This is a genomic window from Salinivibrio sp. MA351 (assembly GCF_001996065.1).
GTDB lineage: Bacteria > Pseudomonadota > Gammaproteobacteria > Enterobacterales > Vibrionaceae > Salinivibrio > Salinivibrio costicola.
Map to the genome: position 1 here is coordinate 1 of NZ_MUFG01000024.1, position 49,031 is coordinate 49,031.

Genomic DNA, 49,031 nt, shown 5'->3' on the forward strand with positions numbered 1-49,031 from the left:
CGATAAATAGTGAATGAAAACTAAAAATAGCACAGATAACATACAAAAACGCACAAGAAGCGTCAGCGTCTTGTGCGTCATAAGGGAGAAAACAGCGATAAAACGGCGCTAGTCAGCCGATGACGAAAAGCGCTCTCGCACATGGCGGGCAAAGCCACTGCCTGCTTCTTGGTAGATATTAAAGGCTTCGTCCACACCCAGAGCCTTAAGTTGCTCCAACTCATCTTGGTACTTAGCAATCGCGGCCACTTTGCCCTTAAAGGGCGTTTGCCGGATTTCTTCCAGTGCCAGTGTATTGGCTTGGCTATTGGGCATCGCAAGTAAAATCAGTGATACGTTGCCATTTGAGACCGCTCGGGACCAAAAGTCGGGGTCGGTGGCATCACCCAGGATCACCTGCCGTCCTTCTTGCTGGTGGTGAGCGACGGATTCCTCTCGGGTATCAATCCCCACGATGGGCTGCTGGTGAGTGGTGGCCAATTCATCGTAGGCGCCCGTGCCGATACGCCCCATCCCCAATACCAATATGCTGGCGTCACCGAGATTAATGGGTTGTTCACTGGTATGAAGTTTATCTGGAGCACGCTCGGGTAACCAGCGCGAGGCCCATGTATACAACGCGTTACTAAAGGTATTCAGCGGCGCAGAGAAGATAAAGCTGAGCGAGACCGCGATCGCAATAGAGACAAGAATCGGCCCAGGCATTAATCCGGTTTGGTACGCCAGTCCACCGACAATGAGACCAAATTCACTGAAGTTGAACAAGGTAAGGGAGGTAAACAGCGCGGTGCGCACACGATAGCGAAAACCACTAACGACCCAATAATACAAAATGCCTTTTATCGGCAGCAGCAACATTAAAATCAACGCAAAACTAAAACTTTGCCAAGTAGGTTGCTCGGATAAGCCAATATTGAGGAAAAAGCAGATTAAGAATAACTCTTTAATATTAAATAGAGATTTAGCCATTTCTGATGCGCGGGGATGACTGGCGAGTAACATTCCCAAGATGAGTGCGCCCAAATCAGGCTTAATCCCGACTGCGCCAAATAGCCCGGCGCCAGCAACCAGTGCAAGGAAAATAGCGTAGAGCACCAGCATTTCCCCATGGCCTGCCTTGTCGAGTAGCTTGCTGAGTACGGGCTTGAGCAGAGGCAAAGCGAATAACAATAATGCGGTCAAATCAGGTGTTTTTCCTGAGGTGGCTGTCAAAAAGATCACCGCGAAGATGTCTTGCATGATTAGCATGCCAATCGCCAAGGTGCCATACGTCGCGTTGAATTCGCCTTTTTCTTCTAAGGCTTTAATCGCAAAGACGGTGCTAGAAAAAGATAACGCAAAACCGAGTAGCAACATCTCTGACAGGCTCATGCTTGATAGCATGGGAAGACTCAAGGCTTTCAGGCCCATTAGCGCTAAGGTAAAAAAGCCGGTTGTCAGCACATTGTGCGCGGTGGCTCCAAACCAAATTTCTTTGGCAAACAGCGTTTTGACATCGAGCTTCAACCCAATTGTAAAAAGGAGAAGGGTGACCCCTAGTTCAGCCAGCTGGGTGATCACGGGGGTGGATTGATACCCCATTGCATGGAGAGCAAAACCGGCGAGCAGAAAGCCAACTAAGGGAGGAAGGTGGCAGCGCATTAATATGTAGCCACTAACAAAAGCGGTTGAGATAAAAACCAGTTCCATATTTTATACTTATTCCAGAGTTGAATGAGACAACGTCTTGTCTGTCACGTGGCTATAATATACACGTTTTGTGGTCAATCTGTGAATGTAAAATAGTCGCTAACTTGGCCGATGAGGGATAGATGTGAAAAGGGAGAAAAACGGGCTTACAGAGGAGCAAGCCCGATAGCATTATTCTTCGAGTAACTGTTGAAGGAGTTCACCGTTTAGCATCGCACGCTTGACTAAAGCAAACGCCGCCATAGTCGGCTGAGTTTGTAAATCCGCGCTAACGATCGCCAGTTTTTGGTGGAAGCTTGGCAGTGACTGGTTTTCTACACAGCGCTCAATGGCGGGGAATACCACACTTTTGGCGGCGGTGATCTTACCCGCAATGACAACCAGCTGCGGGTTAAACAGGTTCACCGTCATCGCGATCGCTTTACCCAAATGATTACCGACTTTGACTAAGACTTGACGGGCCAGCTCATCGCCTTGCTCGGCGGCTTGGCAAATGGCCTCGATGGTTAACGTTTGATCGTGCGTTAGGCTGCTGGGATGACCTTGAGCCAATAATTGCTGCGCATGCTCAATGATGGCCTCGTTTGATGCGACGGTTTCCAGGCAGCCAAAGTTACCACATTGGCATTTTTTACCGAGAGGGTCGATTTGAACATGGCCGAGTTCACCCACATTCCGGTTGTGACCGAGAAAGATCTGGCCATTGACGATAATCCCTGCCCCGGTTCCGTGATGCACACTGACCAGCATTGAATCGTAGTAGTCTTGACTGGCGCCAAAGTAGTGCTCAGCGAGTGCTTGTCCTCGAATATCGTTGCCAACAAAGGCTTGCACGCCAAATTCATCGCGCAGTGTATCGGCGAGCGCGAGTTGCTGAATATTAATATTGGGCATGTACTCGACCACACCAGAATCTGGGTCGACCAAACCTGGCATCACAACCGAAATGGCAATGAGCTCTCTAATGGCATGTTGGTGAGTATCAATAAATTGGCTCACGATATCGATTAAGCCTTTGACCAACTGGTCTTGATCTTGGTAATGAAAGGTTTCACCGTGCTCAGCCAGTGAGGCACCGCTTAAGTCATACAAAGATAGCTCAATAAAATGACGCCCCAATCTTACGGCAAGCGTATGAAAAGGGGCGCACTCGGTGGTCAGTGAAATGGCGCGACGTCCACCGGTTGAGGCCTGTTGTGCCACTTCTTTGATCAGGCCTCTTTCCAGGAGTTGGCGGGTTATTTTTGTCACACTTGCAGGAGCCAGTCGACTCACATCAGCAATTTGTATGCGTGAAATAGGCCCTTGTTGATCAATGAGTCGATAAACGGCTGCGCCGTTCAGTTGCTTTACGAGATCGACATTCCCAATTTTTCCGCCAGTCATAGGTGTCCTAGCTGTGTAAATAGTGCCCGTTTACGATCGTTGCTTGAATGTTGATTGAACGGTCAAAAATGGCAAGATTCGCGACTTTTCCGGGACGAATACTGCCATAATGCTGATCAATGCCCATTGCGCGAGCAGGATAGAGCGTCGCCATCCGCAAGGCTTCATCCAAGGCGATCCCTACATGCTCAACACTGTTATGCACCGCTCGGTCCATCGTCAATGCTGAGCCGCCAAGTGTACCATTTTCATCAACACACTTACCGTCGCGGTAATATACTTTCTTACCTACAAAAATAAAGTGATCCATGTCAGCTCCTGCTGGTGCGACTGCATCGGTAACCAACACTAATTTATCCCTTTTTACTTGGTGCGCGAGTCGAATATTGGCATATGACACATGAAAGCCATCGGCAATCACGCCGGTATAAACATCGGGGGTATCATAAATCGCACCGACCATCCCAGGCTCTCGCCCTGTGATCGATGTCATGGCATTAAACAGGTGCGTAGCAAAGCCGATACCATTGGCGAAGCCCTCTCTCGCTTCAGCGTAGGTCGCATTGGTATGTCCTGCCGAGACGATGATCCCTGCCTTTGTCAGCGCCTGGATATGGGCACGGGGAGTGAGCTCAGGCGCGACGGTAACTTTTGTAATGACGTCTGCGTTATCGCATAAGTAGGCAATCATGTCATCGCTACTTGGGCGAATATAATCAGCGCTATGTATCCCTTTTTTTTGAGTATTTAAGTAAGGCCCTTCTAAATGCAATCCAAGTGCTTGATGCGGGTGCTTGGCTTTGTGGTCCCGCATTGCCGCAACAGCGGCTTTCATATCGGCATCAGAGCTGGTGATCAGGGTAGGCAGGAAATTAGTGCAACCTGATTTAAGATTCGCTTGGTGCATGGTGTCGATGGTATCGGACGTAATGTCATCATTAAACATCACGCCGCCACAGCCATTCAGCTGCAGATCAATAAAACCAGGGCTAACCATCGCACCTTCTAGACTGCGTGTTTCAATGTCAGTGGAAAGCGCATGTTGTGGGCATACGTCTGCAATCAGGCCTTCCCGAATGACGATGGCATGATCATCAAGTACCTCATGGCCAGTAAAAATCCGGCAGTGGGTTAGGGCATACATGCTTAAATTCCTTATAAATGATGGATATTTTGGGCTTCAAGCTCTTGAAAGTACTTTACCGTTTTGACTTTTAGCTCTGCGGTTGAGGGCGAGTCGCACACAATCATGGCCTTGGGATGAAGCTGCAGTGCCGAGACGGTCCAAAGATGATTGACTGAGCCTTCCACCGCCGCTTCGAGCGCTTGCGCTTTATTGGCACCAGTAACCAGAATCATGACTTCTTCGGCATCGAGTAGCGTACCAACACCGATGGTGAGCGCGTGTTTTGGCACTTGATTGATATCATTATCAAAGAAGCGAGAGTTTGCCACACGCGTGTCTTCGGTCAAGGTTTTGATCCGAGTTCGTGATGCTAACGAAGAGGCCGGTTCATTAAATGCAATGTGGCCATCGTTACCCACTCCGCCCATAAAGAGATGAATTTTGCCGTAGGCTTTGATTTTTTCTTCATAGCGTTGGCATTCCGCCTCGATATCGGTCGCATTTCCATCAAGCAGGTTGATGTTTTTTTCCTGAATATCTATGTGGTTAAAGAAGTTTTCATACATAAAGGTACGATAGGCCTGCGGATGATTGGCCGGGATACCACAGTACTCGTCCATATTGAATGTCACCACATGTTCAAAGCTAATTTCGCCTTTTTTATGAAGTTTAATCAATTGGTTGTAGGTATTCAGTGGGGTACCACCGGTCGGCAAACCTAACACAAAAGGGTGGTCTGCGGTCGGGGCAAACTGGTTAATGGTATCGACGATGTAACGCGCCGACCAAAGACCAACTTGCTGGCTGGTTTGTAAAGGAATGAGTCGCATGAATCACCTCGGTAATCGGTTCCGGAATCTAGGCTCTAGCATAACGGATATGTGCATTTATTTTTATCATAAAATAAGTTTTATGATCAGGCTAACAATTTTCTTCTGTTTTGGGGTTATTCGGTGATGATTCTCACAAATAGCACGGGTTTAATTTGCGAAGCGAATTTATTGCCATAAACTGCAAGTGAGTAACATTGCTTTACAAAAGAAGTGATTTAATAAAAAGTCCTTGAGTGAATGCTCAAGTGGTGGTTCCAGCAAAGGCGCATAGACGCACAATTGCTGAACACAGAAAAATACACAGGGGGAACGACGGTGAATATTCTTGGTTATGCACAACGTATAGGTCGTGCGCTGATGGTGCCGGTAGCGGTACTACCTGCAGCTGCGATCTTAATGGGGGTCGGCTACTGGCTGGATCCAACCGGTTGGGGCGCAAATAACGCCCTTGCTGCTTTTATGATTAAGTCAGGCGCGGCGATCATTGAGAACATGTCCGTCTTATTTGCCATTGGTGTGGCTTACGGCATGTCAAAAGATAAAGACGGTGCGGCTGCTTTAGCAGGTTACGTCGGCTTTATGGTGATCACCACGTTATGTGCCCCAGGCGCGGTTAGCCAAATTGGTTTAATCGATATTTCTCTGGGTAACAATGAGTTAGCGTTTAGCAAAATCAATAACCAGTTTATCGGTATCTTGATTGGTGTGGTGTCGGCTGAGCTTTATAATCGCTATAGCGGCGTTGAGCTGCCAAAAGCGTTAGCCTTCTTTAGTGGTAAACGCTTGGTACCTATCCTGGTATCTGTGGTGGCTATCGCCATTTCGTTTGTACTGATGTTTGTCTGGCCTGTGGTGTTTGGTGGCCTGGTTCACTTCGGTGAAAGCATTACCAACTTAGGCGCCGCCGGTGCGGGTATTTACGGCTTCTTTAACCGCCTGCTTATTCCAGTCGGGCTGCATCATGCGCTGAATGCGGTATTCTGGTTCGATACCGTCGGGATTAATGACTTGGGTCGTTTCTGGCTCGGTGCACAAGGCCTAGAATCTGGTGAGGCGATTAAAGGCACTACAGGCATGTATATGGCCGGTTTCTTCCCCGTGATGATGTTTGGCCTACCGGGTGCAGCGTTGGCTATGTATCACACCGCTCGTCCAGAGAATAAAGCACGTGTAGCATCGATCATGATTGCTGCAGGTTTTGCGTCTTTCTTTACCGGGGTGACTGAACCGCTTGAGTTTGCCTTCCTGTTCGTCGCGCCAGTGCTGTTTGTCTTGCATGCGTTCTTGACCGGTATTTCGTTGTTCATTGCTGCAACGTTCAACTGGACGGCAGGTTTTGGTTTCTCGGCAGGCCTTGTTGACTTGGTGCTGTCTTCGAAAAACCCCGTCGCCAACGAGTGGTATATGCTTCCTGTCATGGGGCTGGTGTTCTTTGTGCTCTACTATGCCACCTTCCGAGCGGCTATCATGGCAATGAACTTGAAAACACCAGGTCGAGAAGATGACGCGGTTGAAAGTGCGCCTGCCAACAACAATGGCAAGAGTGATAACCGTGAACTTGCGCGTCAATACTTGAAAGCATTAGGCGGCCATCAAAACCTGACTTCGATTGATGCCTGTATTACGCGTTTGCGTCTGTCAGTTGCTGACCGTGATATTGTTGATGAAGCGAAGCTGAAAGCGATTGGTGCGATGGGCGTGGTTAAACTCGGCGAAAATAACTTGCAGGTTATCCTCGGTCCATTGGCAGAGATTATTGCCGGGGAGCTCAAGCAGATCCCTGAAGATGAAGATCTCTCCAAGGTGTCGTTGCCTTAAACTTAGTTTGAATGATAAATAATGACGATGAAAACGCTCAGCGGGTTGCTGGGCGTTTTTTTATCCACGGAGCATGTTGGTTTCGTCTAAAAAAGTAACAATTAAGAGGGCGTAGCAAAGACAATCACAACAACGGGTTGAGTCAGAGGGCGGAATAGGCGATCATAACGTCTATGTAGCTTTAAAATTCGCATTTTTGATACGAGGTAACCTTGATGAGTGATGCTGAAGCTCGTCCCACTAACTTTATTCGCCAAATCATTGATAAAGATTTGGCGGAAGGGAAACACACAGCGATCGTGACACGTTTCCCACCGGAGCCGAATGGGTATTTGCACATTGGCCATGCTAAATCAATTTGTTTGAATTTTGGGATTGCGCAAGACTATCAGGGTGAATGTAACCTGCGTTTTGACGATACCAACCCAGAGAAAGAAAACGTTGAGTATGTCGCGTCAATCAAGCGTGATGTGCAGTGGCTAGGCTTTGATTGGGCGGGAGAGGTGCGTTACTCCTCAAACTACTTTGATAAGCTTTATGGTTATGCCATCGAGTTGATTAAAAAAGGATTGGCGTATGTTGAAGAGCTCACACCCGATGAGATCCGCGAGTATCGCGGTACCCTGACGGCGCCGGGCAAACATAGCCCTTACCGTGAGCGTACTGTTGAAGAAAACCTCGCACTGTTTGAAAAAATGCGCGCGGGGGAGTTCGAAGAAGGAAAAGCCTGTCTACGAGCCAAAATAGACATGGCATCGCCGTTTATGGTGATGCGTGATCCTGTGCTTTATCGCGTTCGTTTTGTCCATCATCACCAAACTGGGGATAAGTGGTGCATTTACCCAATGTATGACTTCACCCACTGCATTTCTGATGCGCTTGAGGGCATTACTCACTCACTTTGTACGTTAGAGTTTCAAGACAACCGTCGATTGTATGATTGGGTACTGGAAAACATCACCATTGATTGTACGCCTCATCAGTATGAATTTAGCCGTCTGAACCTCGAATACACGGTGATGTCGAAACGTAAACTCAATCAATTGGTGGAAGAACAACTCGTTAATGGTTGGGATGACCCACGTATGCTGACTATCTCTGGCTTACGTCGTCGCGGCTATACACCGGCGTCGATTCGTGAGTTTTGTCAGCGTATTGGTGTCACTAAGCAAGACAACACCATTGAAATGAGCTCTTTGGAGTCTTGTGTCCGTGACGACTTGAACGACAACGCACCGCGCGCAATGGCTGTTCTTGATCCCATTAAACTGGTGATTGAAAACAAAACAGACGGTGTTGAGTGGCTTGACGCGCCGAATCATCCGAACCAACCCGAAATGGGAACCCGCCAGGTACCCTTCTCGAGTGAAATCTGGATTGAGCGCGAAGACTTCCGCGAATCAGCAAACAAAAAATATAAGCGTCTGGTGTTAGACAAAGAAGTGCGTTTGCGTAATGCCTATGTGGTGAAAGCAGAGCGCTGTGACAAGGACGAAGACGGCAATATTACCACGGTGTATTGTCGCTACGATCCCGATACGTTAGGGAAAGACCCAGCCGATGGTCGTAAAGTAAAAGGCGTTATTCATTGGGTATCTGCCGATAAGGCGTTACCTGCTGAGTTTCGTTTGTATGATCGCCTCTTTACGGTACCTAACCCAGCAAGTGCAGATAACTTTGCCGAGACGATTAATCCAGAGTCACTGCAAGTACAGCAAGGCTATGTCGAGCCAAGTATGCAGAATGCGCCGGCTGAAAAGGGTTATCAGTTCGAGCGGACGGGCTATTTCTGTGTCGATAACAAAGATAGCCAACCCGATGCACTTGTTTTTAACCGAACAGTGAGCCTAAGGGATACTTGGGCGAAAATAGAAGGGAAGTAATAAAAAGCCGGCGTGTTTATCACGCCGGCTTTTTTGTTGTTATGTCACACCGCTAGTCGGTGAGCATCGATTAATCTGCGTTGTGAATGGAAGGATCGGCTTTGCAGTCGCCCTCCTGACAATGGCCATACAGATACAGGCTATGGTTGGTTAATTTCACATTAAAGCGGGCGGCAATCTCTTTCTGACGCTCTTCAATTAAGTCGTCAGAAAACTCAATGACTTTACCGCAATCAAGGCAAACTAAGTGATCGTGATGATGCTGTGTCGCGAGTTCAAAGACCGATTTACCGCCTTCAAAATGGTGACGCGTTACAATGCCCGCATCATCAAATTGGTTTAATACGCGGTAGACCGTCGCTAGGCCAATTTCTTCGCCTAGATCAATTAACTTCTTATACAGGTCTTCGGCACTGATGTGCTGGCAATCTGGCTGTTGCAGCACTTCTAGGATCTTGAGTCGTGGGAGCGTGACTTTCAGCCCAGCTTGCTTCAACGCCTGGTTATTGTCTGACATGTGTATCTACCTGTTTTCTGTCTCTGTGAAGACAGTTGGATTAGCAAGGAAATATTCTATAAGACTATCAAAATTGCACTGCTCTCGCTACATCAGCCATGCTTTCTGCGTACGAAAATTGTTCATCTGTGGTTGCATCAATGTTTACAAGATGTGAATATTGCCTGGTTGGACCAGATAAGGAAGTCAATAGACCATGAATCGTTTCTATAAGCCACGAGTGGTGAAGTGGGCACTTAATAGCTGGCCACCGTTTTGGGGAGCCGGTATTCGCATTGAAAACATCAGCCCTGACTTTAGACGTGTCAATATGCGATTGAAGTTACGTTGGTGGAACAAAAATGCCAATCGTACTCAATATGGCGGCAGTATCTTCTCCTTAACTGATCCTGTTTACGCATTGATGTTAATGGGTATTTTAGGACCACAGTACCATGTGTGGGACAAGCAAGCTGATATCAATTTTCTCAAGCCTGGGACCACCGATTTATATGCAGATTTTGTGATCAGCGAAGCGGTATTAACTGATATTCAGCACAAGGCAGGACGGGGTGACAAGGTGTTACCCGAATTTGTGGTACATGTGAAAGATGCACATGGCGAGGTGGTTGCAGAAGTCAAGCGCACGCTGTATGTGAGAAAGAAACGGCAATACCGTGATATCTCGCCCAAAGAAGCTGCGTAATAAAAAACGCCAAGGCTAAGCTCGCCTTGGCGTTTTTACGTCTCTCGAATCAGTGTGTTTTAGTCTTCGAGTTCGGCTAAACACATTTCTTCGTGAATTTGCTTAACCCATTTGCTCACACGTTCGTCGGTCAACTCTGGTTGGCGATCTTCATCAACGCATAAGCCGACAAAATGGCTATCATCCACAAGGGCTTGCGAGGCTTCAAACTCGTATCCTTCCGTTGGCCAGTGACCAATGATGGTCGCGCCCTTGGCTTCAATAATATCACGCACTGTGCCCATTGCGTCACAGAAGTACTCTGCGTAATCTTCTTGGTCACCACAGCCGAAAATGGCAACGAGTTTGGTGGAAAAGTCGATTTGCTCTAGCTCGGGAAAGAAATCATCCCAATCACACTGCGCTTCACCATAATACCAAGTTGGGATCCCGATCAGCAGCAGATCGAAGTTATCAATATCTTCTTTGCTGCTTTTCGCGATGTCTTGCACGTGGACCATTTGCTTGCCCAGCTGCTTTTGAATGCTTTTCGCAATTGCTTCAGTGTTGCCTGTGTCACTACCAAAGAAGAGACCTACACTCGCCATATAAAAATACCCGTTTTTGTCAGTGGGTTGCTGTTTGCAACTAACTCGAATTTAAGAAAAAGCCGTGCTTTTTCACACCCATATGTATAGGCGATTATTCTCCGTTGGGTTAGCCGATACCGACGCCTTCCCAAACCAATTGAATAACCCCTTTTACGATAAAGCCGACACAGCCTAGCGTGAGCACAAACCAGACGATTCGTCGACCGAATACTGGTACGTTGCCCTCACGTAACACGTCTTTAATTGCCATGCCGATAAAAAAGAAAATCGCGGCGAAGACGAGATCTAGACCAATTTTTTCGAGCAATTGAAAGTGCTCGTAAAGCATGCGTGCCTCCATTGAGCACCGACTTCTGCGGCGCAATATACCACAAGGGTTGCTTAACTGTTAACGCTCGCCCGGCATTAAAAAGCGTTCGATGACACTTGCGACCACGGCTGGTTTTTCTGCATGTAGCCAATGCCCTGTGCCTGCCACCATGTGCGCTTTTGAATGGGGGAACTGCGCGACAATGGTATCGCGATGCTCAGACTGGATGTATTCAGAGTTCTGTCCTTTAACAAATAATGTTGGGCCTGAATACGGTCCAAAGGCTGTCCACCCCATGATGTCACGATAACCGTGATAAAGATTATCAATATTAAAGCGCCAGTCGTAGTGACCGTGATCGGTTTTATAGAGTGATTTCAATAAAAATTGGGTCACACCTGGGTTTTCGATCGATCGATTCATGATCGATTGCGCTTGCTGGCGATTTTCTAAGGTAACTGTTTGGGTCTCGCGTAGTGCGTTAAAGACATTGTCATGTCGGCTAACTTGATAGTCGACGGGGGCAATGTCCATCACAACCAGCTGCGAGACGCGCTCGGGAAAACGCTGGGCGATGGCCATTGCGACTTTGCCGCCCATCGAATGGCCCACCAGCGTGACCGTCTCAAGACGTTGCGCGTTCATCCAAGCAACCACAGCATCTGACTGGCTTTGATAATCCATACTCTTAGTATGATAGGACTGTCCATGGTTGGGGAGATCAATCTGATAGACACAAAAATGCTGAGCAAGGCTTTTAGCTAGCCCACCTAAATTATCCAGATCCCCAAATAAACCGTGGATTAATACGAGTGGTGACCCCTCACCACGAGATTTTCCATTTAACAACACGTTGCTTTTCTCTCAGATTACTGGCTTTAACGTAGAGTATACCTATCTATCTCTGTATAATCGCCCCGTCAAACGATAAACAGGACGCGATGAAAAACAATGAAAACGATTGAGGTTGACGACGATCTATACCGTTATATTGCCAGCCAAACCCAGCATATTGGCGAAAGTGCATCAGACATTTTACGTCGCCTATTACTGTCGGATGCGGCACCGCAGCCCAGTCAAGCTGCGCCGACGACGTCCTCTCGTTCTAGTGGCATTGTTGTCAGTAAAGATGCTGGACGGAGTGTGTCCACTGATCGTGTCAAAGCGATGCGAACGCTTTTGATCTCAGATGAGTTTGCCGCACAAGATCGTGCCATAGGCCGTTTTATGCTTGTCCTAACCACTTTATACCGTGTTGATCAGCAAGGTTTTGCCGACGGTATGGCGTTAAAAGGACGTACTCGTCTGTATTTTTCCGATAATCCACAAACACTGTTGGAAAGCGGCAAAACAACCAAACCTAAACAGATTCCAGATACACCTTTTTGGGTCATCACCAATACCAACACTGGTCGTAAACGCCAAATGGTGGAGCAGTTGATGGAAAAAATGCAGTTCCCCAGTGATTTGACCGAGAAGGTTGTGAACGCGATTTAATCTATGCCACTCATGGGAGAAGAGAAATATGGCAGTGCATCCCCAAGCAGGACAACGCGCACAAGCAGCAGACTTGTGTGATATTCCTGCGCTTGTTACGCGTTTTTTCCAAGCTCAACCTCGACCAGGGCAACCCGAACAACAAGTTGCTTTTGGTACGTCAGGTCATCGCGGGAGCGCATTAAGCACCACCTTCAATCGTGATCATATTTTAGCGATTGCGCAGGCAATCTGTGATGAACGCCAAGCCCGTGGCATCACAGGGCCAGTGTTTGTCGGTAAAGATACACATGCATTGTCTGCGCCTGCGTTTGGGGCGGTCATACAAGTGTTGGCGGCGAATCAGGTGCAAATTATCGCACAGGCAAATCAGGGCTATACGCCAACACCGGGCATTTCCCAGCAAATTCTGGCTTATAATCGTGATCATGCTGAACAAGCGGATGGCATTGTCATTACCCCTTCACATAATCCACCGCAAGATGGCGGCATTAAATATAATCCGCCACATGGCGGGCCGGCAGAGGGAGAAATCACCAAGGCGATTGAATCCCGAGCCAATCGATACATCGATACCTATTTAGAGGGTGTTCAACACATCGATATTGATGCGGCGATGGCCAGCGACTATTACGTTGAAAAAGATCTCGTGACCCCTTATGTTGTCGGTCTGACTCAGGTGGTTGATATTGAAGCTATTCAAAAAGCGGGATTAAAGCTGGCTGTTGACCCTTTAGGTGGTGCAGGTATCGCCTATTGGCAACAGATTGCGACTCAGTATCAACTCGATATTACCTTGATTAACGATCATGTCGACCCGACGTTTGGCTTTATGCCGCGCGATAGTGATGGCGTTATCCGGATGGATTGTTCGTCTGCTTATGCGATGGCTGGGTTGCTCGCTTATAAAGACGATTATGACTTGGCTTTTGGTAATGATCCCGACTTTGATCGTCACGGCATTGTGACCCCCGCCGGTTTGATGAATCCTAATCATTACTTGGCGGTGTGCATTGATTATTTATTCCGACATCGTCAGCAGTGGCCTGCAGGGTTAGGTGTCGGTAAAACACTGGTGTCTAGTGCCATCATCGATAAAGTCGTCAATGACTTATCACGCCCGCTGGTTGAAGTCCCGGTCGGCTTCAAGTGGTTCGTGCCTGGTTTGCATGAGGGGACGCTTGGCTTTGGCGGTGAAGAGAGTGCGGGGGCGTCGTTTTTAACCTTTGATGGTCAGCCTTGGTCTACCGATAAAGATGGTATTATTCTTTGCTTACTGGCGGCAGAAATCCTGGCGGTGACGGGGCTGACACCACAGGCTTATTATCAAAAGCTGGCGGATAAACATGGGGATCCTGCCTATAACCGTTTGYAAGCGGTCGCCAACGCGCAACAAAAGCAGGTGCTGAGCCAACTGCGCCCGGAAATGGTGACAGCTGACACCTTAGCAGGGGATGTCATCACTGCTAAATTGACTCATGCACCGGGTAACGGCGCGGCAATTGGCGGACTCAAAGTGGTCACAGATCATGGTTGGTTTGCGGCTCGCCCATCAGGAACCGAAGACATTTATAAAATCTACTGTGAGAGCTTTAAAGGCGAGCAACACTTGCGCTTGATTGAACAGGAAGCGCAACAAATTGTCGATCGCGTGTTTGAGCAACAGGGCGTCTAGCGCGCTGTTTCCGTTCTCCGTTTGCAAAAAGCGTGCACGATTAAGTGCGCGCTTTTTATTTTTTTGAGGCGGGCGAAGGTGCGTTGTTAGGCCAAGTGTTCGGCACCACGAACCAAGGTGTTTGTGTGTTATCTAACAAATGACACGTGCGGTCTATGTTACCGAGACTGCCTGGGGCAACGGGGGATAACTCACCAAACTCTGGCAGAGATAACCATTGATCGCGGGCCAACATGGCAAATTCTCTGTCTGTTGGCAGTTCGTCAGGCCAGCACCACCAACCACTGACACTTGCCGCATTAACGGGAGGCCAGTCGGGCAGGTCAGTATCCTGGCTGTAATGACGGTAAAGCCGGCCTTGAACCATTAAGCGTTTTTGGGTGGGACGCCAATGAGGAAACTGTTGGCAAAAGCTTGGATGACTCGACAGAGCCAATTGATGGTCAATCATGCGCGCAACTTTAATATCGAGTGCGTCCTTGGCGTTCGGACCCAGCCAGCGATTCTGATGAGCAAGATAAAATTTTACCGCGACTTCCCAGTGTTCTAACTGCCCTTGGTACTCAATCAAAAAATCAATGGCACCTCGTGTTTTTCCAGCCTCATTAACCTGTATTTCCTCTGCTTCTAGTCGCAAGTGCGGATGATGATGGATTAACTCAGTGAGCAACCATTGATAATAAAACCCAATTCGCCTAGGGCCCGCGTACGGTTTAGATGCCGATACCGAGACGGCCGAGAAAAGTCCGTGCGGTACCAGCGAAAACTGCTCAGAAGACAACAACGGAAATTGGCGTTGTAGCCATTTTATATCCGCCTGTATTTGTTCCCTATTGGCAAACAACGTGTCTGGTGAGTGGTGTGACCGCAGATAAGCCATAATGTAATTTAATTACCTTGTTAATCGTTTGTTAATGCCAAAAGCGCATTTTTAGGATAAAAAATCAGCAAAATGTAGTAATACTACAAAACTAATGATAGACTTCACACATAACTGGTCAGATGAGTGAGGTTAGCTATGTATAAACCGTTCGATAAAACCCGTGTTGTTCTGCGTCGTTGTGTTGTCGTAGTGGCGGGCATCACTTGCCTGCCAACGCTGATTGCGCCATCGCTGGCTTCTCGTATTTATAGCCATTTGCACCAAGTATGGCTTAAAGACAGCACCAAACCTGTATGGCTGGCTGAGTCCGAGAAAGCTGGGGGCTATCTGTAACCCGCGAAGGTCTGATTTAAACGCACAACTTCGTGTGGTTGAAAAAGGCGGTTAGCATCAATGCTAGCCGCTTTTTTTATCTTTGCTTGTCAGGTTACACTGTTGCCATTGTCTCGCAAGTGAATGTGATTGCTATGAATAATTTCCAGCTAGAAGCCCTGCTTAACGCTGAACTGAAACCTGAACAAGTTAAAGACTACAGCCCAAACGGATTACAAGTTCAAGGCCGCGATAATGTACAAACCATTGTTACTGGCGTGACGGCCTGCCAAGACTTAATTGATAAAGCAATTGAATATCAAGCCGATGCTATCTTGGTTCATCATGGCTACTTTTGGCGTGGTGAATCGCAATCAATACGCGGCATGAAGTATCAACGGATTAAGATGTTGATTGAAAACGGTATCAACTTATACGGTTACCATTTGCCGCTTGATATCCATCCCACATTAGGCAACAACGCCCAGCTAGCCAAACGGTTGGGGATTGAGATCATAGGTGGCTTGGAGCCCAATAATCCAGTCTCCATTCCTGTCTATGGCAAATTATCAACACCGATGACACTTGGCCAATTCGAGCAACAAGTTGCGACCGTGCTTAACCGAACGCCACTTGTCGTTGACGGTGGCAGGACAACACGGATAGAAACCGTCGGCCTGTGCACGGGAGGGGCGCAAGACTTTATCGACTTAGCCGCCGAGCAAGGCATGGATGCGTATTTATCGGGTGAAATTTCTGAACGAACCACGTTTTCAGCGCGCGAGCAGGGTGTGCATTATGTTGCCGCGGGGCACCATGCAACAGAACGTTATGGGGTTAAAGCGTTGGGTGAGTGGTTAGCTGACCATCATGGGCTTACCACGCACTTTGTCGATATCGACAATCCCGCATAAAAAAAGCCGCCCATCGAGGCGGCTTCGTTATCTCTATCATCAAGGTGTCGCAGTTAATCGCGTTTATCCATCGGCGTGAATTCACGCTGGGTATAGCCTGAGTAAAGCTGGCGTGGACGACCAATGCGCTTGTGTGGATCCGTATGCATTTCGTTCCAATGAGCAATCCAACCGATCGTCCGCGACATCGCGAAGATAACGGTAAACATCGATGTTGGAATACCGATGGCTTTGAGGATGATGCCCGAGTAGAAATCGACATTCGGATACAATTTCTTGTCGATGAAGTATTGATCGGAGAGTGCGATGCGTTCTAACTCCATCGCCACATCCAATAACGGGTCTTGGATTTGTAGCTCTTCAAGCACTTCATGACATGCTTCGCGCATGACCGTTGCACGTGGGTCATAGTTTTTATAAACCCGGTGACCAAAGCCCATTAAGCGGAAAGGATCATCTTTATCCTTAGCGCGTTCAATGTACTCAGGAATATTATCGACATGGCCGATTTGCTCGAGCATGCGCAAGCAAGCTTCATTGGCCCCGCCATGTGCCGGCCCCCACAAGGACGCGATACCGGCAGCAATACAAGCAAACGGATTGGCTCCCGATGATCCCGCTAGGCGTACCGTGGATGTTGAGGCGTTTTGCTCATGATCCGCGTGTAGGGTGAAAATCTTATCCATCGCGCGCGCAACTACCGGATTCACCTCATATTCTTCACATGGTGTGGCAAACATCATATGAAGGAAGTTCTCTGCGTAGTCCAGATCGTTACGTGGATAAATAAATGGCTGGCCAATCGAATACTTGTAACACATAGCGGCCAGGGTAGGCATCTTCGACAGCAAACGAAACGCCGTAATTTCACGGTGTTTATCATTGTTGATGTCGAGAGAATCGTGGTAGAACGCGGCAAGCGCCCCTACAACCCCGACCATAACGGCCATAGGGTGAGCATCACGACGGAAACCATGGAAGAAACTCGCGATTTGTTCGTGAACCATGGTGTGGCGCACGATCATAGAACGAAAACCATCGTATTGTTTTTTTGTAGGGACTTCGCCGTAGAGCAGGATGTAACAGACTTCTAAGTAATCAGCGTTATTGGCAAGTTGATCTATCGGAAAACCACGGTGTAGTAAAACACCCGCTTCGCCGTCGATGTAGGTGATTTGCGAATCGCAAGATCCTGTCGCAACAAACCCTGGATCAAACGTGAAGTAACCTTCATTGACTAGCTTGCGCACATCGATCACATCCGGGCCGACAGTGCCTCCGATAATCGGCAGTTCGATTGGTGCTTTCCCTTCGATATGTAGGGTAGCTTTCTTCTCTGCCATAACAATCTCCTTTGTTATTTTATAATCCCATCCAGGATATGGACCCGACCGTTTTACCGATCGACCTCTATTATGTCAATTTTTAACCTATCGATGTGTGCGTCAGTTAATAACTTATGTGCGTTAGTTAATAACTGATGTGCAATGGAGGTTAAATATCTGTTGTGAGATTCCGGTCAATTTTGTGCGTTTGTAATTGTCTGTTACGCCACGTATACTTTTTCGAGGTCTCTGGGCAAATCAGTATCCTAGAGCGTTTAGGGGCTCAAACACCTTTCCTAACTGACGTGATCCATTCACCGAAAATTGCAGTTATAAGCAATAAGGTACATGAAGCGCGTTACGCAGATGTTGCAGGTCTTACGCTTTGAGTACTGAGGTTCAGAGAGTGTAATAACTATAAATGCTCAATAGAGCTGAGTGGGCAATATCGTGAAAGAAAGAAAGTCAAGACCCGTAAACCTCGACCTTAAGACGATTCGCTTCCCCATTACAGCGATTGCGTCTATTTTGCATCGGATATCAGGTGTGATCACCTTTGTTTCGATCGCCATCCTACTGTGGCTGCTTAGCCTGTCTCTCTCTTCTCCTGATGGATTTCAATCTGCTGCTGCGATACTCGATACCTTCTTCGTCAAGCTCGTACTTTGGGGCATTTTGACGGCGCTGGCTTATCACATCGTTGGCGGGATTCGTCATTTAATCCAAGACCTGGGTTACTTTGAAGAGCTGGAGTCGGGGGCAAAAAGTGCCCAAGTCTCGTTTGTAATTGCAGGCGTGCTAGCTGTGTTGGCGGGGGTTTTAGTATGGTAACAAAAAATATTTCATCGGTGGGTCGCAACGGTGTGCACGATTATGTGCTGGTCCGAGCTACTGCGATTCTCATCACACTTTACACACTTTATATGGTCGGTTTTGCCGTCTTTGGCCCTGAGATTACGTATGCCTCATGGACAGCGTTTTTCGGCCAGACCAGCACGAAGGTCTTTACCATGTTGGCCCTGGTCTCTGTGCTGATCCACGGCTGGATTGGGATGTGGCAGGTGTTGACTGATTATATCAAGCCAGCCTTGCTGCGCGGTGTATTACAGCTTGCTGTTGTCGCCACGCTTCTCATCTATGTGTTTGCCGGTTTCTTTGTATTGTGGGGTGTGTAAGTGAGTATTCCAGTTCGCGAATTTGATGCAATCGTTATTGGAGCAGGTGGCGCCGGTATGCGCGCGGCACTGCAAATATCCGAGCAGGGCCTAACGTGTGCGCTGTTATCTAAAGTGTTCCCAACTCGCTCTCATACTGTGTCAGCACAGGGCGGGATTACAGTGGCACTGGGTAACTCGCACAAGGATAATTGGCAATGGCATATGTACGATACCGTCAAAGGCTCCGATTATATTGGTGATCAAGACGCTATCGAATACATGTGTAAAACAGGCCCGCAGTCAGTCATTGAGCTAGAGAAAATGGGATTACCCTTTTCTCGCTTTGAAGATGGTTCGATCTATCAACGACCCTTTGGCGGTCAATCAAAAGAATTTGGGGGCGAGCAAGCGGCACGTACCGCCGCGGCAGCAGACCGAACTGGCCATGCCTTATTGCATACGCTTTACCAACAAAACATCAAAAACAAAACGACGATTTTTTCAGAGTGGTATGCCCTTGATCTGGTCAAAAACCAAGATGGAGTGATTGTCGGTGCAACGGCGATGTGCATGGAAACGGGTGAGATTTGTTACTTCAAATCGAAAGCAACCGTGTTGGCGACTGGGGGCGCAGGCCGTATTTATCAGTCAACCACTAACGCGCACATCAATACCGGTGATGGTGTCGGTATGGCGCTCCGTGCTGGCGTACCGATGCAGGACATGGAAATGTGGCAATTCCACCCCACAGGCATTGCGGGTGCCGGTGTCTTGGTGACAGAAGGCTGTCGTGGTGAGGGTGGCTATCTACTTAATAAAGATGGTGAACGCTTCATGGAGCGTTATGCGCCTAATGCAAAAGACCTTGCTGGTCGTGACGTGGTTGCCCGATCAATGATGATCGAGATCCGTGAAGGACGCGGCTGTGAGGGGCCATGGGGCCCACACATTAAGCTGAAGCTCGACCATCTCGGCAAAGATGTACTGGAATCGCGCTTGCCGGGTATCTTGGATTTGTCGCGCACTTTTGCACATGTCGACCCGATCAAAGAGCCGATTCCTGTTATCCCAACGTGTCACTACATGATGGGAGGCATTCCAACGCAAGTATCCGGCCAAGCCATTAAACAAGATCCACTGGGCAATGATATCGAAGTTCAAGGGCTTTTTGCCTGCGGTGAAATCGCCAGTGTCTCTGTACATGGCGCCAACCGCTTAGGGGGCAACTCGCTCTTAGACTTGGTTGTCTTCGGCCGTGCAACAGGGTTACACCTAGGGGAAACCTTGGCAGCGCAGGTGGAAGCAAGAGATGCCAGTGAATCAGACATTGAAGCCTCTCTGGCTCGCGTCAATCGCTGGAATAGTACTCAGCAGGGTGAAGACCCAGTAGAAATTCGCAAAGACCTTCAAGCGTGTATGCAAGAAAACTTTTCGGTGTTCCGAGAAGGTGAAGCGATGGAAAAAGGGCTGAAAGAGTTGGATGCTATCCGTGAGCGACTCAAAACAGCACGCCTTGATGATACATCAACAGAGTTTAACACCCAGCGCGTCGAGTGTTTGGAGCTGGAGAACCTGATGGAAACTGCCTATTCAACGGCGGTCTCCGCGTATTATCGGACGGAAAGCCGTGGTGCTCATGCGCGCTTCGACTACCAAGAGCGTGATGACGAGAATTGGTTGTGTCACTCCATCTATAACCCAGAAACGGAAACCATGTCCAAGCGCGACGTCAATATGGCGCCTGTGCATCGTGACGCTTTCCCACCGAAAGCACGTACTTATTAAGGGGGTCGAAACGATGAACGTTAATTTTTCAGTCTATCGCTATAATCCAGATGTGGACGATGCGCCATACATGAAGGATTACACACTCGACGTCCCTGAAGGGTCAGATATGATGCTTTTGGATGCGCTGTTTCAACTCAAAGAGCAGGATCCAACCCTGTCATTCCGTCGCTCGTGTCGAGAGGGAGTGTGTGGCTCTGACGGTGTCAATATGAACGGTAAAAATGGGCTGGCATGCATCACGCCTTTATCCTCGCTAATGGATAAGTCGGAGATTGTTATTCGTCCGTTGCCTGGTTTGCCCGTAGTGCGTGATCTCATTATCGATATGGGCCAGTTCTATGAGAACTACGAGCGCGTCAAACCTTATTTGATCAACGATGAGACACCACCGTCGCGTGAGAACCTTCAAGCGCCGGAAGATAGAGCAGAGCTTGATGGTTTGTATGAGTGCATCATGTGCGCTTGCTGTAGTACGGCGTGCCCATCGTTTTGGTGGAACCCTGACAAGTTCGTCGGCCCTGCAGGCCTTCTTGCTGCCTATCGCTGGCTAGCAGATAGCCGTGATACGGCAACTGAAGAACGGTTATCTGATCTAGACGACGCTTTTAGTGTCTTCCGTTGCCACGGAATAATGAACTGTGTCAGTGTATGTCCAAAAGGGCTTAATCCAACCAAGGCAATTGGGCACATTAAGTCAATGCTGATTCAGCGCGGCGTTTAAAACGCTGAACCAATAACGTAGATAAAAAATGCCCCGTTCTTAGGACGGGGCTTAATAACAGGTAACCCGGCTTAGAACCGGTGTTTGGATAAATAACTAGTGGTTAAGGGATAACAATGCAAAATGGCGTGATGAAGGCTTGGTTAGAGTCTTCTCATTTGGCTGGCGCCAATGCAACGTACGTAGAAGATCTCTACGAAATGTACCTCAGTGACCCGGAGTTAGTTGATCAAGAATGGAGAGCGGTCTTTGACCAGCTACCAGTGGTGAGTGATACCGCGGTAGAACAACCCCACTCTCGAGTTCGCGATTACTTTCGACGCTTAGCTACCGATACATCGCGTGCAAGTGCTTCAGTCAATGATCCAGATGTAGACGCGAAACAAGTCAAAGTTCTTCAACTGATCAATGCGTTCCGTTTCCGTGGCCATCAACAGGCCAGTTTAGACCCCCTCGGATTATGGAAACGTAAACCTGTCCCCGATTTGTCACCTGACTTCCATTCTCTTAACGAGCAGGATTTTAACGAGACCTTTAATGTCGGCTCATTTGCAATTGGCAAAGACAATATGCAATTAGGTGAGTTGTATGACGCACTGCAAAAGACCTATTGCGGGTCAATTGGTGCTGAGTACATGCRCATTACAGATACCGAAGAAAAGCGTTGGATTCAAAGCCGCCTCGAATCAGTTGTGGGGCAGCCACAATTTAGCGAGGAAGAGAAGCTCACCTTCTTGGAAGAGCTAACGGCAGCAGAAGGCCTTGAACGGTATTTGGGGGCTAAATTCCCTGGGGCAAAACGTTTCTCGCTTGAAGGGGGCGACTCGCTCATTCCTATGCTCAAAGAGCTTATTCGCCATGCGGGGAGTAAAGGTGGACGTGAAGTGGTTGTTGGGATGGCTCACCGTGGTCGACTCAATGTCTTAGTCAATGTGCTGGGTAAAAAGCCGTCAGAGTTATTTGATGAGTTCGCAGGGAAACAAGATGAAAGTTGGGGAACCGGTGATGTGAAATATCATCAGGGGTTCTCATCTGACTTTGCGACCCCGGGTGGTGACGTTCATCTTGCTTTAGCGTTCAACCCGTCACACCTTGAAATTGTTAATCCAGTGGTCATGGGCTCCGTGCGTGCGCGTCAAGACCGACTCGAAGACAGCACAGGCTCAAGCGTATTGCCGATCACCATTCATGGCGATGCGTCGATTGCGGGACAAGGCGTGGTGCAAGAGACCTTTAATATGTCTCAAGCGCGGGGCTTCCAAGTGGGCGGCACGGTGCGGATTGTGGTGAACAATCAGATTGGTTTTACAACCTCAAATCCGGCAGATTCTCGCTCAACCCAGTACTGCACCGATATCGCGAAAATGGTTCAGGCGCCGATTTTCCACGTCAATGCCGACGATCCCGAAGCGGTAGCATTTGTGTCGCGTTTAGCGCTTGATTTTCGTAATGAGTTTCAACGCGATGTGGTCATTGATTTGGTCTGTTATCGCCGTCATGGCCATAACGAAGCGGATGAACCGAATGCCACGCAGCCGATGATGTACCAGAAGATCAAAAAACATCCGACGCCGCGCAAACTCTATGCGGATGTACTTGATCAACAAGGCATTGCTAACCTAGAAAAAGCGACCGAATTGATCAACGAATACCGCGATCTGTTGGATAGCGGTGAATGCGTAGTGAAAGAGTGGCGCCCAATGGTGTTGCACTCGGTCGACTGGACCCCTTATCTCGGCCACGACTGGACGGTTGAGTGGGCGAACAAGTTTGATGCCAAACGGCTGAAAGAGCTTGGTAACCGTATCTGTCAATTGCCAGATAGCCATACGCTACACAGCCGAGTCGGTAAGCTTTACAAAGATCGTAAAGCAATGGTTGATGGTGAAAAACCTGTTGACTGGGGTATGGCCGAGACATTGGCCTATGCCACGCTGGTGGACGACGGCAAGCGTGTTCGTATTACGGGCCAAGATACTGGTCGTGGTACTTTCTTCCATCGTCACGCGGTGTTACATAACCAAGGCGATGGCAGTACCTATGTCCCCCTTGCCAATATCCATAATAAGCAAGGGCCGTTCGAAATTTATGACTCTGTGTTGTCTGAAGCGGCCGTCGTTGCATTTGAGTATGGCTATGCGACCGCAGAGCCGGGTGGCTTAACGGTATGGGAAGCGCAATTTGGCGATTTTGGTAATGGCGCGCAAGTTGTGATTGACCAGTTCATCAGCTCTGGCGAGCAGAAGTGGCGCCGGATGTGTGGTTTAACCATGTTGCTCCCTCACGGTTATGAAGGGCAGGGCCCTGAGCACTCTTCCGCGCGCTTAGAGCGGTATTTGCAATTATGCGCCGAGCAAAATATGCAGGTCGTGGTGCCCTCGAGCCCCGCTCAGGTTTATCATATGTTACGCCGTCAAGTTGTTCGCCCGATGCGTCGACCATTGGTGGTTATGTCACCTAAATCCTTGCTACGCCATCCGCTTTGCGTATCCAGTCTAGAAGATCTGACAGAGGGCGATTTCCAACCCGCTATCGGTGAAATGGATGATCTGGATCCAAGCAAGGTGAAACGGGTAGTTATGTGTGCCGGTAAGGTCTATTACGATTTGCTGAAAGCACGCCGCGAGCAAGAAATCGATGACGTAGCCATTGTTCGTATCGAGCAACTTTATCCGTTCCCGCTTGAGGCGGTGAAAGAAGTGATTGCGCCTTACGGCAACGCAAAAGACTTTGTATGGTGTCAAGAAGAGCCACAAAACCAAGGGGCTTGGTACAGCAGCCAGCACAATTTCCGTGCAGCCTTACCGGATGGTGCCACACTCAGCTACGCTGGGCGTGCCGCCTCGGCATCGCCAGCGGTAGGTTATATGTCTGTACACCAGAAACAACAAAAAGCGTTAGTACAAGACGCTCTGACCCTAAAGTAAGAACTAGAACATTAAGGATAAATACGATATGACAATCGAAATTCTGGTTCCCGATTTACCCGAATCTGTGGCTGACGCAACGATTGCCACATGGCATAAACAGCCAGGTGACTCGGTAACCCGTGACGAAGTACTGGTTGATATTGAAACAGATAAGGTCGTGCTAGAAGTTCCCGCTCCTGCAGATGGGGTACTGGAATCTATCATTGAAGATGAAGGGTCAACCGTGCTGGGCAAACAAGCGATCGCCAAGCTGAAAGAAGGGGCTGTCGCGGGTGAACCAACCAAAGATGTGCCCGCTGAATCAGAGGCATCACCGGATAAGCGCCACACTGCGTCGCTAGAAGAAGAGAGCAATGACTCTCTGAGCCCTGCCGTCCGTCGCTTATTGGCTGAACATGATCTTTCTTCGGATGCGGTGAAAGGCACGGGTGTAGGCGGACGCATTACCCGAGAAGATGTGGAAGCGCACCTGAAGAAGCAGCCCGCGCAAAGCAGTGAGCAGAAAGCGGCGACCCAAGATGTGCCGCCAGTGGCAGAGCGAGGCGAGAAGCGTGTGCCGATGACGCGTTTGCGTAAGCGCGTGGCAGAACGTCTGCTCGAAGCAAAAAACAGCACCGCGATGCTAACTACATTTAACGAAGTGAATATGAAGCCAATTATGGAACTGCGTAAGCAGTACCGTGATTCGTTTGAAAAGCGTCATGATATTCGCCTTGGTTTCATGTCTTTTTATGTCAAAGCGGTCGTTGAAGCCCTTAAACGTTATCCAGAAGTGAATGCGTCAATAGATGGTGATGAGATTGTGTATCACAACTATTTTGACGTCAGCATGGCGGTTTCTACCCCGCGTGGTCTGGTAACGCCTGTACTACGCGACTGCGACAAACTAGGCTTTGCCGATATCGAAAAAGGTATTCGTGACTTAGCCATAAAGGGGCGTGACGGCAAGTTGACCGTTGATGAACTCACCGGAGGTAACTTTACCCTGACCAATGGCGGTGTGTTCGGCTCATTAATGTCAACGCCGATCATTAACCCACCTCAAGCTGCCATTCTTGGCATGCATAAAATTCAAGATCGCCCAATGGCGGTAGATGGCAAGGTTGAAATCTTGCCGATGATGTACCTTGCGCTTTCCTATGATCACCGCCTTATTGACGGTCGTGAGTCGGTTGGTTTCTTGGTCACCATCAAAGAGCTCCTTGAAGACCCAACACGTCTACTCCTAGACGTTTAATGGTGTTATCGACCTCATTTTGAGGGAAATAAACCGTTTTGAAGGGGACGGAGGTCCCCTTCTTTGGAAAGCATAAAGATACAATAATGGACACTAACACGGATAGAACATCATGAATCTGCACGAATATCAGTCAAAGCAGCTGTTCGCTGAATATGGTCTACCAGTTTCAGAGGGCTATGCCTGCGATACACCACAAGAAGCTGCTGAAGCAGCCGATAAAATTGGCGGCAACAAATGGGTTGTGAAATGCCAAGTTCACGCCGGTGGCCGCGGAAAAGCGGGCGGGGTAAAACTCGCGAACTCAAAAGAAGAAATCCGCGAATTTGCACAGAAATGGCTGGGTAAAAACCTAGTGACATTTCAAACGGACGAGAATGGCCAACCAGTCAGCAAAATTTTGGTTGAGTCTTGCACCGATATCGCTAAAGAGCTTTACCTGGGTGCCGTGGTCGACCGTGGCTCGCGTCGCGTTGTTTTCATGGCATCCACCGAAGGCGGTGTTGAAATAGAAAAAGTCGCCGAAGAAACGCCAGAGCTGATTCACAAAGCATCGATTGATCCTTTGGTTGGCCCACAACCTTACCAGGGTCGCCAACTGGCATTTAAACTTGGCTTAGAAGGTGAGCAAATCAAGCAGTTCACTAAGATCTTTGTCGGGATTGGTCAACTGTTCTTGGATAAAGATGTTGCCTTGGTTGAGGTAAACCCGCTGGTGATTACTGAACAAGGCGATTTACATTGCTTGGATGCAAAGCTAGCGATTGACAGTAATGCGGTATATCGTCAGCCGAAGGTGCGTGCGATGCACGACCCGAGTCAAGACGATGAGCGCGAAGCGCATGCGGCACAGTGGGAGCTGAACTATGTTGCGCTAGACGGCAACATTGGTTGTATGGTGAATGGTGCTGGCTTGGCAATGGGGACCATGGACATTGTTAACTTGCACGGTGGCAGCCCTGCCAACTTCCTCGATGTGGGAGGCGGTGCGACAAAAGAGCGTGTGACAGAAGCCTTTAAAATCATTCTGTCTGATAGCAACGTAAAGGCGGTATTGGTGAACATCTTTGGCGGCATTGTGCGCTGTGATCTGATTGCAGATGGCATTATTGGTGCGGTTGAAGAAGTCGGCGTTAAAGTGCCTGTTGTGGTTCGCCTTGAGGGGAATAACGCAGACTTAGGCGCCAAAAAACTGGCCGATAGTGGTTTGAACATCATTGCGGCAACATCGCTAACCGAAGCCGCACAGAAAGTCGTTGCTGCCGCGGAGGGTAAATAACAATGTCAGTGCTGATCAATAAAGAAACCAAAGTTATCTGCCAAGGATTTACGGGCGGTCAAGGAACCTTCCATTCCGAGCAGGCGATTGAATATGGAACCCAAATGGTCGGTGGCGTATCACCGGGCAAAGGCGGCACGACTCACCTCGGCCTTCCGGTCTTTAATACCGTGGCAGACGCGGTTGAAGCGACCGGCGCCACTGCCTCGGTCATTTATGTGCCAGCGCCTTTTTGTAAAGATGCCATTTTAGAAGCGATTGACGCCGGGATTGAGCTGATCGTCTGTATTACCGAAGGTATTCCAACGCTGGATATGCTGGAAGTGAAAGTGAAACTGGATCAAGCAGGGGTACGAATGATCGGCCCTAACTGCCCCGGTGTGATTACCCCCGATGAGTCTAAGATTGGCATTATGCCAGGACATATCCATCAGTCGGGTAAGGTAGGCATTGTTTCACGCTCAGGCACCTTGACTTATGAAGCGGTAAAACAAACAACCGATGAAGGCTTTGGCCAATCAACGTGCGTTGGAATTGGTGGTGATCCGATTCCAGGCTCCAACTTTATCGACATCCTCGCGATGTTCGAAAAGGATCCAGCCACCGAAGCAATTGTAATGATTGGTGAAATCGGTGGTACCGCCGAAGAAGAAGCCGCCGCGTACATTAAAGCGAATGTTACCAAGCCGGTTGTGGCTTATATTGCTGGTGTGACTGCGCCTCCAGGCAAACGTATGGGCCATGCGGGTGCAATCATTTCTGGTGGTAAAGGTACCGCAGACGATAAATTTGCGGCCTTGGAAGCGGCAGGCGTGACAACAGTGAAAAGCTTGGCCGATATTGGCAAAGCACTACGTGAAAAAACCAACTGGTAATGTAATTTTCCAGTCACGTAAAGCCCAAAGCCGCTCATGTGAGCGGCTTTTGTCGTTACAGGGAAAACGTTAAGGCGTTAGTAAAGGCCTGCGCGTTTTCACAGCATAAACGTGTTTAACGTTTAGACTCGTTCAGACTATGATCGTCTTCAAGCTATGATCGTATTCAGGCTATGATCGCATTCAGAGCATCATCGCATTCAGGCCGTGGTCGCAGATACTCAGGTAACGGCGCGAGAGGGGACCAGCTGCGTAAGCATAAATACACTGGCTGCAGCAACCACTACTGACGGCCCTGCGGGCGTATCATAAAACCAGGATCCAGCCATACCCAGCATCACGGCGAACATACCAATCAGGCTAGCAAAAGCAGCCATTTGCTCTGGCGTAGACGCCAGTCGGCGGGCTGTTGCAGCGGGAATGATCAGCATGGATGTAATAATCAGCGCGCCAACAAACTTCATCGCCAATGCGATCACTAAACCAATCAATAGCATCAATAAAAGCCGCAGTTTTTCGACCGCTATCCCTTCGACTTTAGCCAGCTCTTCACTGACGGTCATCGATAGAAGTTGTTCCCAATAATATCCCAGTACAGCAAGCGTAAAGCAGGCGCCGACCGCGAGCCAGGTAAGGTCAGCAAATGAAACCGCCAGCAGATCGCCAAACAAATAGGCCATCAAATCAACCCGCATGTTGTCTAAAAAGCTGACCGCCACTAAGCCCAAAGACAGGGCGCTGTGTGCCAATATCCCAAGTAAGGTATCGGTAGAAACCAGATGTTGGCGTTGCAGACCAACCAACAAGATCGCGAGAAGCAAACACGTCACAACCAGCGCGAGATTTAAGTCAATTTGGAGCAAAAACCCAAGCGCGAGCCCAAGTAATGAAGCGTGTGCTAAGGTATCGCCGAAATAGGCCATCCGACGCCAGACCACAAAAGAGCCTAATGGCCCAGCAATGGCAGCGATAAGTAGGCCACCCATAATAGGGGCAAGAAGGAACTCAATCATGGTGGTGCTCTTGGTGATCACAGCTTACAGGCTGGCCTGCAAGATCATGTTGGTGATGATGGTGGTGATGATATAACGCCAGTTGTTCACTGGTTTGACGACCAAACATCGCGACATACGATGGATGCTGAGATATGGCGTCGGGTGCGCCAGAGCAGCACACATGGTGTTGAAGGCAAATGACGTCATCGGTCTTGGCCATGACTAAATGCAAATCGTGTGACACCATTAATACCGCGCATTTTAGTGTATCGCGCAGGTGCGCGATGAGGCTATACATTTCTAATTGGCCGCTGACATCGACCCCTTGCACCGGTTCATCTAACACCAGCACATCCGGCTGTTTTAAGATCGCACGCGCCAAAAGAACACGTTGTGTTTCACCGCCCGAAAGCGTGTGCATATTGGCGTATTGCAATGATTCTGCGTTGACGGTTTTCAACGCGTGATCAATTTGGGAATTGGTATAGCGTGTTCCTAGGCGAATAAATCGGTCAACCGTCAAAGGCAGTGTCTGGTTAAGCTGAAGTTTTTGTGGCACATAGCCTATCTTCACCCCTTTAGCGACGTGAACTATACCCGCTGCGGGCTTCACTAAACCAATTAATGCTTTGACTAAGGTTGATTTCCCCGCGCCATTTGGACCAATGAGCGTGGTAATCTGTCCTCGTTTTAATTGCATAGAGACCTTGTCCAGCACATTTCGGCCGTTATAGGTCACCGTCACCGCGTCAAGCGAGACTAGCGAATTTGTCATAGTGAAAAAAAGCATTGTGAATTGGAATTGTTATAATATAACATTTCTGCCCGTCGAGAAAACAAAAGAATGAGAGGAATGATGACAGCTCGTATTATTGGTGGACTTTTTGCGCTATTGCTGGTGATGCCGGCTCACGCGATCACGGTGATGACAACCATTAAACCGCTTCAGCTTATTACGGCAGGACTCATTGCCGATGATGATCGTTTAGACGTGCTGCTACCTCCTGGCGCATCACCGCATGGCTACGCCCTGAAACCTTCGGATATTCGCGCGTTGAATCAAGCCGATATTACCCTATGGGTCGGGCCCGAACTCGAACTGTTTCTCGATAAGTTATTAGCCGATAAGCCCTCGGTGCTGACGCTATCTCAGATCGAGGGGATGCCACTGCGTGATTTTGACGGCGCCCATGATCATCATGGCCATGATCACGGTGAACATAACATCGACCCTCATCTGTGGTTGGGTCCAGACACCACACGGGTAGCCGCGCAAGCGATTACCGCGGCTTTAATTGAGGCGGCGCCGGATAAAGCGGCGATCTATCGGGCTAACCTTAACCGTTTTAATACCCAGCTAACCCAAACCGTCGCGGATATTGAAGATGAGTTATCCACGCATATGCAGTCAGGCTACTTTGTCTTTCATGATGCCTATGGCTACTTTGAAACGGCCTTTGGCCTCGAGAAAACCGGCCATTTTACCGTGGATCCAAGCCAAAAACCGGGCGCTAAGACGTTAGTAACCATTCGCCGAGGATTGCTTAATCATGATGCGACCTGTATCTTCACTGAGCCGCAGTTTAATCCTGCACTGATTGATGCTGTGACCCGACATAATGACGTCAATGTCCTCGAACTCGATCCATTGGCGACGTCAATTCAGGTAACGCCTGATGCTTATCAGGTGTTTTTAAAAGATATGGGAAATCGTTTCGCACGTTGTTTAAAGCATGAAACTACTCACTAACTGGTTAGCTGCTACGGCTCGGCTACCACGCCAGCACAAGCTAGCACTCGCATCATTATCTCTTTTAGTTGGCGCTGCCTTGATGTGGCAGCCCCATCCTTTTTCCTCTTCACGTGATCGCCAACCGATACCTATCCCGAACGATACGCAAAATATCACCTCCGTCGAGCACAGTGAGCCTATCGAACAGGGTCTGGATGCCGATGATCCTGCACTTCGCGTACCGGAAGATGCATTAGAAAAAGACATCACCTCGGAAGCACCGCGCACCCACCAACACACGGTGGCTGCCGGCGATACGTTGGGAGGTATTTTTTCCCAATACGGACTTCCGATCAGCCAGCTTTATCAAATGCTTGATGAAAATGATCGCGTGGGTGACATCCGTCGTGGTCAAAACATGGAGTGGCAGGTCGATGAACAAGGACGGTTATTAACGTTCACCCTGTACCAATCGCTCAAATACCGGGATCAGTATCGTTTTGAGCAGGGGAAGGTAGCGTATGCGCGTTTAGAAACCAAAGGGGATCGTGAAAAAGTCACCGTGATTGGTCGTGTCAACAGCAGTTTCTACCAACAAGCTCGCCAAGCGGGGCTAACCCCTAATCAAATTCAAAACCTGGTTTCGGCATTACAATGGCGGTTTGACTTTGGACGCCAATCGCGTCGAGGCGATCAGTTTGCGATTCAGGTGGATAAAGAGTTTATTGACAATAAACCGGTCTCATCTGGAGATATATCCGCCATGCTCTATCGAGCGGGAAATCGTGATATCTTCATTTATCGACATACAGATGGCCGTTTTTATGATGAGCAAGGGCAAAGCTTAGATCGTGCCCTGCGCCGCATCCCTACCGCGAAACGCTACCGGATTAGCTCATCGTTTGATCCTCACCGCAAGCATCCCATTACGGGGCGTATCTCTCCGCATAACGGGACCGACTTTGCTACCCCCGTTGGGACGTCGGTGCTAGCGGCAGGTGATGGCGTGGTGGTGAAAGCGCGAAAACACCCGTTAGCAGGAAACTATGTTGTCATCAAACATGGTCGTGAATACTCAACCCGTTATCTCCATTTACACCGGATTTTGGTGAAACCTGGCGACCACGTATCAATGGGACAACGGATTGCGCTCAGTGGCAACACGGGACGCTCGACCGGCCCACACCTGCATTTTGAGTTATTAAAGTACGGCCACCCTGTGAATGCCATGAAAGTGCCGTTGCCCGAAGCTCATCCAGTGCCGAGTCAGGAGAGAGGTGAGTTTCAGCGTCAAGCAAAACATGCGCAGCAAGCATTGGAGCAGCGTCTTAATGGGTAATAAATATTAAAAATGTGAGGACTCGCTCACATTTGGGGAGGCAGGGTTTTCTTTCGTAGTGACTAGCAGGACACTACAATGCTTAACCCTGCAACCCTGTCTCGCATTTTATACATGAAACGCCAATGTCTTTGTTTTTTATGGTTGGCTCTTGTTCTCCTTTGTCTGCCTTTGCATGCGCACGAACCACTACAAACGTCATTTCAATCTTATCCGGGGCTCAGTGCGCTTGGTGATGTGCGTGATGTCGCGGTCCAACCCTCAGGCGGTATGTGGCTGCTTAATAATCAAGGCGATATTTATTTCTTCGATGGACAACAATCCCACCCTCTAGACGAAACGCTGACCTTACCTGACGAAAAAATAGTGACCATCGCCTATGCCCACCAAACGTTATGGCTTGCGGGCCAACGAGGTATTTATCGCTTTCGCACGGGTGACAATACGCTAATCCAATATAAGTTGTCAGACAGCGGCAAAGACACACGCGGCGAGAGTCAACCTCGATTAGCCGCGGTGAATAACACGCTGTGGTATATCCAAGATGGACAATTAAGCCGTTATCACGTCAAAGAGAATCAATTTCGTATTTGGCGAGCTGGTCAATGGCGTGCGGACCATACGTGGCTTACCGCTGAGCACCGATTAGTCGCGATCGGCAAAGGTTTGTATCAGCTTACCGATGACGGTATTCGCCAACTCACGCGCTTTACGAGCTCTGTGACTGCGATAACGGCAAAGGGAGATAGAGCTTGGGTCAGTACTGAACGAGGCGTCTACCTCTTAGCGTTATCAGACCGTGCGGTTCAAGCACGGCATCTACTTAATACCCAAGGGGGTTACCAGCGCCTAACAGTCGGCTCCGGTGGGCTTTGGGCGGCGCGCGCCGATGGCGTCTATTTTCTCTCTATTGGCGGGGAAGCAACGCCCGTATGGCAACCCGGCGCTCGGTTAATACCGGGAAAGTCAGTCACATTTTTGTGGGGCGACTTTGAGGGCGGCGTCTGGTTTTCAACCGATAAGACAACCCGTTATCGCGCGCCTGGGCAACGCTGGATTTCGCATCAACATCAGGATGTGCCAACAGCGATGACACAAGGTTTTATGGCCAGTAGTGATTGGCGGGGGCTGTATTCAGGCGGTTGGCGGAATTTAAGCGCTGACCTCACGCTCCCCGAGTATCTCTCGTCACTCCCGGCTCAGCATTTATATGTCGACTCAAATGGCGTTATGTGGCTGGCGTTCAAGGATCGCCTCATTCGCTATTGGCCTGAATCTGAAAAGGTTATCGATTATGGCACCGACTGGCAATCTGATGCGGGCGATATATTAGGCTTTTATGATGATGGCAGAGGGAGTGTTTGGATTCGTCATCGCCAAGGGCTGACGCGTTATCGTCATGACCAGTTCCAGCCGATACCGCTCATGGATGCTTTACTACCCATCGTTGATCTCTATGCCGATGAGCAAGGGCGGGTATGGTTGGTGAATAATAAGGGGCTATATCAATACAACCCAAACTTATCTAATTCAACCTCGGTGGCGTACCTAGCATTGGAGAATGAAGCCTTTCGCTGTATCACTGGAAATCGAGATGGTATCTGGGCGTACAGTAATCAGGCTTTAATCCACATTGCACCACGAGGTTTTATCCGCACTTTCCGACTGCCTTCTGAGTCTGAGCAAGTGGCTTGTTTTGCGTCTCGCCCGCATCAGTTGACCATTCTGGACGCTGAAAATAAGTACGTGATTGAAACCGACCAACTCGCGTTTTCGCTGCGTAAACCGCCTCAGGTGGTGATCGGGGCTCTGTGGCAGCAACATAAGCGCTGGCGTGTTGGCCCACGCCAGCAGACCGCAATCACACTGCTCGAAAAAAGCCCGGTTAACGTGTCTTGGGGAAGCTGGCCGCCAGAGCGTCAGGTCTCTCGTATTCATTACCAATTGGTCCCTTACCGACAATCTGGCCAGTCTTTGGCTAAACCGCTGGCCGCTTGGCAGCAAACCGGAAGAGAAACCTTCTCGTTAGCGAATATGGTCGGAGGGCACTATCAGCTTCGGATTGCCATTCCGCGTGATGGCGCGTCGCATACTGTGCTGGATATGAGGGTCTCTATGCCGATATTGCCTCACCTGGTGAGCGGTGTCGTTTTGATGCTCTTTGTCAGTATTGTATTAGCCGCAGTTAGGTTAGCGTTCAAACAACGGCACCAGGTTGGGCAGCATACTGATTTTCCCTTGGATCATGCCGGTGCATATCCGCTTTTTCAGTCCACGTTGAAACCCATGTGGACTGAATACCAAGCGCTCGCTGTGCCGAGTGAAACTAAAAAACGAGAGGGTGCAACGGAGGCCTTGGCGGAATCCTCGGATGCTGGGTGACATGATCACGACAAAACCGTTAGTCCTTGAGTAACAAGCGCCTCTCTAAACTGACTCACAAGTGCTGTTTGCTGTGACGGTGAGCGCGGCGTCGCCTGGAGGTGCCCCCAGATTGGATTTGGCCATACTGCATCGTCGCGAAATCGCGCAACATGATGGAGATGAAGCTGCGGGACCAGATTACCAATTGCTGCAATATTGAGCTTATCGGGAGCAAAAAGAGATTCTAGACAGCTTGCGATCAGGGCGGACTCTTGCCAGAGTGTTTGTTGATCGCTTGGGCTGAGATGATGAATTTCTTCGATGCCATTTACACGAGGGATAAGCAAAAGCCATGGACCAAAATCTGCGCCTGCAAGACGTAATTGGCACAATGCAAAATCGCCGACATACGTGCTGTCAGCGGCTAAACGAGGGTGAAGAGAAAAAGACATAGCCACTCCGTATTGAAATGAATCTCGCCAGCTTACATCACAACCGACGAGTGGGTCACGGCAAATAAAAAGCCCACCGACAAGGTGGGCTTTGCTATCAGGTTATATTGTCCGCTTAGCCATTACATGCGTTCAAGCGTATTGATGCCCAATAGCGCCAAACCTTGCTTGATGGTTTTCGCAGTGAGTGCGGCCATGCGCAAGCGGCTTTGGCGAGTGTGTCCTTCTGAGAGCAGGATTGGGCAAGCTTCATAAAAGCTAGAGAACAAGCCTGCAAGCTCAAAGAGGTAACTACACATTAAGTGCGGCTGTCCTTCTCGGGCTACAGATTTCACGGCTTCTTCAAATTGCAGTAGCTTAGCAACCAATGCTTTTTCTTTTTCGTGCTCAATGATCATCTCACCGTCAAGCGCATCCCGATCGACGCCTGATTTTGCAAAGACTGAGGCAACGCGGGTATATGCGTATTGCATGTAAGGCGCGGTATTCCCCTCAAAGGCCAGCATATGATCCCAGTCGAAAATATAATCGGTAGTACGGTGCTTGGAGAGATCGGAGTATTTTACCGCTGCCATCGCAACCGTCGTCGCGATATTCGCTTGCTCGGCCGCATCCATATCAGGGTTCTTTTCAGCAATCAGTGCTTTGGCACGCGTTTCTGCTTCGTCCAATAGGTCAGCAAGACGCACTGTGCCGCCCGCACGTGTTTTAAACGGTTTGCCATCTTTACCCAGCATCATGCCGAATGCATGGTGCTCCAAGCTAACGGTTTCCGGAACATACTCGGCTTTACGAACAATGGTCCAGGCTTGCATTAGGTGTTGATGCTGGCGTGAATCAATGAAATACATCACGCGATCAGCGTTAAATTGTTCATAGCGATACTTGGCGCAAGCAATGTCGGTGGTGGTATAAAGAAAGCCGCCATCACGTTTTTGGATGATCACACCCATCGGCTCGCCATCTTTATTTTTATATTCGTCGAGAAAGACCACCTGAGCCCCATCGTCTTCGACCGCGATGCCTTTCGCTTTTAAGTCTTCAACAATACCCGGCAGCATATCGTTATAAAGGCTCTCGCCCATGACATCTTTTGGTGTCAGGGAAACGTTTAGACGGTCATAGTTCTGCTGGTTCTGCTCTAACGTGACTTTAACGAGCTTTTCCCACTTCTCTTTGCAATAGGCATCGCCACGCTGCAATCGCACCACGTAGTCACGTGCGGTGGCGGCAAAGGCTTCGTCTTCATCGTAGCGCGCTTTAGACTCACGATAGAAGTTTTCAATATCGCCCAGCTCCATAGAGATATCATCACCGCGTGACTCGTGCAGCTCGAGGTTAGCAATCAACATACCGAATTGCGTTCCCCAATCACCTAGGTGGTTGGCCCGTGTAACCTTGTGACCCAAAAACTCTAATGTACGCACCACCGCATCACCGATAATGGTGGAGCGTAAATGACCAACGTGCATTTCTTTAGCAACGTTAGGTGCCGAGTAATCGACGACAATATTTTGCTTATCTTGTTTCTCGATACCTAAGTGAGCGTCGGACAGGGCGATATCCGCCTGTTTAGCCAGCCACTGATCGTTTAAAAAGATATTGATAAAGCCTGGACCGGCAATCTCTGCGCGACTTGCCATCTCACCGAGATCAAGCGCATCCAATACCTTTTGGGCAAATTCACGCGGGTTCGTCCCGATCTTTTTGGCTGCACCCATCACACCATTGGCCTGATAATCACCAAATTGTGGTTTTGCAGATTGACGCACTGCTGCTGGTGTGCCCTCAGGCGCACCCGCCGCAACCATGGCGGCAGAAACTTTTTCGTTAAGAAGAATTTGAATATTCACTTGCTTACCTTTACTACTAGCCGGGCTGATTATGAATGACCCGTTATGTGGGTTTCCAGCTTATCAATACAAGAATCCGCCAACACTGCATTGCGCGAGAATGAAGCGTGCAAACACAGTGTTGGCGGGATGCTGTATTGTCGCGAACCATGACGTTCATCGACGCGGATGATCCCTAATGATACCCATAAAACAGCAGGCATTGGCAATAGTTATTCACCGCCTTCCTTGATATCTTTACGCGCCGGAATACAACGAGCCTTTTTTCCCTCTCGGAGGTTACCAATTATGATGCCATTAAAGGCAAAGTCGTAGTGCGAGATGACACCACTTTTTAGATAAAATCAACCAGTTGCTTACACAGGTTCTTATGATCTCAACAATGAGGTAGAGGCCAGCGCCGGTGCGCTGGCAATCGATGGCAGTTTGGTGAGAATAAGGAGGCTGAGCTATAAAATCACGGTTTTATTGCCGTGTACGAAGACGCGATCGTCGATAACGCGAGCGATCGCTTGGCTGAGCACGCTTTTTTCTACGTCCCGGCCAGCTTTTGCCATATCTTGTGCGCTAAAGCTATGATCAACATGAATCACATCTTGGCCAATAATAGGGCCCTCATCCAAATCGTTGGTCACGAAATGGGCGGTCGCACCAATGATTTTGACCCCGCGCTCGAAGGCTTGATGATAGGGGCGTGCACCAATAAAGGCAGGCAAAAAGCTATGGTGAATATTAATAATGCGATGCGGATATTGGGCGACAAAATCTGGCGTTAGCACCCGCATATATTTGGCGAGAATAATATAATCAGGCTGGTGGCCTTGAATGGCCTTAATCATCGCTTGCTCGTGCTCGTCGCGACTTAATCCTTCATGGCTAACAAAGTGAAACGGGATATCAAACCGCTCGGTTAAAGGCTGTAACTTATCGTAATTCCCTACCACAGCGGCAATCTCTATATCGAGCGATCCGTCATACGCTTTCATCAAAATATCGCCGAGACAATGCGACTCTTTGGTGACCATGATCACCACACGTTTGCGACGCGAACTGACTAATTGACGCTGACTGCCGGGTGGTAATGCGTGGTCAAGATCCAATAGCAAGGTATGATCGTTGAAAATTCCCTCCAGCTCGGTGCGCATATAAAACTGACCGGTGGCGTGATCAACGTATTCGCGGTTATGAATAATATTGAGTTGGTGTTTGTAGCAAATATTGGTAATGGTAGCGATTAAGCCTTGAGCGTCAGGGCAATCCGTGAGTAGTGTTTTTCGTTCCATGCTGATACTGTGCTGCTTATTATTAAACCCTCGGTTTTACCCTGTCTGGCGGGCTAGGTCAAAGTGATTTTCGCAGTGATCTTGGCTTTCGACCCTGAATGGTTTGATCCATTTTGGGGGTTTGGCATAATGCTCTCTTTCCCCTGTGTATTTATCCAATGATCCGTAAGGTTTTCTCAGAGACGGGCGCGCTGGCTAAAGCCATTAACGGCTTCGTGCCTCGCCAACCGCAAACAGATATGGCGATCGCTGTCGATACGGCCATTCGTGAACAAGGCCAGTTAGTGGTTGAAGCGGGCACAGGAACCGGGAAAACCTATGCCTATCTGGCCCCGGTGTTGTTAAGCGGCAAAAAAGCGATTATCAGTACCGGGTCGAAAAACCTGCAAGAGCAGCTCTACCATCGCGATTTACCCTTGATGAAGTCTGCGCTGGGCTATACCGGTACCACGGCGCTACTCAAAGGCCGGGTCAATTATCTTTGTCCTGAACGTTTAGAGCGGCAAATCAGCGAGTGTCACCGCCCAGATAGTGAACCGGGACAACTGAGTCAGTTGGTCAAAATTCGTGAGTGGTCATCGTATACTGAATCAGGCGATTTGAGTGAATGCGAGGCGCTTGCCGAAGACAGTCCGCTCATTCCTGTTGTGACCTCTACCAATGATAACTGTCTGGGGAAAGACTGCCCGAGCTATGAAGATTGTTATGTAGTGAAAGCGCGGCGCCGCGCGATGGATGCCGATGTGGTGGTGGTGAATCATCATTTATTTTTGGCAGATGTCGCCATCAAAGAAACCGGCTTTGGTGAACTGATCCCAGATGCCGATGTGATGGTGTTTGATGAAGCGCATCAATTGCCCGATATCGCTAGCCAGTATTTTGGCCAGTCTTTGTCAAGCCGACAGCTTCAAGATGCCGCGAAAGATATTCATATCGCCTACCGGACCGAACTTCGTGATACCCGCCAACTGGAAAAAGTGGCCGATCGCCTCTCGCAAGCAGCGATGGATATGCGGTTAGTAATGGGGGAGCCAGGGTTTCGAGGCAATTGGCGCGAGCTTCAAGCGTCACCCGTGGTTGAAAAAGAACTGGTGCGACTGTCCGATGCCCTCGATTTAGTTCATGACGTTGTCAAGTTGTCGCTTGGGCGAAGCCAGTTATTGGATGCCGCATTTGACCGTATTACGCTGTTTAAAGCCCGATTAACGCGCCTTCGCGATACGTCGATAACCGGATATTCCTACTGGTATGAATGTACACGCCATCATTTTAGCTTGAATATTACGCCATTATCCGTAGCGGACCGTTTTCGTGAGCAAATGGCCGAACAAGGCGGTGCATGGATATTCACCTCGGCCACCTTGGCCGTAGAGGGGGATTTTGGCCACTTTAACCACCGATTAGGGATCGATGCCAAACAACAAATGACGCTGGAAAGCCCGTTTAATTATCCAGAACAAGCTCGATTGTGTGTGCCACGTCATGTCCCTGAAACCAATAGTTATCGCCGTGCGAATAAATTGGCCGCCATGCTCGGGCCGGTGATTGAACGTAACCAAGGCCGTTGCTTTTTTCTCTGCACGTCGCACCAAATGGTCCGTGAGCTCTCGGCGTTATTTCGCGAGCAGTTGTCATTACCGGTGTTGATGCAAGGCGAAATGCCTAAACAGCGCCTACTGGCAGAATACTTGTCTTTAGGTAACGCGCTACTGGTGGCGACAGGGGCATTTTGGGAAGGCATTGATGTACGAGGCCAGGCCTTGAGTTGCGTTATCATTGATAAGTTGCCGTTTGCGTCGCCGGATGATCCTTTACTAAAAGCACGCATTGAAGACTGCAAATTGCAAGGTGGCGATCCCTTCGCTCAGGTACAAATTCCCGAAGCAGTGATCACGCTTAAACAAGGCGTGGGGCGATTGATTCGTGATCAACAAGACTATGGCGCATTGATTATCTGTGATAACCGCTTAGTCACCCGTGCCTATGGCGCGACCTTTTTACGCAGTTTACCTGCTATCCCACGGACACGGGAGCTTAACCATATTGACGATTTTTTGTCACCCTCAGAGGCGGACAATAAAACCGTTCACTCGCATTTATCACATCAACCTATAGAGGGTTAAATGACGCTAAAAATACTTGCCGTCGATACGGCGACGGAGAATTGTTCAGTGGCACTTAGTTGTGGCGATCATGTTATTTCACGAAGTGAAATCGCCCCACGCGAACACACGAATAAGATCCTGCCGATGGTTGATGAAGTCCTGGCAGAAGCCGGCGTCGCACTCAGCCAGGTGGATGCGTTGGCGTTCGGCCGCGGGCCGGGCAGTTTTACCGGTGTACGCATTGGTATTGGTATTGCCCAAGGACTCGCTTTTGGCGCGGATTTGCCCATGATTGGCGTGTCGACGCTAGAGGCGATGGCGGCACAAAGCTACCGACTGAGCGGCGCAACCCATGTCCTCGCTGCGATTGACGCTCGGATGGGCGAGTTATATGTCGGTCAGTACCAACGCACACAAACAGGTCGTTGGCAGTGTTTAGGTGAGGAAATGGTCGTCGCACCTGATGCGCTTTCACCTCACTCGAACCAAGGTGTTTGGACATTGGCAGGAACCGGCTGGCCTGCCTATCCTGATCTAGAGATCCAGTTGGGATTGCAAAGCGTCAGGTCAGATGTGTTGTACCCGCAAGCGCAAGATATGATCGCGATTGCACAACACGCGTACCAGTCAGGAGAAGCGGTGGCCGCCGAGCTAGCCAGCCCTACCTATTTGCGAGATAAAGTCACGTGGAAGAAATTACCCGGGCGAGAGTAGGCCGGTAGTCGGTCGGTGAGCATAGGAAGCGAATATGGTATCGATTAACGGTGTACCGTCCCCACAGACGACCCGATCGAATCAATCCCAGCGTGCGGCAAACAAACAGAAAGCCACACGCAAGCAAACGCCGAAGACGACGCAAGTTGCCAACGCGGTTCGCCAGCGCGTTGACCCAGTGTCGGTTGCGCAAGCTGAGCAAGCGCAGCAACAGGTGCAGTATGATTTACCTGATGGTCGAGGTCGGCAGGCAATGGAATCTTACTTCGCCGTGTTAAACCAAACACGGCGAGAGGAACTGTTGAGCTTGGTTGGGGTCGATATATACGTTTAATGGCGCACAAAAGGAGTGTGTTGTATGAAACCTTATTGGCTAGTCGTTCTTGGTGCCTTGGCTTTCACCGGCTGCTCAACGTTGCCGGAGACACTCAAAGGACGCATGGATCAGCCCGTGACTGAATATCCAGTTGTGGCGAAAATGACTGAGGCGCAACGAGGCGAAGAAGTGCGCTTAGGCGGGATGATTGTCGGTGTCAACAACCGTGAGTCTGACTCGGTTGTAGAAATCGTTGCTTTACCAATCTCAGATGTGGGACGTCCCGATATTAAGGCCTCATCCCTCGGGCGTTTTAAAGCCGTTTTTGATGGGTTTGTGGAGCCTGCTGATTATGCCAAAGGGCGGCCGATTACCATTCTCGGCGACTTTGACTCACGCCAGCAAAGTATGGTCGATGCGTACGCCTATGATTACCCAGTGCTTAAGGTGAAAGGACATCAATTATGGAATATTGAGCAACAAGTGATTGATGATGACAGGTCGTATTGTTACGGGTCGTATTGTTCTCGACTTCGTATCGGTGTCGGTACCGGGCATGTGCAAAGCGTGATTACCCTTCCTTAACCCATAACGGGTCGCCATGCTATCCACACCGTTAAGTGCAAAGCTTGATGCTTTATTGGCCCAGCCTCCTGAGCAAGTGGGCCTTTGCTCGGGGTTGGTCGCCACATCTATCCCGCTTGCAGACATTCAGGTAGCGGCGGCTGTGCGTACGCCCAGCCATGGCGCACCGACATTAGTGTTCATGCACGGTTGGCAAGATAATCTCGCGAGTTTTCATTCGCTGCTTCCTTTATTGCCGCAAGATTTTGGGCTCATTCTGTTTGATTGGCCAGGGCATGGTTTATCGGAACACAAACCCGGTGATTATTATTATCCGTTTTTTGACTATCTTGATGATCTGCACCAAGTGCTGAACCACTCATCGCTCTCGCTGCTCGGTCACACAGGGCAGGTGGTGCTGGTGGGTCATTCACTGGGTGGGGTGGTCGCTAGCTGTTATGCGGCTAGTTTCCCCGATAGTATTGATGCCATGGTGACCATTGAAGCACTCGGCCCGATCGCGGAACCTGAGCAGACGGTCACTGAACGTTTTGTGAACAGCTTGAATCAACGGGCCATTTTAAGAGCAAAGGCCCCCCGTTACTTTGATTCGGCGCTTAAGGCGCTACGGTTACGCGCCTCGATAAATAAAGTGTCGCTTGAGTCACTTCTGCCTTTGGTGGCTCGAGGACTTTCGGTATGTACACAAGGCGTACGCTGGCGTCATGACCGCAAATTAGGCGCAGAAGCGCTTTATCGGATGTCGCCAGCTCACAGTGAGTCGATTATTCGAGCGATCAATTGCCCAGTACTGGCGATTCGAGCGACAGATGGGTATCCTGCATTTCGCTCAACAGATGCGGCCATCCGGGCAACGTGGTTTCAACAACTCACCCTCGCTGAGCTTCCCGGAACCCATCATTGCCACCTTCAACAACCGCAACAAACTGTGTCGTTGATAACGGATTTTGTGACCAAAATTCAAACGCGCACTTAAAATGCTCGTGTAAAAATAATGTTAACGTTATGGTAGGCAGGTTAAACACTTGTTTGAATTATACCTTGCGTCGATCGAAGTGGGCAAAATAGCCGACCAGCAGAAATATAGGAGAAAGCCAGTGGAAAAGGTATGGCTTAATCGTTACCCGTCGGATGTGCCGGCGGAAATAGATCCAGATGCTCATCGCTCCCTTGTTGAAATGTTTGAACATTCTGTTCAACAGTACGCCGACCAGACTGCCTTTATTAATATGGGGCAGGTGATGACGTTTCGTAAATTGGAAGAGCGTAGCCGCGCGTTTGCGGCCTATTTGCAAAATGAGCTGAAGCTGAAAAAAGGCGATCGCGTTGCGATCATGATGCCAAACCTGCTGCAATATCCGATTGCTTTATTCGGCATTTTACGTGCCGGTTGTGTTGCTGTTAACGTCAATCCGTTATATACCCCTCGTGAGTTAGAGCACCAGCTGACGGACGCGGGAGCAAAGGCCATTGTGATTGTCAGTAACTTTGCCCATACATTAGAAAAAGTGGTCGACAATACCCCAGTCAAGCATGTGATTTTGACCAGCTTAGGCGAGCAACTCCCGCGCGCCAAAGGAACCTTGGTGAACTTTGTGGTCAAATACGTGAAGAAAATGGTACCCAAGTATCATTTGCCTCATGCCACATCGATGCGCCAAACGCTGAGTCGTGGTCGCCGAATGCAATACGTTAAGCCTTTCTTGAAAGGCGATGATGTCGCTTTCCTCCAGTACACGGGTGGCACCACTGGATTGGCGAAAGGCGCTATCTTAACCCACCGCAATATGTTGGCGAATGTCTATCAAGCAAAAGGTACCTACCAGCCGGTGCTTAATGCGGGTGAAGAAGTGGTGGTAACTGCATTACCGCTTTATCACGTCTTTGCGTTGACCGTAAACTGCCTGTTGTTTATCGAGATGGGGGGGCAGAACTTACTGATTTCTAACCCGCGTGATATTCCAGGCTTTGTGAAAGAGCTACAAAAATATCCATTTACCGCGATCACCGGCGTGAATACGTTATTCAATGCCTTACTCAACAACGAAGATTTCCATGAGCTCGATTTCTCAAACCTACGCTTGACCGTGGGAGGAGGCATGGCGGTACAGCGTGCAGTGGCTGAAAATTGGAAAAAACTGACGGGTAAGCACTTACTCGAAGGATATGGGTTAACCGAATGCTCACCTTTGGTTGCTGCGTATCCGTACGATCTGCGAGACTACAATGGCTCAATTGGTTTGCCCGTGCCCTCGACTGAGGTCCGTATTGTCGATGATGAAGGTAACGATGTCGCCGATAATCAACCCGGTGAGCTTCTAGTACGTGGCCCGCAGGTGATGCAAGGCTACTGGAATCGGCCTGAAGCCACACGGGAGAGCATTGATGAACATGGCTGGTTAGCGACCGGTGATGTGGTGCAGTTTGATGATGATGGTTTCTTGCACATTGTTGACCGCAAAAAAGACATGATTTTGGTATCAGGCTTCAATGTTTACCCAAATGAAGTGGAAGACGTGGTCGCCCTGCACGAAAAAGTGCTCGAGGTTGCAGCGATTGGCCAGCCTGATGAGAACTCAGGCGAATTGGTGAAGATCTGTGTGGTGAAAAAAGATCCTTCGCTCACGCGAGATGATCTCGTTGCCCACTGTCGTAAGCATCTTACGGGCTATAAGGTACCGCGTGTGGTGGAATTTAGGGATGAATTACCTAAAACCAATGTTGGCAAGATTTTGCGTCGTGAGTTAAGGGACGAGCCTGAAGCGCCTGCGCAAAAAGCGTCGGCTTGATGCGAACCGACCCAGAAAAGGGTAAACTAGCGATAACGAATCACGAAATGCCGGCATCGCCGGCATTTTCTTTATGGGCTTTTTTGTGAACTATCAACTGATCACCTCTTCTCAACAACTCGTGGCTATATGCACGCGTCTTCGTCAGCAAGCAACCGTGATGGTCGATACTGAGTTTGTCCGCACTCGCACTTTCTATGCTCAGCTGGGCTTAGTTCAGCTTTATGACGGGGAGTGCCTCGCGCTGGTCGATCCTATCGCGATTGACGATTTATCGCCTTTGTGGGCACTGATGGCCGACGTCAGCGTGACCAAGGTGCTACATGCGAGCAGTGAAGACTTAGAGGTGTTTCTACACCATGCGGGTGCGCTACCGACACCAATGATTGATACCCAAATCATGGCAGCATTTTTAGGCCATGGTGTATCGGAAGGGTTTGCAAGCTTAGTTGAGCGTTATGTCGGTGTGGCGCTGGACAAGGGCGAGTCACGCACTGACTGGTGTGCACGACCACTGACCGACAAGCAAAAGCACTACGCCGCAGCAGATGTTTACTATTTGATGCCACTTTATCAGGCGTTGTCTGACGCCTTAGCGCAGACACCGTGGCAAGAGGCTATCGTCGAGGAGTGCGCACTGCTTTGCCTGAAAAAACAGCAGCCAAAGGCGGATGATGCCGTCTATCGAGAGATTAAATATGCTTGGCAGTTGAATCCACAACAATTGGCAGTATTGCAAGCGTTGGCAAAATGGCGAGCCAAAGAGGCACGACGTCGTGACATGGCGCTTAATTTTATCGTCAAAGAACAGCACCTTTGGAAAATGGCGCGATACGATATACGCACAGTAGAGCAAATGCAGGAACATGGGTTTGATCGCTTTGAAATTCGCTATCATGCACAAACACTGATAAAAATCGCAAAACAGGCTGATAAGGTGACTGCGGATAAATGCCCGCCAGCGCTGACACGGCTGGTCGATGAACCAGGCTATAAAGCGGTGATCAAAGCAATTAAAGAAAAAGTGCAAGAAGCGGCTGATAACGCTGGATTAGCGCCAGAGTTTATTGGCTCCAAAAAACAGCTGAATCAGCTGATTACTTGGGTATGGCGAGACGATTGCCAAGAAGAGAAACGCCCCGAATTAGCAAAAGGATGGCGTTACACGTTAATTGGCGATGCCCTGTTAGCGGCTATTCCCAAAAAGCCAACCGCCTAAACCTAAAAAGCGGTGCTCGTGCACCGCTTTCGTGTTTTTGAGAAAAAGGGGCCGTATTAGTGGTCCTTTCCTTCCTCGGGGAGCGTCACATTTAGCTCTAAAACAGACAGATCATCATCCCCTTGCTCGAGGCTAACCGATACCTGGTCTGGCGCAATATCGACATATTTCCGGATGACATCTAAGATATCTTGCTTAAGCTGAGGCAGATAGGTTGGAGCAGGGCTATCGGCACTACGACGCTCGGCAACAATAATCTGTAAACGCTCTTTCGCGATGTTGGCGGACTTTTTCTTAGTGGGCCGGAAGAATTCTAGCAATGCCACATTAGCCTCCAAATAAGCGTTTTAAGAAACCTTTACGCTCTTCCTCAATAAAGCGGAAGGGGCGCTCTTCACCCAGCAAACGAGCGATGGCATCTTCGTAGGCCTGGCCTGCGTCAGACTCTTGGTCAAGCACAACAGGCTCACCTTTGTTCGAGGCGTGTAATACCGACTGGCTTTCCGGGATCACGCCCAGCAGAGGAATGCGTAGAATATCTTCAACGTCTTCGACACTTAGCATTTCGCCATTGGTCACACGTGCAGGATTATAACGAGTGACTAATAAATGGTGTTTAACCGGCTCCTCACCGTTTTCGGCGCGGCGTGATTTAGAGTCAAGAATGCCAAGAATACGGTCAGAATCGCGTACAGATGACACTTCAGGATTGGTAGTGACAATTGCTTCATCAGCAAAGTACAGCGCCATTAATGCGCCAGCCTCGATGCCCGCAGGAGAGTCGCAAATAATGTATTCAAAACCAAGCTCGTCCATGTCTTTTAAAACACGTTCAACCCCTTCTTTGGTCAGCGCATCTTTATCGCGTGTCTGAGAAGCGGGTAGAATAAACAAGTTTTCTACTCGTTTATCTTTAATCAATGCTTGATGGAGATTCGCCTCACCATTAATGACATTAACAAAGTCGTAGACAACACGGCGTTCACACCCCATCACCAAGTCCAGGTTACGTAAACCGATATCAAAATCGATAACCGCTGTTTTTTTGCCTGTTAATGCTAATCCGGTCGCTAATGCTGCACTTGAGGTGGTTTTTCCCACGCCACCTTTGCCGGAAGTAATTACAATAATTCGTGCCATTCCTCGTCCTTATTCTGTTATAGCGTGAGGGGGTCAATCTGTAAGCTTTCTTGATTAAGCGACACCATGGCTGGCCGCTCAACATGTTCTGGTGGAATCTTATCATTCAGCCAATAGCTACCTGCCACTGACAATAATTCTGACTGAAGGTTCTGACAATAAATGCGTGCTTGTTTTTGTCCGCATGCGCCGGCAATTGCTCGGCCTCGTAGCACGCCATAAATATGAATGCTGCCATCGGCAATCACTTCTGCCCCGGCGCTAACATGATTCAAGATGACCAAATCTGCGTTTTTAGCATAAATTTGCTGGCCGGAACGAACAGGCGCGGTGACCACTTTTGCTGGCGTTTGTATCGGATCTGCGATCCGTGACTGCTTACTTGATTTAAGCACGGCCAGTCCCGAATCTAGCGCAAGTTGGCGTGTATGGTTGTGCGTGACCCCAGTCAGTCCGATAAGAATCATTCCCGTTGCCTGTAAACAGCGCTTTAACGCACTGATGTCAGGACATTGAGAAAGGCGTTGAACATCAGCCACAACGGGGGCACCTTCAAAAAAACCAGGTGCTTGAGTGACCTTCTCGGCCAGCACATCAGCCGCCGCGGCGAAGTTATCGTCAACAAGATGGAGGACGGATAGGGTGAAAGTAGAGCCTTTCAACTCCGGTTGTTTAAGCATGTGATTCGATCCCGGTTCTGTCGTTAAAACACGAGTCAGACGCGCATTATCAGACGTTGAATAGCATGGTATATTCACAGCACGGATGCGGCAAGCAAGGTTTGCTTTTCGAGTCAGATTTCTCGTTTTAATGATGTTTTTTAGCTTTATAGTGAGAAACCACCGCAAATACGTGTTTTGATACACTTTGCGGTAAAGTTTAACAAACCTTTGCCCGAGGATGACAATTTATCGCCTGTTTTATGGCATGCTCGTGAGGACTTTTGAGATGTATTGCGCAATTTATCGAAGCAAAAAGAAAGAAGGCACCTATCTTTATCTTGCAGAGAAAGATAAATTCGATGATGTGCCAGAGGCGCTGATGAACAGCTTTGGGCAACCAGAGTTCGCAATGATGATTGACTTAGACAAGCGTGAAAAGCTTGCGGTGGTCAATATCACCAAGGTAAAGCAAAGCCTGCAAGAGGAGGGGTTTTTTGTACAGCTGCCCCCACCTCCGGACGTAGCGCTGCAGGCTATTCGTAACAGAAACGAAAAACTGTAAAAGGAAGACTATGCGCAAAGGTATGATTTCAGCCTGTATGGCGGCTGCATTAATCGTTAGCCCAGTGATGGCCAAGCCAGGATTTGAACAATATGTGGCCTCATTAAAAGATGAAGCTCGTGAGGCAGGGATTAGCGATGCATTGCTCGAGCGAGCGTTTGACGGGATTGAATATCATGAACGTGCGGTAAGCTCAGATCGAAATCAACCTGAGCGGCGCCTTACTTTAGACGAGTATATTCCCCGTGCGGTACCAGACTGGAAAGTGGCGCAAGCGAAAAAGCTCTACAATCAGCATTATGACGCATTAAAAAAAGTGGGTGAACAATACCAGGTGCAACCACGTTTTATTGTTGCCCTGTGGGGCGTTGAAAGTAACTTTGGTAAGCTCCAAGGCAGTTATAATGTGATTGAGGCATTGTCGACATTGGCATTTGATGGCCGTCGAGAAGCTTTTTTCCGTAAAGAAACCATGGCAGCACTGACAATATTACAGCAAGGTCATATTGCCCCCGAAGACATGAAAGGATCATGGGCGGGAGCAATGGGGCAATCTCAGTTTATGCCCAGTTCGTTTATTAATTACGCTGTGGATGGCAACCAAGATGGTAAAAAGGATATTTGGCAAACGGAGGCCGATGTTTTTGCATCGGCAGCGAATTATCTGAAACAAGCTGGCTGGGATGATACCTACACATGGGGTCGGCAAGTTGAAGTTCCAGAACAGCTTGATCGGTCTCTACTCGGTACCGGAGCAGACAAGGGCTTATTGTTAAGTGACTGGCAGACGAAAGGCGTAAGACGCATGAACGGCCAAGCGTTACCCAAGGTCGACATCAAAGCATGGCTCATTCAGCCTGATGATGAAAAGGGGAGAGCGTATTTGGTCTACAATAATTATCAAAGCTTATTGAAGTGGAACCGCTCGCATTACTTTGCTCTGGCGGTTAGTCATTTAGCCGATAGAATTAAATTTGATTGATACCCTATAACAAAAAAAGAGGCCTTGGCCTCTTTTTTCTTTTTCCTTGGTAAAAAGTTTATGCTTCTTGACCAGGGATGAGGAAATCGTCGAGTGTTGCAGAACCACTTTCCGTCGCTTCGCGAATAACCTTAGGCATACGGCCTTGACCTGTCCATGTTTTATGTGAACCGTCATTATCAGTATATTGGTATTTAGCTGGACGTGCTGCGCGCTTTCCTGGTGTTTTCGCTTTAGTGCTGCCACCTAATAGCTTCATGAGCTCTTCTGGCTCAATGCCATCGGCCACTAACATTTCGCGGTATTTCTCTAGCTTTTCTAAACGCTCTTGTTCTTTTGCTTCTTCTTCGCGATCAATTTCTTTACGTTCTTCAACCACGGTATGTAGTTTCTCTAACGCTTCGTTTAGTTGCTCGGTTGACATCTCTTTGGCAAGAGCGCGTAAGCTACGCAGGTTGAGTAACGCTTTCATTGCATCAGACATTATTGGTTCCTGTTTAATTTATTTG

At 49.0% G+C, this 49,031-nt stretch carries 46 protein-coding genes; 27 read left to right on the forward strand and 19 right to left on the reverse strand.

Going from position 1 to position 49,031, the window contains the following annotated elements; genetic code table 11:
- Positions 1–108: 108 nt before the first annotated feature.
- From BZG78_RS12115 to nagB, 4 genes are all read right to left on the reverse strand, one after another.
- Positions 109–1,689 (reverse strand): cation:proton antiporter family protein, encoded by a 1,581-nt coding sequence (locus BZG78_RS12115; protein ID WP_077661347.1) that lies wholly within the window; start codon positions 1,687–1,689, stop codon positions 109–111.
- A 171-nt stretch (positions 1,690–1,860) separates the two neighbouring features.
- The gene (locus BZG78_RS12120) at positions 1,861–3,075 is read right to left on the reverse strand and encodes an ROK family protein (protein WP_077575874.1); all 1,215 of its coding nucleotides are present in this window, start codon (positions 3,073–3,075) and stop codon (positions 1,861–1,863) included.
- Between the two features lie 7 nt (positions 3,076–3,082).
- The gene (gene nagA, locus BZG78_RS12125; RefSeq protein WP_077647055.1) at positions 3,083–4,219 is read right to left on the reverse strand and encodes an N-acetylglucosamine-6-phosphate deacetylase; all 1,137 of its coding nucleotides are present in this window, start codon (positions 4,217–4,219) and stop codon (positions 3,083–3,085) included.
- An 11-nt stretch (positions 4,220–4,230) separates the two neighbouring features.
- Positions 4,231–5,031 (reverse strand): glucosamine-6-phosphate deaminase, encoded by an 801-nt coding sequence (nagB, locus tag BZG78_RS12130; protein ID WP_077460159.1) that lies wholly within the window; start codon positions 5,029–5,031, stop codon positions 4,231–4,233.
- Between the two features lie 318 nt (positions 5,032–5,349).
- On the opposite strand from nagB, the gene nagE reads away from it, so the two are divergent.
- Together nagE and glnS are read left to right on the forward strand one after the other, a co-directional pair.
- The gene (gene nagE / locus BZG78_RS12135; RefSeq protein ID WP_077661361.1) at positions 5,350–6,852 is read left to right on the forward strand and encodes an N-acetylglucosamine-specific PTS transporter subunit IIBC; all 1,503 of its coding nucleotides are present in this window, start codon (positions 5,350–5,352) and stop codon (positions 6,850–6,852) included.
- Between the two features lie 215 nt (positions 6,853–7,067).
- A complete protein-coding gene (glnS, locus tag BZG78_RS12140; protein ID WP_077460161.1) occupies positions 7,068–8,735 on the forward strand; it encodes a glutamine--tRNA ligase in 1,668 nt (555 codons plus the stop codon).
- 70 nt (positions 8,736–8,805) lie between these two features.
- Here glnS and fcrX read toward each other — a convergent pair whose 3' ends face one another.
- Positions 8,806–9,252 carry a ferric iron uptake transcriptional regulator FcrX gene (gene fcrX, locus BZG78_RS12145; protein ID WP_021022470.1) on the reverse strand — a complete coding sequence of 149 codons (447 nt, stop codon included), beginning with the start codon at positions 9,250–9,252 and terminating at the stop codon, positions 8,806–8,808.
- A gap of 196 nt (positions 9,253–9,448) precedes the next feature.
- On the opposite strand from fcrX, the gene BZG78_RS12150 reads away from it, so the two are divergent.
- A complete protein-coding gene (locus BZG78_RS12150) occupies positions 9,449–9,937 on the forward strand; it encodes a DUF4442 domain-containing protein (protein WP_077661348.1) in 489 nt (162 codons plus the stop codon).
- A 59-nt stretch (positions 9,938–9,996) separates the two neighbouring features.
- On the opposite strand, the gene fldA is transcribed toward BZG78_RS12150, so the two are convergent.
- From fldA to BZG78_RS12165, 3 genes are all read right to left on the reverse strand, one after another.
- Entirely contained in the window at positions 9,997–10,524 is a 528-nt protein-coding gene (gene fldA, locus BZG78_RS12155; RefSeq protein WP_077460163.1) for a flavodoxin FldA, read from the reverse strand.
- Between the two features lie 109 nt (positions 10,525–10,633).
- Positions 10,634–10,855, reverse strand: coding sequence for a DUF2788 domain-containing protein (locus tag BZG78_RS12160; RefSeq protein WP_021022467.1), 222 nt, complete (start codon positions 10,853–10,855; stop codon positions 10,634–10,636).
- A gap of 60 nt (positions 10,856–10,915) precedes the next feature.
- The gene (locus BZG78_RS12165) at positions 10,916–11,689 is read right to left on the reverse strand and encodes an alpha/beta fold hydrolase (protein WP_021022466.1); all 774 of its coding nucleotides are present in this window, start codon (positions 11,687–11,689) and stop codon (positions 10,916–10,918) included.
- Positions 11,690–11,788: 99 nt separating this feature from the next.
- Between BZG78_RS12165 and seqA the strand changes: the two genes are divergently transcribed.
- Positions 11,789–12,334, forward strand: coding sequence for a replication initiation negative regulator SeqA (seqA, locus tag BZG78_RS12170; protein WP_021022465.1), 546 nt, complete (start codon positions 11,789–11,791; stop codon positions 12,332–12,334).
- A gap of 28 nt (positions 12,335–12,362) precedes the next feature.
- Complete coding sequence (gene pgm, locus BZG78_RS12175) at positions 12,363–14,009, forward strand: phosphoglucomutase (alpha-D-glucose-1,6-bisphosphate-dependent) (RefSeq protein WP_077661349.1); 1,647 nt, start codon at positions 12,363–12,365, stop codon at positions 14,007–14,009.
- Positions 14,010–14,064: 55 nt separating this feature from the next.
- Here pgm and BZG78_RS12180 read toward each other — a convergent pair whose 3' ends face one another.
- Positions 14,065–14,889 carry a DUF1853 family protein gene (locus BZG78_RS12180; protein WP_077661350.1) on the reverse strand — a complete coding sequence of 275 codons (825 nt, stop codon included), beginning with the start codon at positions 14,887–14,889 and terminating at the stop codon, positions 14,065–14,067.
- Positions 14,890–15,027: 138 nt separating this feature from the next.
- On the opposite strand from BZG78_RS12180, the gene BZG78_RS12185 reads away from it, so the two are divergent.
- Both BZG78_RS12185 and BZG78_RS12190 read left to right on the forward strand, forming a co-directional pair.
- Positions 15,028–15,225, forward strand: a complete 198-nt coding sequence (locus BZG78_RS12185) for a DUF2517 family protein (RefSeq protein ID WP_021022462.1) — start codon at positions 15,028–15,030, stop codon at positions 15,223–15,225.
- 134 nt (positions 15,226–15,359) lie between these two features.
- Entirely contained in the window at positions 15,360–16,118 is a 759-nt protein-coding gene (locus BZG78_RS12190) for a Nif3-like dinuclear metal center hexameric protein (RefSeq protein WP_077661362.1), read from the forward strand.
- 53 nt (positions 16,119–16,171) lie between these two features.
- Here BZG78_RS12190 and BZG78_RS12195 read toward each other — a convergent pair whose 3' ends face one another.
- Entirely contained in the window at positions 16,172–17,461 is a 1,290-nt protein-coding gene (locus BZG78_RS12195) for a citrate synthase (protein WP_077575870.1), read from the reverse strand.
- A gap of 420 nt (positions 17,462–17,881) precedes the next feature.
- Between BZG78_RS12195 and sdhC the strand changes: the two genes are divergently transcribed.
- From sdhC to sucD, 8 genes are all read left to right on the forward strand, one after another.
- Positions 17,882–18,274 (forward strand): succinate dehydrogenase cytochrome b556 subunit, encoded by a 393-nt coding sequence (gene sdhC / locus BZG78_RS12200; RefSeq protein WP_021022459.1) that lies wholly within the window; start codon positions 17,882–17,884, stop codon positions 18,272–18,274.
- Positions 18,268–18,618 carry a succinate dehydrogenase, hydrophobic membrane anchor protein gene (gene sdhD / locus BZG78_RS12205; protein ID WP_021022458.1) on the forward strand — a complete coding sequence of 117 codons (351 nt, stop codon included), beginning with the start codon at positions 18,268–18,270 and terminating at the stop codon, positions 18,616–18,618. Before sdhC ends, sdhD begins: the two co-directional genes overlap by 7 nt.
- Positions 18,619–20,385 carry a succinate dehydrogenase flavoprotein subunit gene (gene sdhA, locus BZG78_RS12210; RefSeq protein WP_021022457.1) on the forward strand — a complete coding sequence of 589 codons (1,767 nt, stop codon included), beginning with the start codon at positions 18,619–18,621 and terminating at the stop codon, positions 20,383–20,385.
- Positions 20,386–20,398: 13 nt separating this feature from the next.
- Complete coding sequence (locus tag BZG78_RS12215; RefSeq protein WP_077460168.1) at positions 20,399–21,109, forward strand: succinate dehydrogenase iron-sulfur subunit; 711 nt, start codon at positions 20,399–20,401, stop codon at positions 21,107–21,109.
- Positions 21,110–21,225: 116 nt separating this feature from the next.
- Positions 21,226–24,036 carry a 2-oxoglutarate dehydrogenase E1 component gene (gene sucA, locus BZG78_RS12220; protein WP_077661351.1) on the forward strand — a complete coding sequence of 937 codons (2,811 nt, stop codon included), beginning with the start codon at positions 21,226–21,228 and terminating at the stop codon, positions 24,034–24,036.
- A gap of 28 nt (positions 24,037–24,064) precedes the next feature.
- Positions 24,065–25,276 (forward strand): 2-oxoglutarate dehydrogenase complex dihydrolipoyllysine-residue succinyltransferase, encoded by a 1,212-nt coding sequence (gene odhB / locus BZG78_RS12225; RefSeq protein WP_021022454.1) that lies wholly within the window; start codon positions 24,065–24,067, stop codon positions 25,274–25,276.
- Positions 25,277–25,388: 112 nt separating this feature from the next.
- Positions 25,389–26,555, forward strand: a complete 1,167-nt coding sequence (gene sucC / locus BZG78_RS12230) for an ADP-forming succinate--CoA ligase subunit beta (protein WP_077460170.1) — start codon at positions 25,389–25,391, stop codon at positions 26,553–26,555.
- A 2-nt stretch (positions 26,556–26,557) separates the two neighbouring features.
- Positions 26,558–27,430, forward strand: coding sequence for a succinate--CoA ligase subunit alpha (gene sucD / locus BZG78_RS12235; protein WP_021022452.1), 873 nt, complete (start codon positions 26,558–26,560; stop codon positions 27,428–27,430).
- Between the two features lie 221 nt (positions 27,431–27,651).
- Here the strand turns inward: sucD and znuB are convergent, their stop codons facing one another.
- Both znuB and znuC read right to left on the reverse strand, forming a co-directional pair.
- Complete coding sequence (gene znuB / locus BZG78_RS12240; protein WP_077460171.1) at positions 27,652–28,443, reverse strand: zinc ABC transporter permease subunit ZnuB; 792 nt, start codon at positions 28,441–28,443, stop codon at positions 27,652–27,654.
- Positions 28,436–29,200 carry a zinc ABC transporter ATP-binding protein ZnuC gene (znuC, locus tag BZG78_RS12245; protein ID WP_077661352.1) on the reverse strand — a complete coding sequence of 255 codons (765 nt, stop codon included), beginning with the start codon at positions 29,198–29,200 and terminating at the stop codon, positions 28,436–28,438. Before znuC ends, znuB begins: the two co-directional genes overlap by 8 nt.
- Before the next feature lie 78 nt (positions 29,201–29,278).
- Here znuC and znuA point away from each other — a divergent pair, with 78 nt between their 5' ends.
- From znuA to BZG78_RS12260, 3 genes are all read left to right on the forward strand, one after another.
- A complete protein-coding gene (znuA, locus tag BZG78_RS12250; RefSeq protein WP_241824039.1) occupies positions 29,279–30,175 on the forward strand; it encodes a zinc ABC transporter substrate-binding protein ZnuA in 897 nt (298 codons plus the stop codon).
- Complete coding sequence (gene mepM / locus BZG78_RS12255) at positions 30,159–31,496, forward strand: murein DD-endopeptidase MepM (protein ID WP_077661353.1); 1,338 nt, start codon at positions 30,159–30,161, stop codon at positions 31,494–31,496. The genes znuA and mepM overlap by 17 nt, the downstream gene beginning before the upstream one ends.
- A 78-nt stretch (positions 31,497–31,574) precedes the next feature.
- Positions 31,575–33,878: a hypothetical protein gene (locus BZG78_RS12260; protein ID WP_077661354.1), complete on the forward strand. Its 2,304-nt coding sequence runs from the start codon at positions 31,575–31,577 to the stop codon at positions 33,876–33,878.
- Between the two features lie 5 nt (positions 33,879–33,883).
- Here BZG78_RS12260 and BZG78_RS12265 read toward each other — a convergent pair whose 3' ends face one another.
- The 3 genes from BZG78_RS12265 to purU all read right to left on the reverse strand — a co-directional run bounded on the left by BZG78_RS12265 (position 33,884) and on the right by purU (position 37,448).
- Positions 33,884–34,312, reverse strand: a complete 429-nt coding sequence (locus BZG78_RS12265) for an HIT domain-containing protein (RefSeq protein ID WP_077661355.1) — start codon at positions 34,310–34,312, stop codon at positions 33,884–33,886.
- Positions 34,313–34,434: 122 nt separating this feature from the next.
- The gene (gene argS, locus BZG78_RS12270; protein ID WP_077661356.1) at positions 34,435–36,165 is read right to left on the reverse strand and encodes an arginine--tRNA ligase; all 1,731 of its coding nucleotides are present in this window, start codon (positions 36,163–36,165) and stop codon (positions 34,435–34,437) included.
- Between the two features lie 449 nt (positions 36,166–36,614).
- Positions 36,615–37,448 carry a formyltetrahydrofolate deformylase gene (gene purU, locus BZG78_RS12275; RefSeq protein WP_021022444.1) on the reverse strand — a complete coding sequence of 278 codons (834 nt, stop codon included), beginning with the start codon at positions 37,446–37,448 and terminating at the stop codon, positions 36,615–36,617.
- 158 nt (positions 37,449–37,606) lie between these two features.
- On the opposite strand from purU, the gene BZG78_RS12280 reads away from it, so the two are divergent.
- From BZG78_RS12280 to rnd, 7 genes are all read left to right on the forward strand, one after another.
- Positions 37,607–39,571: an ATP-dependent DNA helicase gene (locus BZG78_RS12280; RefSeq protein ID WP_077460178.1), complete on the forward strand. Its 1,965-nt coding sequence runs from the start codon at positions 37,607–37,609 to the stop codon at positions 39,569–39,571.
- Positions 39,572–40,267 carry a tRNA (adenosine(37)-N6)-threonylcarbamoyltransferase complex dimerization subunit type 1 TsaB gene (gene tsaB, locus BZG78_RS12285; RefSeq protein ID WP_077661357.1) on the forward strand — a complete coding sequence of 232 codons (696 nt, stop codon included), beginning with the start codon at positions 39,572–39,574 and terminating at the stop codon, positions 40,265–40,267.
- Positions 40,268–40,301: 34 nt separating this feature from the next.
- Positions 40,302–40,601 (forward strand): hypothetical protein, encoded by a 300-nt coding sequence (locus BZG78_RS12290; RefSeq protein WP_021022441.1) that lies wholly within the window; start codon positions 40,302–40,304, stop codon positions 40,599–40,601.
- Positions 40,602–40,625: 24 nt separating this feature from the next.
- Positions 40,626–41,168 (forward strand): Slp family lipoprotein, encoded by a 543-nt coding sequence (locus BZG78_RS12295; RefSeq protein WP_077661358.1) that lies wholly within the window; start codon positions 40,626–40,628, stop codon positions 41,166–41,168.
- Between the two features lie 16 nt (positions 41,169–41,184).
- Positions 41,185–42,144, forward strand: a complete 960-nt coding sequence (locus tag BZG78_RS12300; protein ID WP_236719483.1) for an alpha/beta hydrolase — start codon at positions 41,185–41,187, stop codon at positions 42,142–42,144.
- 121 nt (positions 42,145–42,265) lie between these two features.
- The gene (gene fadD / locus BZG78_RS12305) at positions 42,266–43,957 is read left to right on the forward strand and encodes a long-chain-fatty-acid--CoA ligase FadD (protein WP_077661359.1); all 1,692 of its coding nucleotides are present in this window, start codon (positions 42,266–42,268) and stop codon (positions 43,955–43,957) included.
- An 85-nt stretch (positions 43,958–44,042) separates the two neighbouring features.
- On the forward strand, positions 44,043–45,176 hold the full coding sequence (gene rnd / locus BZG78_RS12310) for a ribonuclease D (protein WP_077661364.1): 1,134 nt from the start codon (positions 44,043–44,045) through the stop codon (positions 45,174–45,176).
- A 56-nt stretch (positions 45,177–45,232) separates the two neighbouring features.
- Here rnd and minE read toward each other — a convergent pair whose 3' ends face one another.
- Genes minE through minC form a run of 3 tightly spaced genes read right to left on the reverse strand, consistent with a single transcriptional unit; the run spans position 45,233 to position 46,996 of the window.
- Entirely contained in the window at positions 45,233–45,502 is a 270-nt protein-coding gene (gene minE / locus BZG78_RS12315; protein WP_021022437.1) for a cell division topological specificity factor MinE, read from the reverse strand.
- A 1-nt stretch (position 45,503) separates the two neighbouring features.
- On the reverse strand, positions 45,504–46,316 hold the full coding sequence (minD, locus tag BZG78_RS12320) for a septum site-determining protein MinD (protein ID WP_077460182.1): 813 nt from the start codon (positions 46,314–46,316) through the stop codon (positions 45,504–45,506).
- A 17-nt stretch (positions 46,317–46,333) separates the two neighbouring features.
- Positions 46,334–46,996 carry a septum site-determining protein MinC gene (minC, locus tag BZG78_RS12325; RefSeq protein ID WP_077460183.1) on the reverse strand — a complete coding sequence of 221 codons (663 nt, stop codon included), beginning with the start codon at positions 46,994–46,996 and terminating at the stop codon, positions 46,334–46,336.
- A gap of 268 nt (positions 46,997–47,264) precedes the next feature.
- Between minC and BZG78_RS12330 the strand changes: the two genes are divergently transcribed.
- A complete protein-coding gene (locus tag BZG78_RS12330; protein ID WP_021022434.1) occupies positions 47,265–47,540 on the forward strand; it encodes a YcgL domain-containing protein in 276 nt (91 codons plus the stop codon).
- A gap of 10 nt (positions 47,541–47,550) precedes the next feature.
- Positions 47,551–48,522, forward strand: coding sequence for a lytic murein transglycosylase (locus BZG78_RS12335; RefSeq protein WP_077661360.1), 972 nt, complete (start codon positions 47,551–47,553; stop codon positions 48,520–48,522).
- Between the two features lie 58 nt (positions 48,523–48,580).
- Here the strand turns inward: BZG78_RS12335 and BZG78_RS12340 are convergent, their stop codons facing one another.
- Positions 48,581–49,006, reverse strand: a complete 426-nt coding sequence (locus tag BZG78_RS12340) for an H-NS family nucleoid-associated regulatory protein (protein ID WP_021022432.1) — start codon at positions 49,004–49,006, stop codon at positions 48,581–48,583.
- Positions 49,007–49,031: the final 25 nt, after the last annotated feature.

Excerpts from the sequence above, each read along its gene's own strand:
- BZG78_RS12115 (WP_077661347.1), bottom strand. The coding sequence starts at position 1,689 with ATGGAACTGGTTTTTATCTCAACCGCTTTTGTTAGTGGCTACATATTA.
- BZG78_RS12120 (WP_077575874.1), bottom strand. The coding sequence starts at position 3,075 with ATGACTGGCGGAAAAATTGGGAATGTCGATCTCGTAAAGCAACTGAAC.
- nagA (WP_077647055.1), bottom strand. The coding sequence starts at position 4,219 with ATGTATGCCCTAACCCACTGCCGGATTTTTACTGGCCATGAGGTACTT.
- nagB (WP_077460159.1), bottom strand. The coding sequence starts at position 5,031 with ATGCGACTCATTCCTTTACAAACCAGCCAGCAAGTTGGTCTTTGGTCG.
- glnS (WP_077460161.1), top strand. The coding sequence starts at position 7,068 with ATGAGTGATGCTGAAGCTCGTCCCACTAACTTTATTCGCCAAATCATT.
- fcrX (WP_021022470.1), bottom strand. The coding sequence starts at position 9,252 with ATGTCAGACAATAACCAGGCGTTGAAGCAAGCTGGGCTGAAAGTCACG.
- BZG78_RS12150 (WP_077661348.1), top strand. The coding sequence starts at position 9,449 with ATGAATCGTTTCTATAAGCCACGAGTGGTGAAGTGGGCACTTAATAGC.
- fldA (WP_077460163.1), bottom strand. The coding sequence starts at position 10,524 with ATGGCGAGTGTAGGTCTCTTCTTTGGTAGTGACACAGGCAACACTGAA.
- BZG78_RS12160 (WP_021022467.1), bottom strand. The coding sequence starts at position 10,855 with ATGCTTTACGAGCACTTTCAATTGCTCGAAAAAATTGGTCTAGATCTC.
- seqA (WP_021022465.1), top strand. The coding sequence starts at position 11,789 with ATGAAAACGATTGAGGTTGACGACGATCTATACCGTTATATTGCCAGC.
- BZG78_RS12180 (WP_077661350.1), bottom strand. The coding sequence starts at position 14,889 with ATGGCTTATCTGCGGTCACACCACTCACCAGACACGTTGTTTGCCAAT.
- BZG78_RS12185 (WP_021022462.1), top strand. The coding sequence starts at position 15,028 with ATGTATAAACCGTTCGATAAAACCCGTGTTGTTCTGCGTCGTTGTGTT.
- BZG78_RS12190 (WP_077661362.1), top strand. The coding sequence starts at position 15,360 with ATGAATAATTTCCAGCTAGAAGCCCTGCTTAACGCTGAACTGAAACCT.
- BZG78_RS12195 (WP_077575870.1), bottom strand. The coding sequence starts at position 17,461 with ATGGCAGAGAAGAAAGCTACCCTACATATCGAAGGGAAAGCACCAATC.
- sdhD (WP_021022458.1), top strand. The coding sequence starts at position 18,268 with ATGGTAACAAAAAATATTTCATCGGTGGGTCGCAACGGTGTGCACGAT.
- BZG78_RS12215 (WP_077460168.1), top strand. The coding sequence starts at position 20,399 with ATGAACGTTAATTTTTCAGTCTATCGCTATAATCCAGATGTGGACGAT.
- odhB (WP_021022454.1), top strand. The coding sequence starts at position 24,065 with ATGACAATCGAAATTCTGGTTCCCGATTTACCCGAATCTGTGGCTGAC.
- sucC (WP_077460170.1), top strand. The coding sequence starts at position 25,389 with ATGAATCTGCACGAATATCAGTCAAAGCAGCTGTTCGCTGAATATGGT.
- sucD (WP_021022452.1), top strand. The coding sequence starts at position 26,558 with ATGTCAGTGCTGATCAATAAAGAAACCAAAGTTATCTGCCAAGGATTT.
- znuB (WP_077460171.1), bottom strand. The coding sequence starts at position 28,443 with ATGATTGAGTTCCTTCTTGCCCCTATTATGGGTGGCCTACTTATCGCT.
- znuC (WP_077661352.1), bottom strand. The coding sequence starts at position 29,200 with ATGACAAATTCGCTAGTCTCGCTTGACGCGGTGACGGTGACCTATAAC.
- znuA (WP_241824039.1), top strand. The coding sequence starts at position 29,279 with ATGATGACAGCTCGTATTATTGGTGGACTTTTTGCGCTATTGCTGGTG.
- mepM (WP_077661353.1), top strand. The coding sequence starts at position 30,159 with ATGAAACTACTCACTAACTGGTTAGCTGCTACGGCTCGGCTACCACGC.
- BZG78_RS12260 (WP_077661354.1), top strand. The coding sequence starts at position 31,575 with ATGCTTAACCCTGCAACCCTGTCTCGCATTTTATACATGAAACGCCAA.
- BZG78_RS12265 (WP_077661355.1), bottom strand. The coding sequence starts at position 34,312 with ATGTCTTTTTCTCTTCACCCTCGTTTAGCCGCTGACAGCACGTATGTC.
- purU (WP_021022444.1), bottom strand. The coding sequence starts at position 37,448 with ATGGAACGAAAAACACTACTCACGGATTGCCCTGACGCTCAAGGCTTA.
- BZG78_RS12280 (WP_077460178.1), top strand. The coding sequence starts at position 37,607 with ATGATCCGTAAGGTTTTCTCAGAGACGGGCGCGCTGGCTAAAGCCATT.
- tsaB (WP_077661357.1), top strand. The coding sequence starts at position 39,572 with ATGACGCTAAAAATACTTGCCGTCGATACGGCGACGGAGAATTGTTCA.
- BZG78_RS12290 (WP_021022441.1), top strand. The coding sequence starts at position 40,302 with ATGGTATCGATTAACGGTGTACCGTCCCCACAGACGACCCGATCGAAT.
- BZG78_RS12295 (WP_077661358.1), top strand. The coding sequence starts at position 40,626 with ATGAAACCTTATTGGCTAGTCGTTCTTGGTGCCTTGGCTTTCACCGGC.
- BZG78_RS12300 (WP_236719483.1), top strand. The coding sequence starts at position 41,185 with ATGCTATCCACACCGTTAAGTGCAAAGCTTGATGCTTTATTGGCCCAG.
- minD (WP_077460182.1), bottom strand. The coding sequence starts at position 46,316 with ATGGCACGAATTATTGTAATTACTTCCGGCAAAGGTGGCGTGGGAAAA.
- minC (WP_077460183.1), bottom strand. The coding sequence starts at position 46,996 with ATGCTTAAACAACCGGAGTTGAAAGGCTCTACTTTCACCCTATCCGTC.
- BZG78_RS12330 (WP_021022434.1), top strand. The coding sequence starts at position 47,265 with ATGTATTGCGCAATTTATCGAAGCAAAAAGAAAGAAGGCACCTATCTT.
- BZG78_RS12335 (WP_077661360.1), top strand. The coding sequence starts at position 47,551 with ATGCGCAAAGGTATGATTTCAGCCTGTATGGCGGCTGCATTAATCGTT.
- BZG78_RS12340 (WP_021022432.1), bottom strand. The coding sequence starts at position 49,006 with ATGTCTGATGCAATGAAAGCGTTACTCAACCTGCGTAGCTTACGCGCT.